The sequence below is a fragment of the Planococcus circulans genome, from assembly GCF_020023385.1.
GTDB lineage: Bacteria > Bacillota > Bacilli > Bacillales_A > Planococcaceae > Planococcus.
Map to the genome: position 1 here is coordinate 228,710 of NZ_JAIQCL010000004.1, position 57,671 is coordinate 286,380.

Genomic DNA, 57,671 nt, shown 5'->3' on the forward strand with positions numbered 1-57,671 from the left:
CTTCCCATTTGCAGCAGGCTTGCTTGCAGGGAAATACGATCAAACCAAAACCTTCAACGATTTACGGACAAATATGCCTCATCTTCAAGGAAAAGAATTCGAACGCAACTTGGAGAAAGTGCGGAGACTGAAGGACCTGGCTGAAGCGAAAGGAGCCGATACAGTCCATGTTGTATTGGCCTGGTACCTGGCACGCCCTGAAATCGACGGTGTGATTCCTGGAGCCAAACGCGCGGATCAAGTGCTATCGAACTTGAGCGCTTTGGACGTTCAGCTGAGTACGGAAGAAATTCTTGAAATCGGTTCTATTTTCAAAAGTTAACCTAAAATAAAAGGCGACCCACAGGGGGGCGCCTTTTATGATTTTATCTGAATTCGCCATCATTGATATTATACAAATAACTCCAGTTATCCGCTTTATACAACTCATGGAATGTAATGCGTTCCCCTGTTCCCAAGGTCACTTCTTCTCCAGAAATCGCTACAACCATTGCTGTCCCTGTGTTATCCAGGTTCAAGTAGACATCTCCGATAGAAGGACGGATGGCGTTCTTCTCCCGCAATACTTCCTCCAACTGAGCATCCTGCTCCAGTTGTTCAGCTGAAACCTTGGATTTATCAAAGTAGACGATATCGTTGCTGCCTTGTTCTTCTCCAGGTGCCATAACAAGGAATTCTTTTGATTTCACTGTGTTCTGGCGAGTGGTGATGACATTATTCCCTTCAACCGACTCTACTTTTTCAAACTCATTCAGCGAATAATGATCCATGTAATCGGGATCTGGTTTGGTGATTAGAATATAACCGCCTTCTTCTGCTGGCAGATCCTCACGCAAAGTGTATCGAGACCCAAAGAATAAGAAGGAATCCATATGCTTCGGTTTGTAGAATGTGACCTCATCAGCCTTGCTGGCCACTTGTTCCATATCTTTGACGCGGAACATCAGCACCGACTTCTTAGCTAGCGGCTTCACAGAATACACCTTGTGTAATTCATTTTGATAATAAACGAATTGCCCTTTTCTTACTTGCAGTAATTTCATAATTCACCCTCCGATACTGTCATTGCCATGGCTTCATTCTAGAGGAAAAATAGATAGAAGTCCATGCAAGCACTCGAATTGTTTGGTATGCTACTAACACAAAACCATTAATGATGGAGGTACCTTGCATGAATGATGAAAATAGAGATGAATATATCATCAAGAAATACCAGCAGGATGAAGAAGTGATGGTCCAACTTTTTGTTCAATGGTGCACGAACCACCAATTGAACCCTGCCGAACTTTATCAGCGGGCATATCCAGGACAACTGCAAAGCCCCGTCCTGACTGCCGCAATTGAACAGTCAGATGCAGCAGAATTGGAGATTGACCATGAAACATTGCTCGACGTCCTTCAGCTGTTTGGAAATGACGATTTGGCATTTGTGGTTTCGGAAGAAATCGAAAAGCTTCCAAAAGAGTAAAAGATCCAGTGCAGCTGCACTCGACCTTTTACTTTTTGCGTTTTCGCAGCTCTTTTGCTTTATTTTCAATATAACTGGTCCGCAGATTTTCATAACGATTGGATGCTACATTGCTGTAGATCTTATCGAATTTCGAATCGTCTTCGACCGGCTCAGTTTCTTCCGCTTCAATTTCCTCTGCTTCTGCAGATTCTGGACGTTCTCCCAGCTCTTCTTCTTTTTTTTGCTCTACCATCACCAAACACCCCTTCTTCTGATTCTCGTTACCAGAAAGTTTCCCTTCATTCCCCCTCCCTAAACAAAGGGAAGGCCGCCTTCAGACAGTCTGTTTCACATTTTTTAATGCTTGCCCAAGAAATCCAGCAAGTTCAAGCATGCCAAACTTCCCAGCTTCCGCTTCTGCATCAGCGTTGTAGTTGGTATTCGTGTTGACATCATACGTGAAAATTTCACCTTGAGCATTGCGGATGAATTCAATCCCCGCTATGTCAATTCCATTTTGGTGCAAGAAAGCTTCGTATTTCTTCAGAATGGAATCGTCAAAACCATCAATCACCTGGAACTTCGGTTTTTCTTCCGTTTCTTCACCAACCGGACAGAACAGGTCATCAATCCGGCAAGCATCTGCAGGGCATAACTCAAATCCTTCAGAAGTATCGACTTGAACTGCATAGACAAACTTACCGCCGACAAATTCGCAGCGCGTGATGAATGGCTCCGGTGCCTGAATGTACTCCTGGATCAGAGTGATGCCGTCGATGGACGGTTCGAATTCAGGGCCATCCACATATTCTTTCAGCGCTTCAAGCGAATGGAATAACCGGACGCCTAAGCCTTTTCCGGCACGGTTATGCTTGGTGATGAAGGATGGTACGCCCATCTTCTCAGCAGCTGTTAAAATCTGCTCTTTGCCATTGGCGGCAATCGTTTTCGGTGTCCGGATCCCTCCTGCATTCAATGCCATATACTGATTGACCTTGCTGACTTCCAGGCGCAGCGCGCGGCTGCCATTAAAAACGGTGCGCCCATGATGTTCCAGCCAGACCAGCAGGGATTCCGTCATTTCAGGTGCAAAACGATGGCCTCTTGTATGGGAAGAAGCGCTCATCCGGCTGTAGAAAACCCCTTCAGGCGGTATTTCGTTCAAATCCACTAGGCTTTCATCGATAAACCAGTCTTCATAAGGCAACCCCAATTCATCGAGCCGCTTAAAAAGATGCTCAGTCCATTCTTCATTTTCATGGATAACATAAATTTTTTCCGTCATGCTGTATCCTCCCAGATGTGCAGCGCTTTAAACGCCATTTTTCTTCAACTACTGTATCAGCCATAACTCGACTAAAGTTTCTGCACGAAATATTCAAACATTTATAGAATAAAATCAGTATACAATAATGTCCTTTAATCTTACCAGCAAACTAGACTTTATCCTTTTTGCATATAAAAAATAAAATCGGAATGCCGGTTCACTCTCAAGTCACTTTGCAAAAGAAGCAGGCATGACCACTGCTGTCACTTCGCCTGTCGCACATAAAACATCACCAGCATACACTTCTGTTTTCACCTTGAATTTCTTCGGATGGACTTCTTCAACTTTTCCTACGGCCTTCAAAACGATTCCTTGAGGCGTCGGTTTCAAATAATCGACATGCAGCGAAGCCGTGACAAATCGCGGCGGTTCTTCCCCACTGCCAGGCTCAAAGCCGTTTTTCCGGTGCAATGCCAATGAAGCGGAACCGGTTCCGTGGCAGTCGACCAGCGAAGCGATCACCCCCCCGTAAACGAATCCGGGGATAGCCGTATGTACTTCCTTCGGTTCATACAAAGTGACTGTTTCTTCGCCATCCCAGGCTGTACGGAATTGATGCCCTTCTTTATTGAGGCGGCCACAGCCGTAGCACCAGGCGAAGTCTTCCGGGTATTCGTCCTGAATTGCACTTACTGAATGGTTTTCCATAATTTACTCCTCTTTTCGTTGGGATATTTCTTCATGAACTAGACTTGCGCTAAGCTCACTTTTCATTAGACAAAGGAAAGAGCATGATCCTTTTCATCAGATCATGCTCTTCCTTTTTCCACCCCTCGAAAATCCTGAGGGATTTTTTGCACGCGGAAAATTTTATTAAATTCTTTCTACAAACTGTAAATCTCTGACGAAATATGAAACTCTCGTCATTGCAGTTTAGTCGCGCTGACTGTCACTTGCCGATAGGGCAGTTAGGTTCACATTTACTTCTCAGTGAATTTTTTTGGTTCTGCAGCCAGGCTTTCAATTGCACTTCCACAAAAAACTTACGGCTTACTGTTTGAAACACTTTCCGGATAGAAACCCGAGTAACAATGGTCCCTGACAAGAGTGAATATCGTCAGTAAAGCAAATTTTCCGCCAAGGCTGTGCAGTTTCTCGTCTGAAGGCGATTCTGGATCGAATCCAGTCGTATTCTTCCGACGGTGATTCCGCCTTGTACTTTACATTACCCACCTTGTATTTAAATCTAAACCTAGTTTTTAAAATTTTTTTATAAATTCTGAATAATATTTTTACATTTCTTCTTTCTGCCTCTATACTAATAATTAGTTCGAAAACCGTAATACATAGAGGAGAGATCACATGGTTAAAAGTTTGCCAGTACGTTCAGCGGTTCCTGTTGAAGAGACGTGGAATTTATCGAGTTTATTTTCAGATTCAGAAGAGTTTAACCGAGCCTTGGAAAGCTTGGAGCAGGATGCTGAAGCTCTCAGCCAAAAAACACAAGGCACGATTGCTGATGCCCCTTCGGCCATCCAGGCTTTAACAGATTATCTGGCTTTCCTTGAAAAATTAATCCCGCTGAGCACTTATGCCAGCTTAACAATCAGCACAGACCAAACCAATGACGAGGCTCAACTGCAGTCCAGTAAATTTGGAGCAGCTGCTGCTAAAATCAGCAGCAAGCTTTCTTTCATCAACAGCGAGCTGCTCGCTTTGCCGAAAGAAACCTTGGAGCAGGCAATGCAGGAATCAACGGAATTCAAGGTATTCCTGGAAAAACTTCTCCGCAAAAAACCTTACCAGCTGCATCCTGAAGTGGAAAAAAGCCTTGCCGCTTATTCATCCACGTTCAGTGCGCCATACGGTCTTTACAACACGACAAAAATGGTCGATATGAACTTTGAGGATTTTGAAGTGAATGGCCAAAAATATCCGCTCAGCTACGTCTCCTTTGAAGGCGACTGGGAAGCAGAGCCTGATACAGAGCTTCGCCGAGCAGCATTTGAAGCCTTTTCGAAGAAACTGAAGGATTATCAGCACACGACCGCCAAAACCTATGATATGCACTTGCAGACGGAAAAAACGACAGCAGATTTGCGCGGCTACGATAGCATATTTGATTACCTCCTCATCAACCAGGAAGTGGACCGCTCGCTCTACAACCGCCAAATCGACTTGATCACCAAAGAGCTCGCGCCGCATATGCAGAAATACGCAAAATTATTACAGAAGGTCCATGGCCTCAACCGCATGACCTTTGCAGACTTGAAGATTTCCCTGGACCCGAACTATGAGCCAGAAATCACCGTAGAAGAATCCAAAAAGTATATTGATGATTCCCTTTCCATCATGGGTCCCGATTACCTCGAAATGATCGATCGGTCTTATTCCGAAAGATGGATCGACTTTGCTCAAAACAAAGGGAAATCGACCGGTGCTTTCTGTTCAAGTCCATACGGCGACCATCCGTATATCCTGATTTCCTGGACCGGCCGCATGAATGAGGTTTTTGTGCTGGCCCACGAACTTGGGCACGCCGGCCATTTCTACAACGCCAACCGCGAGCAGAATGCCCTTAACGCCCGGCCATCCCTTTACTTTATCGAAGCACCTTCTACGATGAATGAAATGCTGGTGGCCAACCACTTATTGAAGAACTCGGAAGATCCGAAATTCAAACGCTGGGTGATTTCTTCGATAGTGGCCAGAACCTATTACCATAATTTCGTGACACACTTGCTTGAAGCTGCTTATCAACGCAACGTATATGAACGGATTGATGAAGGAAAAAGTGTCAACGCCAGCATTTTGAATAGCATCAAACGAGGTGTATTAGAGGAATTCTGGGGTGATGCGGTCGATATTACAGAGGGTGCCGAATTGACATGGATGCGCCAGCCGCATTATTACATGGGCTTGTATCCGTACACCTACAGTGCCGGATTGACCATCTCCACGCAAGTTTCCAAACGGATACTGAACGAAGGCCAGCCAGCTGTCGACGAATGGCTGGAGGTCCTGAAAGCCGGCGGCACCAAAACACCGGTGGAGCTGGCACAAATGGCCGGAGTCGATATCACGACCGAACAGCCATTGCGTGACACCATCGCCTATATCGGCGAACTCGTGGATGAGCTGGAACGTCTGACAGAAGAAATCGAAAAAGAATAAAGACAAATGACTTTAAAGCCGTGCGCCTATGCGTACGGCTTTTCAGATTGCCGAGAACCTTCTATCAAGTATTGATTGGCAGAAGCTTGCTGCTCCGGCTACACCCAAGGTTTTTATGAGCGTTTGGACTGAACGACTGCAAATCTCCACGAGCGACCATAAATCCTTTTGAACGCCCATAAATCCCCACGAGCGACCATAAATGAACAATCCAACTATCAAATCACCAAAAAAGCTCTCTGCCGTGTCGGCAAAGAGCTCTTTCTATAAGCTTTTATCCAAATCCCCTCGAAAAATGGGGATGCTTGTACCGGTGCACTGGTTTCGCGCTACCAAAAACGCACGATCGACGCAATAACAGCACGAAGACTTTTTCAGACTCTCTTTTTCCGCCACAGCAGGAGCTGTTCCACAAAGATAGCGATGATGGTGCCGGTGATTAGACCGTTCGATAAGGTAGCTGCCAAAACGGAGGGCAGATTCGCCATGCTTTCAGGCGGTACAAACATGATGCCGACACCGCTCATCAAACCGAACGCGGCCACTTTATAGGAATGCTGCCTGTCCCCTTCATTTTCCAATTCCGTAAAGGCCATCTCCACCATTTTGGTGAAGACCGCGAAAATGACCGCGTAAGCGACTGGGGCCGGCAAAGATGCCAGAATCGCCATGAGCGCCGGAAAAAAGCTGATCAGCACCACGATGATTCCACCGAAGATGAAGGGCTTGAGCGCCGGCGTTCTGGTAGCGCTGACAAACCCAGCCGCTCCTGAAATCGGTACGGGACCGATGGATGAAAACAATCCGGCAATGATGTGATTGATCCCTGAAGCTGCTGAAGCTTGTTTAATACGGTCTGGCGCTTCAATCGAAAAGGAGTTCTTCAACACGCTTTCCATCACACGGATCGACGCCATCATATTAGCAATCAGCAGGATGGTCAAAAACAAAGCGGTCACAAACATGCCGCTGTCCCAAATCAGCGGTCCGAAGACCAGCATTTTCGGCAAGGAAACCAATGCGCTGACGCTTCCTTCTGCTTCCGGTGCTTTTCCAAGAATCCAGAAAATCAGCCAGCCTGCAGCAATCGCAAACAGGATGGAATAACGGCTGATCCAAGGAGCTTTATGGCCCATGAAAAAGAAGGTCAGTAAAATAACCGCAATGCCGCCCATCAGTACCACCCCATCCACTGAGTCACCTTCAGAGATGATGCCAAGTAAGCCCGTTAGAATCGACTCACTGATTTGAAGAACCAACAACAGGAGGTAAACGAAAGTGATGGTTGGCGTAAACAGGATTTTCAGTTTGTCGACCAAGCCTGTATAGGCAAAGACGATAAAAAGAACGCCGCTGTATAGCAGCCCGCTTTGCAGTGCTTGAAGCGATTCTTCCATGGAAGCATACATAATTCCAACCAATCCCGCATAAACAATGAATATCCCCCACCATAAGCCAGCTGGTCCTTCATTGATCGGCATTCGGTGCCCGATGGATGCCTGTACCAAACAGGCGACGCCCAGTACGAACATGGTCCGCTGTACGAATAGCGCTGTATCTCCTGTATCCATGCCAAAAATACTGGCAATTGCGATCGGTGCCGCAATAGAAGAGGCGATCAGAAAGACCGCCCATTGCACACCGCCAAAAATATTTTTCATAGTCGCTGTCCCCACTTCTCTATTCTCCTCGATTGCTTACAGTATACACCTATTGAAAAGATCAAAAAAAGCCCTGACTGTTGTCAGGACTTCGGTTTATCACGGGCAGCTTTTGCTTCATTCACTTTGCGTACTGTTTCCTGCGGATCAGCGTTGTCCTCATCTGGGCTTTCTGCGTCAAAACCATCTTTGTAGACAGCCGGATAGCCCTGTTCTTCCAATTGCTTCACTTGCTTGCGCGAAGCTTTAACCAGTAACCGCACGATCAATACGGATAAAATGAATATAATAACGACAGAAATAATCCCAGGGATATACTCCGATTTGTCTTCAGGAAAATATAAAAAATCCATTGTGTTGATTCCCACCTTTAAACCTTAAGTTTCATCTCATTATACATCATTCATTCTACTGTTCTTTTAATGAACGTGAACATTTCATGGCAAGTTCCATCCGATTGCCGATGATTCCAACCCAGAAGAAAAGCCGACTTCCTTTGAAATCGACTTCTCCCCAAGACTATTAATGGTTTTCAGAAACCACGGTAAACCGTTTATTCTTATGTTCGCCACTCTCGATTTCATCCACCAGCGCAATGGCATAATCAGCATAGCTGATGTAGCTCTTCCCTTTGCTGTTGACGATAAATCCGTCATCGCCTTTTTGGTAACGGCCTGTACGGCGGCCTTCCGGATCAAAAAATGCAGCAGGACTCAGGAATGTCCATTGGATTCCTTCCGACGCTTCCAGATCAGCCAAATTTTGTGCCTGGCCATTGGCAATCGATTTAAACGCTTCAGGAAACTCGGGAGTTTCTGCCAGACGGGTTGTGCGTGCTTCATCAACGAACAAACTGCCAGCTCCTCCGACTACAATCAAACGGGTATCATGAGCTTCTTTAAGTGCGTCAATCAGAATTCTTCCGGCTTCGATATGCTGCTTGGCCTTTTCAGGTGGAACACCGAACGCATTCACCACTACATCAAAGGGCGCTAAATCTGCTGCCGTTAAACCGAAAACATCTTTCTCCAGCACCGGCACATCCGAATTTTCGACCTTTTGCGAATCTCTGACAATGGCCGTTACTTCATGCCCTCTTTTCAATGCTTCTTTTAAAATTAAATTGCCTGCTTTTCCTGTGGCGCCTATAATACCTATTTTCATTTACTTTTCCTCCAGTCTCTATAATCTGCATAGGAAGCGAACGAAACGGCTCTTACACCGCTTCAACCACTTTGCTCTTTTCCTGAGAATCGTGAAGAACATCCACTGTCGAACAGTTCAAGTAAACTTTAGGCAGTCGCAACGTGAAAACGATTTGCCGCCTGCTTCAACACTTCAAATGAGCGTTTTCTTTTTTCCTGATCGTAGATATAGGAAACCGCAATCACTTCGTTAATCTGCAATTCAGCTACAAATTTCCCTAAATCCTCACTTATCGTTTCTTCATCGCCTTTAAAGGTGTATTGGGACATGCCCCGCACCATCATCTCTTCACGGTAGCTCCACTGTCCATCCATTGTATCCAACGGTGGCTGAAGCAGGTTCTTGCTGCCTCTTACGACGTTCAGATAGAATAGATCACTGGATGTCGCCAACTTCTCAGCTTCTTCGTTGGAGTCTGCTGCGACGACATTGACACACACCATGACATACGGCTCAGCCAGATATTCCGAAGGCTGGAATCCGTTGCGGTAAATCTGCAGGGCTTGTTGCAGCTGCTGTGGTGCAAAATGTGCAGCGAACACATATGGCAGTCCAAGGCTTGCAGCAAGCTGAGCACTTGAAGTACTTGATCCCAGGATATAAACCGGCACTGCCGTTCCCACGCCCGGATGCGCTCGGACTGGACCTTGCCCATCCAACGGCTTCAAGTAATTCTGCAGTTCGACGACGTCCTGTGGAAACGCGAACGCGGTTTCCTGCGTGGTTCTGCGAAGCGCATGCGCTGTCTGCATATCAGTTCCTGGAGCACGTCCGAGACCCAAGTTCAAACGTCCCGGATGCATGGTTTCCAACGTGCCGAATTGCTCTGCAACAACCAACGGTGTATGATTCGGCAGCATGATTCCGCCCGATCCCACTTGAATGGATTCGGTGTTTTCAAGGACTTTGGAAATGAGGATTGCCGTAGCTGAGCTGGCAAGCGTAGCTGTATTGTGATGCTCAGACAGCCAAAAGCGGTTGTACCCCAACTTCTCAGCGTGCTGTGCGATTGTGACCATTTCATCTAATGCATCTTTCGTCGTTCCACCTTCACGGACTGGCACCAGGTCCAGAACGGAAATCGGGAATGAATCTATGGATTGTGACATTTTTTAACTTCCTTTCATCCTTCATATGCTTTAAGGATAAAAGGAAAATATCTGGTACACAAACTATCTGCCTGTCTTCCCCTGCCAAAGGAGAAAAAGCGAGCGGTTCAGATTTCGTAACTCTTTCCTATTACTGCAAATTCGACTTCGCCTGAATAACTGGACTTTGCTGCATGCAGAATTTCATCCAACTCTCCATATTGCGGCAAGTGGGTCAGCAGCAATCGCTTGGCACCGGCACGTTCAGCCAATTCACCAGCCTGGCTGCCGCTGAGATGCCCAGGAATAATGCCCAGGTATTTTTCGTAAAGATTCGATTCAGCAACCAGCAGATCTGTCCCGTCCGAAAAACCGATCAGCTCATCTTTCCAGCTGGTATCTGCCGTAAACACCACACTCTTGCCATCCGCAGTAAATTTCATCGCCAAACAATACACCGGATGAATTGTCTCGCAAAAAGATACTTGCCAAGGCCCCAGCTCCAAAGTCTCGGCAGCCTGTATTGCCCTGCCTTCGGTGACACCTTTATAGAACAGTTTCTTGAACTCTTCCTGGTCCTTGTCATGTGCGTAAATCAGCAAGGGAGTTTCCCACTCCTTCAATTGCATACCTACCATCGCTGCATGCTGCAGAACGCCGATATCAGCGATATGATCCGGGTGATAATGGCTGATGATGACCGCATCCAATTCACGCAATTCCGTATAATTCTGGACGGCCGCCAAGACACCGCTGCCACAATCGACTAAACAGCGGAATCCGTCCTGTTCAATCAAAAAAGCTGATGTCGCTTCATTTTTATTGGGATAGCCTCCCCAAATGCCAATCGGTATGACCTTCAAAGAAATCACTCCTTGTTTTTAATTTCCTCCAGTATACCTGACTGACAAAAGATCCTCTTGTTTAAACTCCCCATTGCCGTGGTATGCATACTAGTAAGATAGAAATTATTTGGAGGGATTACTTTGACTTTAAAAATGACAGTCGAAAACGCAGTACAGGCAAAAAAGGAAATCGAAAAATTGGAAACGCAAGGTTATTCACTCGATAACATCTACATCTTTGCACATGACAAAAAACGCGGAAAAGACATCACGAAGGCTTTGGATACAGAAGAAGTCGGCGTCAAAGAACAGGGATTCCTGGACAGCATGAAAAACATGACCAGTTCACGCGGTGACGAGCTTCGTGCAAAATTGGCAGCTGCAGGCTTATCCGATCAGGAAGCAGAGCAGTATGAAGAAGAACTTGATAAAGGAAAATTGGTTATTGTTGCAAATAAAGACGTAGAATAATTGAGTATCAAAGCATCGCCGAAACAATCGGCGATGCTTTTTTTTGCGCAGGAGCAATCATTTGAATTTTCTTTTTTACTATCTTAATATGTTATTTTTATCCATTTATCTCAGTAGGTATATAGAGTTATATACAGTTTTAATGCTCTTTTCCTGTTGTATACGCTTACTTCTTTTGCTATATTTAGATAGGGATTTTTTAATTTTTAAAAAACTTGCTATTGTATTAATTCGCACCAAGGGGGAACAACATGAAAAGTTTAAAAATGGGGAGTGCCTTTGCCGGAATTATTGTCGGAGCTGGATTCGCTTCTGGACAAGAAATTCTTCAGTATTTTACCAGCTTTGGCCATATGGGGACTGTGGCCGCCATCCTTTCAACTGCTTTATTTGCTTATTTAGGCATGAGCTTGACTCGACTAGGCAGCCGAATGAAAACTACATCACATAAAGAAGCCATTTTTGGCATCAGCGGCAGACTCGTTGGAACAATCGTCGATTATATCATCATCCTCACCCTGTTCGGTGTAGGCGTAGTGATGATTGCGGGAGCCGGATCCATCTTCTCTCAGCAATTCAATCTACCGGCTCCACTTGGCAGTACGGTCATGGTGATTCTGGTAGTTCTGACCATTATGATGAACGTCCAAAAAGTCATCGCCATCATTGGCAGCATCACGCCATTCCTGGTCGTCGCTGTTGTTGGATTAGCTGTCTATAGTTTATTGACGATGGATTCGTCGTTTAATGCACTGGACCCAATCGCCAATGAACAGATGTCGGCATTGCCAAACTGGTTCCTGTCCGCCATCAATTATGTTTCATTTAATATTGCAGTGGGTGCTTCGATGGCTATCGTCATGGGCGGAACTGAAAAAGATGAAAAAATCGCAGCACGCGGCGGGCTTATTGGCGGACTGATCTTAGGTGCCATGATCATTCTGAGCCATTTGGCAATTTTCTCTAAAGTGGATATTGTCGGCAGCGCAGAAATGCCGTTGCTGCAAATTGCCGATGACCTTTCACCGATTCTCGGAGTGATTATGTCATTCATCCTTTTCGGCATGATCTACAATACCGCTGTCAGCATGCTGTTTTCATTCTCAGCGCGCTTTGTCGTACTGGGAACCAAAAAATTCCGTATTTTTGTTATCATCGTTGGTATTGTGGCTTACATATTAAGTTTTGTCGGGTTCACGAAGCTTGTAAGTATGTTTTATCCAATCGTCGGTTATCTCGGCCTGTTCCTTGTCGTAGCCCTAATTGTTGCCGATATCCGAAAAACGCACAAAAAGAAACTCCAATAAGTGAAGTTTCTTCCTCACTGATACTTAAGCCGCCAAAGCATGCAACACTGCTTTGGCGGCTTTTTTATGGTACGGTGGATAAAGAAAAGCGAAGGCACCCGTGGAGCTCCGACAGGCTTAAGGCAGAACTGCCAAGCGGTGTTTCTGTGCCGCTGGGCTGGGCTGACTTAAGACCCCGAGGAGCTGGGTGGCGCAGCTGGACAAAGAAAAGCGAAGGCACCCGTGGAGCTCCGACAGGCTTAAGGCAGAACTGCCAAGCGGTGTTTCTGTGCCGCTGGGCTGGGCTGACTTAAGACCCCGAGGAGCTGGGTGGCGCAGCTGGACAAAGAAAAGCGAAGGCACCCGTGGAGCTCCGACAGGCTTAAGGCAGAACTGCCAAGCGGTGTTTCTGTGCCGCTGGGCTGGGCTGACTTAAGACCCCGAGGAGCTGGGTGGCGCAGCTGGACAAAGAAAAGCGAAGGCACCCGTGGAGCTCCGACAGGCTTAAGGCAGAACTGCCAAGCGGTGTTTCTGTGCCGCTGGGCTGACTTAAGACCCTATAGAGCTCCGCAACTCGATAAAGAAAAGAAGAAGGAGTCTTTTTATGAATCAATTTATCAAAACACCTGAACAGCAAGCGTTAGTCGATCAACTCCGTGTCCTTCAGCCCGTTTTTCAGGCGCGTGAGCCGGAGCTGGATGCACGCGGCTCCTTCCCTTTCGAAAACATCAAAGACCTGAAAAAAATGAATTATCATACCTTGACCTTGCCGAAAGAATCCGGCGGCCAGGGACTTGGATTGTACGAATACGTATTGGCACAGGAAGCCATAGCGGAAGGATCCGGAGCGACGGCTCTCTCCATCGGCTGGCATGTCGGCATCGTTCTTGAGTATGCAGAAAATCGCCATTGGCATGCCGAGTCAGCGGAATGGCTGATGGCAGAAATCGCAAACGGTGCGCTCATCAACACCGCCGCTACAGAAGCGAATGCCGGCAGTCCTGCCCGTGGCGCTTTGCCGCGCACTACAGCAGTTACCGAGGGGGATCAGTATATTGTCAGCGGAGAAAAGACCTATACTTCCATGGCACCTGCACTCAATTATATTTTCGTGACTGCTGCTGCGGAAAATGATGAAGTCATCACGGTCATCATTCCTCGCCACGCCGAAGGGGTATCGATCGACGAGACCTGGGACATGCTGGCGATGAGAGGTACAGCGAGCCACACACTGGTCCTCAATCATGTCCGAATTCCCAAAACACATGTATTAAAACCTTCCGGCTCGGCTGCAGCCGCTAAAGGCTGGCTGCTTCATATCCCTGCCTGTTATATCGGAATTGCCGCGGCTGCAAGAGCCTACGCAGTTGAATTTGCAGCCAACTACAGTCCAGCATCTCTCGGCAAGCCGATTGCGGAAACTCCTGCTATCCAACAGACCATCGGTGAGATGGAACTTGAGCTTACTACTGCCCGCCACCTTCTGTACGGTACTGCAGAGCGCTATGTTCTTGCCGATGATAAGGCAGAGATGGATGAAGCATTGAATGTCACAAAAATCGCTGTCACCCATGCGGCAATGGGTGTAGTGGATAAGGCGATGAAAATTGTCGGATCCCGTGCCCTTTCAGAAGACAATCCGATGCATCGCCATTACCTGAACGTCCGTGCCGGACTCTATAATCCGCCGATGGAAGACATGGTAAAAAGCCAATTGGCGGCGCAGGCAATCCAAAGCTTTACCCAACACTCAAAATCAGAGGTGAAATAAACGATGGAAACCATTATTTGGATCAATGATACTGAAGTCCACGCGTTAAACTTGAAAGAGGAATTGATTGAAGACCCCCATTCCAACCAGAAGAAAAGAAAAATTTCTTTTGACTTCAAAGTAACCAGTGAAGAATACCATGACATTGCGGTATTGCTTTATGAAATGAATTTTCGGATCCGCGTTCCGGTACAAGAACTGGAATTTAACGCGGCCATCTCCAATTATTCGACATCCATCACTGATTTATATAAACCCGGCCAAATTGCCGATTACTACTTGGAGTTAATTGAACAAGCATAACTATCAAAAGAAGCCCGGAACCTTTTACAGGTAACGGGCTTCTTCTCATTTCCGCTTAAAGCGGCTTCCTTTTTTCTTCGTTCGAAGCCTTGTTATCAGCTCTTCAGCTTGTTCCCTCTTGGCCATGGACGTTTCTTCATCCAAGGTGACTGCCAATTGGCCATTTTCTGCATCGATGGTAAACCAGGAGTTGATGTGACTTCCTTCAGGCAAGCGATTGGCTGGCAAAACAAGTTCGATTCCTTCTTCTTCCACTAGGATGACTGCGTGCCTTTCATCCTCAATCCGGTCCAAAATCCCTTTCATTTCATCACCCTCCTACGCATGCCAGACCCTGCTCTTGAATAGCACTCAGCGTCCCTTGGCCGATTCCTTTGATATCCAGCAATTCTTCGACACGCTCAAACGGACGCTGCTCGATGATTGCCTTAGCATAAGCTTCACCGATTCCTGAAATCTCCTGCAATTCCGCTGAGGAGGCTATATTTAAATCAATACACCGATTTTCTCCTTCAGTCGGCACACCTTCCTGTTGGGTCAATACGTTATAGGACGTGCCATCCGTTTTAACAACAATGGTGCCATTGACGTCTGTCCCATACACTTCAGCGCCTGCATTTTCCGCAGCAGCAATCACTTCTGCATGCGGATGTCCGTACGAATTATCGGCTCCCGCACTGTAAATCGCCACTTCAGGCGTCACTGCTTTCAAAAAGGCAGGGCTTGTCGACGTATTGGAGCCGTGATGGCCTAAATGCAGAATTTCGGCATCTAAATCCATGCCGCTGTCGATCATTTCCTGTTCCTGCTTGACGCCCGCATCACCTGTGAAAACAAAACGAACATCACCGTAAGTCATCTTTAACGATACCGACTCTTCGTTTGCTGCACCGGTGATTTCGTCTGGATACAGCACGTCAATTTGCATTGAACCCACATCAAAAGTGTCACCGCTTCTCGGTTCCACATACTCAGACCCGCTCGCTTCGATGGCTTGAAGCACATTGAGGAATGTATTGGAGCTGCTTGTGTTGCCGGACATCCATACTTCCCCAACCTCGAATTCACCAATTACCTGTGCCAGCTGCCCGATATGGTCGGCATCCGGATGAGTTCCGATGACGATATCGATATCGTTGATTTCCTGCTGCTTCAAGTAATCCACGGCTTCTGTCGAATTCCAGTTGCCGGCGTCGATCAGCATTGCAAACCCGTCGAATTCAAGCAATGTGGAATCCCCTTGTCCGACATCGATATAATGTACCGTCAATCCATCCAATGCCGCTTCCTCTCCAACAGGTTCCTCAGGTTCTGGTTGTTCAATTTCCTGATCTGTTTCGTTGTCATTGCGTTGTTCCACCGGTTGCTCGACTGATTCTGTACAAGCTGCCAGCAAGATGAAAATCACAACTGCCCATAAGGCCCATATAATCTTTTTCAAAAACTCACTCCTCTTTCTCCAGTGAATTTTACCATATACAATAGAGAAATAAAAAAGCAGGCCAAGAAAAGTTCCTGGTCCTGCTTACCTTGCTTCACGTAGACATATAGTCCCCGCCGTTCATATGGAGGAACTGGCCCGTCATATATGAATTTTGCGGATCGGCCAAAAATACATAGGCTTTAACCAACTCATACGGCTGACCCGGGCGCCCGGCCGGCACATCTTCACCAAAGTCGTCGCCGACATCGGGATATAAATCACCGAAGGTTTTGGTGATCAACGGAGTCCAGATCGGTCCTGGAGCAATGCCGTTCACGGCAATTTCCTCACGCACTAAGCGCCGGGCCAATGACCTGGTCATTGCCACCATCGCCCCATTGGCTCCTGCATAGTCGATGAGATCGGAATGACCGCGGTAAGCGTTGATGGAGGCGGTATTAATGATGCGTGACCCTTTCTTTAAATGCGGCAATGCCGCCCTCGTCAAATAGAACATGGCGAATGCCTTGATTTCAAAGGTTTTCAGCATCTGTTCATCCGTGATATCCAAGGGTGAAGTCTGGGGATATTGATAGCCCGCATTATTAACCAGAATATCTACTTGGCCAAACTCGGTTAAGGTGAATTGGACCAACTGGTCACAGTTCGCCGATTTCCCTAAATCACCACTCAACGCCTTGGCTTTGCCGCCATAGCTTTCAATCAGTTCAATGGTTTTTTGGGCTCCTTCATCGTCACCGAGGTAGCCGACCACTACTTTTGCCCCTTCCTTGGCGTATGCGATTGCGACGGCTTGGCCGATGCCGCTGCTGGCACCTGTGACAATCGCTACCTTGCCTGCCAGCGCTCCACTGGCTTTATAATCCTTTAAATCGGTGTTGTCGAATTCCTTATCCGCCATGTTCCCACCCTTTCAGCTTCTAATGTACACTTGGAATCTTCGTTAAATGCCAAACATCATCTGAATATTGCTGGATGGTACGGTCACTGGAGAAAATGCCGGAAGCTGCGATGTTTTTGACACACATTTCCGCCCATTTCTCCGGTTGTACATAAGCATCCAGAATTTGTTCATGCGCTTTGGAGTAGCTGCGAATATCCTTCAGCACAAAGTAAGGATCACGATCTTCCAGCAGCTGATCAACAATAAAGTCGACATTCGTTTTACCTTCTGTCCATTCCCCTTTGACCAGTTCTTCCATCAACTGTGCAAGTTCCGGATCCGTTTCAATTATTTCTTGTGGATTGTAGGACTGTTCCTTCTCATGCTGCATCACCTGTTCAGCACGCATACCGAAAACAAATGCATTTTCTTGTCCTGCTTGCTCAAATATTTCGACATTTGCGCCATCAAAAGTGCCGATCGTCAATGCACCATTCATCATCAATTTCATATTCCCAGTTCCGGAAGCTTCTTTAGAGGCTGTCGAAATCTGTTCACTGACATCTGCAGCTGGAATCAGGTATTCTGCTTGGGTAACATTATAATTTTCTACAAAAACAACATGGAGATGCTTTCTGACCAATGGGTCACTGTTCACTTTCGCTGCCACTGTATTGATCATTTTGATGACTTGTTTCGCAAAATGGTAACTTGGTGCTGCTTTCCCTCCAAAAAAGAAGGTTCGCGGATATGGCCGATATGTTGCATCCCGCTTAATCCGATCGTAGAGCATCTGGATATGCAGGATATTCATCAATTGGCGTTTATAGCCATGGAACCGCTTGATGTGAATATCGAATATGGAATCGGGATCCACAATAATATTCTGGTTTCGTTGAAGGTGGTGAATCAACTGCTCTTTTTTCAAGCTTTTGATCGCCTGGAAGTCTTGAAGAAATGAATGATTTTGAGCGAAATAATGCAATTCGCTTAACCGCTCAGGTTCTCTGATCCACTGCGGCCCAATCGTTTCCGTAATCAACCCGGACAACTCCCGGTTAGCTTTGATCAACCACCGGCGATGCGTAATGCCATTGGTTTTGTTATGGAATTTATCGGGGAATTGTTCATTTAGTTCTTTCATCTCACGCTTCTTCAAAATCTCCGTATGCAGTTTTGCTACCCCATTCACTTTATAGCTGCCCACTACCGCCAACACCGCCATCTTTATGACACCATTTTCGATAATGGATAATTTGTGGAGGGCTTCCTCGTCTACAGCTTGCTGCTGCAGACTTTCTTTAAAGCGCCGGTCGATTTCTTCAATGACCATATAAATTCTTGGAAGCAAGGATTGGATCAACCGACTGTCCCATTTCTCCATCGCTTCTTCCAAAATCGTATGATTTGTATAGGAAATAGTGCGGGTTGTAATATCCCAAGCTTCGTCCCAACTCAAGGCATATTCATCTACCAAGAGGCGCATCAATTCAGGAACCGCCAGAGCCGGGTGCGTATCGTTGATTTGGATGGCAACATTCTCTGGAAGTGCCTCTATATCAAAACTGCGGTTGTTTAAAATGGTTTGAAGTGACGCGCTGCACAGGAAATACTGCTGTTTCAGGCGGAGGATTTTTCCGGCATCGAGTGAATCATCAGGGTAAAGCCGATCCGTGATTTTAGCGGTCTCGTGTTCATAGACTGCATAATCTTTATCACCCGGAAATGGGCGGTCTGAAACTTCCGCCTGCCATAACCGAAGCGTATTGACAGTACCGCCATTTGCTCCGACCACTGGCATGTCATAAGGCACGGCTTTGACCCACTCTGAATTTTCCACTCTAATCTTAAGCCCATCCAATCCCATGACCAATTGGACTTCTCCATAATAAGGGATGTCCACCGCCAATTCTTCGCGGCGAATGTCTACATTATTTTCTTCCTGTATCCATTGAGTAGGCTGCTCGGTCTGGTAGCCGTTAACAAAATGCTGGGTGAATAGGCCACCTTTATAGCGCAGCCCAAACCCATGTCCAGGCAATTCAAGGGAAGCCAGCGAGTCCATAAAGCAGGCTGCCAATCTTCCAAGGCCGCCATTGCCAAGTCCAGGCTCTATTTCAAGCTCTTCTATCTCTGACAGTTGAAAGCCCAGCTCCTCCAACCCTTCCTTGACGAGTTCATAATGATCTAAATTGATCAGATTTTGTCCCAGGACCCGTCCAATCAGAAATTCAATAGAGAAATAATATAATTGCTTTTCATTATTTTCTTTATACAATTGATTGGTCCGATTCCAACGATCCTGTATCCATTCGTTCGTCATTTCCCAAAGTGTCTCATAAGCAAGTTCTGGCGTTTTTTCAATTCTCTTGTGTTCCATACGAGTGACAAAGCTTTTTTTGAACTCTTCTTTGGAAGAAAACATAATTGGCACGCCCCTTTAAATTATCCTTTCATAGAGTTTAGCGTATTCTGCCGCAGAGCGCGACCAGGAATAATCACCTTTCATCCCATTTTTTTTGATGGCCTCCCAATGTTCCGGCTGCTGATAAAAAGTCAGGCATCGGCTAAGGGCGAGGTCGAATGGCTTGTCCTGTGAAAAATCGCTTAAAAACCCATTGCCGGTCTTCAGGTTTTCATCGTATTCCACTACAGTGTCTTTCAAACCACCTGTTTTATTGGCTACAGGAACTGTTCCATACCGCATCGAGATCAATTGGCTCAATCCACAAGGCTCAAAATGCGAAGGCATCAGAAAGATGTCAGCACCCGCATACAATAGATGGGCGAACGCTTCGTCAAAGCCGACATGGACGTAGACCTTATCCGGAAAATTGGCTGCCAGTTCGTGGAAAAACTGTTCGTACTGCTCTTCGCCAGAACCCAGCAATACAAACTGGACATCTTCTTTTTCCAGCAAGGCAGGAAGCACCTGTTGCAGCACATCAATTCCTTTTTGTCCTGCCAACCTGGAAATCATTGTCATCAATGGCACGTCTCCACGTTCCGGAAGAGCCGCCTTCAGCTGAATTGCCCGTTTATTGGCTTGTTTCCCTTCCAGATTCATCGCATCAAATTGCCGTTCAATGGCTTGATCGGCTGCGGGATTATAGACATCTGTATCGATTCCATTTAAAATACCGACCAGATCCTGTTCTTTCTTCTGCAGAAAACCATTCAGCTTCTCACCATAAAAATCCGTCAAGATTTCATCTCGATAGGTAGGGCTGACAGTGGTCACTTTGTCCACATAGGAAATACCTGTCTTTAACGCATTGAAGTCGCCATTCCATTCCACAACACCATCATCGTAATAACGTTCATCCATTTCGAAGTTTTCTAAAAATATCTCTTTGGCAAACTTCCCTTGAAATTGCAGATTATGAATCGTCAAAACGGTTTTTATCGCTTGAATCGACGCATATCGATCGTCTTCCTTCAATAGAAATGGAACCATGGCAGTATGCCAGTCATGAACATGAATCAGGTCAGGCTGCTGTTCCTGCCGCTGAATAATCTCCAGCACCGCCCGGTTGAAAAAAGCATATCGTTCCGCATCATCTTGCTGGCCGTAAATCTTGTCTCTTTTGAAATAGCTGTCGTTTTCCACAAATAAAAATTTCACACCGGCATGAGCGTATTCATAGACGCCAAATGTTGATTGCTGGCCTTTAAAATCAAACTCGATCGTTTCTTGCAGATGGAATTCAGATGTGTGTTCTTCTGAAATCAAACTATACTTCGGAACGATGACGTTGATTTCATGGCCTAATCTGCTGAGTTCTTTCGGTAATGCCCCCATCACATCAGCCAGTCCTCCGGCTTTTGCAAATGGTGCACATTCTGCTGCTGCCATTATGATTTTCATCGCATATCCTCCTTAGTGACCTTCTCCCCTTTGCGTAAAACGATCGGTTGTTCAGCTGTTCCGTGTAAAACCACCCCTTCACCGATATAGACATCTTTATCCGCAATCACATAAGACAGATCACAATTTTCTTCAATCACGCATTTTTGCATAATAATGCATTTCTCTAAACGTGCATTTTTCTTAATGTTGACTGCCCGGCTGATGATGCTGTCACTCACTTCCCCCATGATGGTGCTGCCGTTGGCAATCAGAGCCCGTTTGACACTTGATCCTGTAACATATCGCGTTGGAGGTTCATCTTTCACTTTTGTATAAATAGGCCGGCCAGGGAGGAACAGCTGTTTTCTATTTTCTTCATCCAGCAATCCCATCGAGGCCTGGAAATAGCTTTGAACGGAATCGATAATGGCAAAGTAACCTTTGTATTCATACTGATTGAATGTATAGGGGCTCTTCTTCAAATTGACTACATCTTCCACACTTACCACGTTTTTGTCACGGTGAGTCTGAATCAATTCGACTAGGAGGTCTTTGGATAAAATATAATTCTTCAAGGAAACCCCTTCACTCACAGCTTCTGTGATGTCTGCACCTGATTCGATGTGATGATTCAGCATCTCTCTGAAATCCAATTGGTTGACGACGAAGCCGTTGGTGACGATGGCATAAGGTTGTATGCTTTTTGTGAAAAATTGCATATGCTCTTCCAATCCCGCAAACGCGCCTACCGTGGATAAGCCTCCATCCCGCTGTGTGATCGGAAGGAAAAACAATCCATTTTTTCTTCTGTCCAAATCCCAGCTCTTGCCGACTCCAATATGATCCAACAGAGAAGCAAATGGAGAAGAAGGAAATACGCCAACCGTATTTACACCGGAATTGACAAGATTTGATAAAGGAAAATCGATCAGCCGGTAGCGTCCGGCAAAAGGTACAGATGAAATGGCCCGCTGGATCGTTAAATCCTGCAGCCCTTCTTTTTTAACAGATGTGTCGACTACAGCCAATAAGTTCATTTTCCGACACGCTCCTTCCATTCATCCAATTGCTCTTGGGTCAATAAGATCACTTCATCCTGTTGGCCAGGAATTTCAAATCCTTCCGGCACGTCTAATCTTGGCGGTACAACAGCCCGATGAAGCTTGGCACCTTTGCGGATCTTCGCACCGCTCATGACCACACATTCCGACACCGAGGCCTCTTCTTCAATCGTTACGTTTTGAAAGATTACGGACTTGAAAACCTTACCGGAAATTACACAGCCTTCATTTACCATGGAAGCTTGAACATCGCCGGTTTCGTTGATGACCTGTGGAGGCAGCTGTGGATTTGAAGAGAAGATCCGCCAACCCGGATCATGCAGGTTCAGGCCGGAATTCAAATCAAGCAGATCCATATTGGCTTCCCAGAGGCTTTCAACGGTTCCAACATCTTTCCAATAGCCTTTAAACGGATAGGCGACCATTTTTTCGCCCTTCTCCAGCATGGCTGGCAGAATGTCTTTCCCAAAGTCATGGGAGGAAGCCTCATTTACGTTATCCGTCTCCAAATACTCTTTTAACTTCTCCCATTTGAAGACATATACCCCCATAGACGCTAGATTGCTTTTCGGCTTTTCCGGTTTTTCGTCAAATTCCATGACGTCCATACTGTCGTTGACGTTAACGACTCCAAATCGGCTGGCATCTTCCCAAGGAACTTCCAGGACGGAAATCGTTACGTCTGCCTCATGTTCTTTGTGGTAGTCCACCAATGCCTCATAATCCATTTTATAAATATGGTCTCCCGATAAAATCAGCACATAGGCCGGGTCACAGGACTTCAGGAAACTGATGTTCTGATAAATTGCGCTGGCTGTCCCCGCGTACCATTTGATGCCATCTATTTCTGCATACGGCGGAAGCATGGTCACTCCGCCATTGCGGCGATCCAAATCCCACGGTGTTCCCAACCCGATATATTGATGCAAAACATGCGGCTGATACTGCGTCAAAACCCCGACGGTTTCAATTCCTGAATTGGTACAATTGGACAACGGGAAATCGATGATCCGATATTTCCCGCCAAACGGCAGCGCTGGCTTTGCTATCGTATACGTCAGTGATTTCAACCGGCTTCCCTGTCCGCCGGCCAACAGCATTGCGATTACTTTATCGTTCATTTGGCTCCACTCCCATCCTTTTTTGTTTCCACACATTCATCGTAAATGCAGGCAAATCCAATACTACGGAATAGGGCAAGTCATCATATGGATCATCTGCCGCTCCGACAACAGCTTCCGGGTAGTCATTTCCTGTCGTAAAGATTTTTTCGTACTCCGTGCTTTTCGGGACACCCAACTTAAAGTTTTCATAATGATTGTCCGAGAAGTTACAGACGATTATGCATTCGTCCTCCGGCATATATCCTCTCCGAATAAAGGCAGCTACGCTTTGCTCATGGTTATCCGCGTCAATCCAGGAAAAGCCGTCCGGATGATCATCCAATTCAAAAAACGCTTTTTCAGTTCTGTAGAAGGCCAGCAATTCTCTTGTGAAATCAGCCATTTTTTTATGCTCTTCCATTTCCAAAGAAAGCCAATCCAGTTCCGGTTTAAATTCCCATTCTTCGAAATGCCCAAACTCCTGACCCATGAACAGCAATTTCTTTCCCGGGTGGGCACTCCAGAAACCGAGCAGCAGCCTTAGTTGAAGAAATCGCTCATCCAACGTTCCCGGAAGCTTGTTCAACAAAGAACCTTGACCATTCACCACTTCATCATGGGAAAGCGCAAGAAGATAACGCTCTTCATACTGGTACATGAGGGAAAAGTTCATTTTCCGATGCACTTCAGAACGTTTATCAGGCTGCGTTTCCATGTAATCCAGCGTGTCGCGCATCCAACCAAAATTCCATTTGTAATGGAAACCGACTCCCCCCTCAGAAACCTCATGTGTCACTTTCGGATAATGCCAGGCATCTTCTGCAATTAATATTGTTTCCGGATAAAATTCCTTCAAACTATCTGTCAGCTTCTGAAGGAATTCAACACCTTCAACATTATGAGGGCGTTCTTCTCTGTTGGGGATGAACAGCAGACAGACCAGTGCATCCATCCGTATGCCATCGAATTTAAATTCATTCAGCCAATAGTGGGCACTTGATGTGAGAAAGCTGACAACCTCCCCTTTCTGGACATCGAAATTCAATGTGCCCCAATCCGGATTGGCGCGCCGTTCCAACCGCTCTTCCTCATATAAAGGCGTGCCATTGAATAGAGCCAGCGCATGTTCATCTACACAGAAATGGCCTGGAATCCAATCCAGAATCAACCCGACTTTATTTTCGGCACATTTGGCGATAAAGTATTTCAAATCATCAGCATTTCCATATCGGCTGGTCGGCGCAAAATATCCGGTTGTCTGATAGCCCCAGGACTCGTCCAAAGGATGCTCTGTAATGGGCAGGATTTCGATATGGGTAAAGCCCATATCCAAGATATAGGGGATCAGCTCCGAAGCCAATTCACGGTAATTCAAAAAACCACCTTGGGCATTACGCTTCCATGTCCCGATATGTAATTCGTAAATAGCCATCGGCTTTTCAAAATGATTTCTATTTTGAATTTTTTTGTGTTGCAACACAGTTTTTGACCAAGTGTGCTTAGCGGCTGCTGCCACAACCGATTTGGTTTTCGGCCTCATTTCACTCGCTTGTGCGTAAGGATCGGATTTCCTTACTATTTGCCCATCCGAAGTTTCAATGATGTATTCATAAGAATATCCAATCAGTCTCCCAGGAATCTGTATATGCCAGATTGTCGGATCCAAGGGGTGCTGCTCCATTCCAAAGATTTCTTCCACGTCGCTTTCAGGATTTGAACAAGCTACGTTTACGCCAACTGCACCCGGAACCCATACAGTGAATCTTGTTTCATCTTCAGTGACATGCGCTCCAAAGTATAGATACGCATCTTTCATCAGTCCAGCATGGAAAGAATCCAGCTTTTCCTGCGTCAGAAGGCTTTGCAGATCATTCATCTTCACACCTCCAAAATTTTAACAGTCCCGTGTCCCCTTTAATTCTACATAAGCCATGTAAATCCCTTGTTAAGAAAGTTAATTGTCCAAAAATTTAGTTAAATTAAGAATTTTTCGGTATTTCCGTTCGAAATGTCTACACATTTCTTTTTCTTTATACCCTTGTTTGGGGGAAGAATATCCACTACGCTTAGGAGGATATCCGATTATTGAAAGAGAGGCTGAAATTTTTGCGAAACTATAGAGGACTGTTACTGGCTGTTTTCTTCAGCATTTTTTTGGCTGCATGCAATCAGGGCATTGAAGACCCCCTCAAATGGGAAATAGAGGATTTTACATTCACCAATCATAACAATGAAGATTTCGGCTTAGCCGATCTGGAAGGTGAAGTATGGTTAGCTGATTTTGTTTTTACTAATTGCACGACCGTCTGCCTGCCGATGATGGCGAATATGACAGATTTGCAGGCACAATTAAAACAGGAAGGCCTCGATGTTCAGATTGTTTCGTTCAGTGTGGATCCTGCATTTGATAAACCGGAAATCCTGAAATCCTATGCGGAAAATTACGGAGCTGATTTATCCAGTTGGAATCTGTTGACGGGCTATACCCCACAGGAAATCGATGAATTTGCTATGGATAATTTCCAGACTTTAGCCCGGAAGCCTGAAAATGACGATCAAGTCATTCATGGGACTTCCTTTTATCTAGTTGACCAAGCTGGCGTCATCATGAAAGCCTATGACGGATTGAACCCCCCGGTCGAAGAAATTTTGGCAGATGCGGAAATCCTATTGACGGAGGAATAAGACATGGCAAAGAAAAAAATCTGGATAGTTGCGCTGCTGCTTGCCGCCTTCCTTTTGCTGCTGCTTTTCTTTATCCCGAGAGAAAATATGCCGGCACCCGAAAGCCGTGTGATTCTGGAGCATACCTTCAGGACCTATATTGCACCTTCGTGTTTTGAACAGGCTGACGCTACCAACTTTTTGGAAGAATCAACTCTGGAGCAGGCACAGGAACTCAATTATCCTCCGCATTCTTCCTGTACTGAAAAAGCATTCGAAGGAAATCAGGACAGCGGCTTTATCCGCCTGCTGAAAGAATTGGACATCATGGAAAAAGAATCGCAGGATTGGTAATTAAAAAACAGGCAGAGAGTTTTTCTCTGCCTGTTTTTTTACCGTCTCGACCTGATGACTTTGACGCAAACCGGAGCGGTCGTCTGGACAATATTTTCGACTGTGCAGGGAGCACCTGATCGCCCCATTTTCAAAGCCGCGAGCGTATGGGAATTTTCGTTCGCCACTACAAGCCATTCATCGCCGGGAATTATGGCGAAATGCCTTGGCCCTTCTCCTCCCGCCCCTGCTAACCCGATGTTCTCCAACGTTCCATTATCTTGTATGGCAAATGTGGCGATGCTGTCATGCCCTCGGTTCGATGCATAGACATACCGGCCATCACCCGAAACAGCAATTTCCGCACTGGTATTTTGTCCCTGGTAGTTGTCGGGCAATAAAGGCAGCAACTGCAGGAAATCCAATTGGCCTTGCTGGCTGATCTTGTAAACCAACAGTGTGGAGTTTATTTCATTTAGTGAATAGACAAACGGTTTTGTCGGGTGGAAGCTTAAATGGCGGGGGCCAGCTCCTCCTTCTGCTTGGACAGTATATTGAAGTGTCAATTTTCCGGTATCGGAATTCAGCTTATAGGTGGTGATGGTATCATTGCCCAGATCCGAAACCAAAAATAAATTCTTCCCCGGAACTTGTATGACCGAATGCGGATGAGCAGCATCCTGCCGCTCTTTATTCGGACCGGAACCTTCATGTCTCACAGAGTCCGCCAAGTCTCCAATTCCACCATCTGCACGTAGAGAGTGAACGTTAACTGTAGCGCCGGAATATGTAACAGACAGGAGCCATTGTCCCGTTTCGTCAATGGTGATATGAGCCGGATGATCGCCATTGGACGATTGTCGATTGAGTTCCACTATTTTTTTCGCATCCGGATGAATCCAATAACTGACCAATTGGCCATCCCCCACCTCACTGGTGGCGACAAAACTTGTACCATTCGGGTGGATGGCAAGAAAAGAAGGGCGCTCAATGCCCGCTATACCAGCCAACTCGGTCAATTCCCCGCTGGCCTCTTCGAATTCCCAAAGTTTAATGCCCGGTTCTTGTTCTGATGAATACGATCCTGTCAGCAGATAGCTGGCTGCCATCAAATTCCTCCTCGACTAAATGGTATGAAACAACATTGGTGCCCTCTATTATTTTGCAGAGTCTACACTAACGGGTTGAGGTGACTAATCATCCACACAGATTGCCTTTCATTGGTCCCGAAGAAAGAGTCGAAAAAGTCCTTTTAAGACCAATTGCTTCATTTTGCTTATCAATTCTATAATTCCCGTGAATTTACGGTACAGATGAGGTAAAGTTAGCTATGAAACCTGACCAATTCCACTAAAAGAGAAAGAAGGTTGCTCATGAGAAATTTCGGTTTATCCATCCGTGAAAAAAGCATTGTCTGCATCGGCTTTATGGGAGTCGGCAAAACAACCGTCGGCAAATTGCTGGCCCAAAAGCTCTACCGGAGCTTTATTGATATCGATGTCGAGATCGAGAAGGAATTTGCTATGCCGATTCCGCAAATATTCGAAGTTTACGGTGAACAGGCATTCCGGGCCAAAGAGAAAGAGTTGATTGTGAAATACAGCCAACAGCCCTTGAATATTATTTCTGTTGGCGGCGGAGCTTTTCTGCAAAAGGAAATACAAGACATTTGTATGGCCAATTGCATCGTCTTGTTTCTTGATATTTCATGGGAGTCATGGAAAGACCGAATCCATATTCTCGTTGACAACCGTCCTTTGTTAAAAGGACGTTCTCTTGAAGATATGAAAATACTGTTTCTGGAACGGCAATCGATTTATTCATTAAATCATTCCAAATTCCAAGTGGATAATTTCCAAGCGGAAGAAGCAGCTGAGTATTTGGCTGACGCGTTGAAATTATCCTGGGAGATCCATGCCCCTCAGCCCAAGTGAAAATCAAACCCACCATCTATAAATGGCGGGTTTTTTCGTTGGCAAGCACTCTCCTCACCACCTTCCTTGTTTTAATATTCAGTTAGTAGAAATTATACGCCATCAATTATAAGCTTTCAATTTTGAGCCTGTTGAAAAGAGCATGAGGGCATTTAAAAGCCTTCATGCTCTTTTCATCACAAATGAATAACTGTCTGAATGAATAATTGAACCAGGATATAAAAAGCGACAGCGAACTTTAAATTGAATTGAAGACCGTTTCGGATTCCGCTCAATCCATTGACACTGCTCAAGATAATCACCGGCATGACAAAAGGTGACAATATGATGGAAATGACACTTCCTGAAGTTACCGCCAGCACCACTAATTCGGGAGGGTACGGAAAAGGAATCGCCTCCAGGACTCCTGTCACCAACACGATAACCGGCAAGGGGCCCAAGCCGATAAAGCCAAGTAAAATGACTATGAACGGGACCAGGAACAGGATATTCAAAACTGGAATGATTCCAGTCAAAAAATTCATGCCGCTGATTACATAGTTGCCGACATCCGACTGATTCAACGCAAAGATAAGCACCCCAGCTGCCATTAAAATGCTGAACTGCTGTGCTTGTTTGGCAATGCCTGCTGAGAAATAATAGCGGGTTTCCACAACAAAGCTGGAAGTTCTTCCTTTAATCAAAAAGTAGAACAAGGTCCAGACAAGAATGACCAGTGGGATGGTCAGTAAAAATTCCAATCCAGTTATTTCGTGGACAAGAAAAATAGTCCCGAACAAAGAAACGAACAAAAAAACAAATTCCGCAACATCCTTGTTCCACTTTCCGGGATTCCGCGAATTCTTCATGGCTTTATCAATTTCCTGCCGTAAAACAAAGGTGAAATCCACTCCATATTTCTTTTCCTGGTAATAGGAAAAGATTACCGATAGGATTGTTCCCGCTAAAGCAAAAGCGAATCCCAGCACCATCGACTTCCACAGGGTCGCTTCCAATGCTTCGACCGCAAAGATGAAACTCGGGATACTGATGACCCATAAGGTGGAAAGTCCAAAACCGCGCAGAATGGCTGTCCCTTTAAAATTCTCCCATGCTTCATCTTTATGTTCCTTTAAAAAAGTATCAATGAAGCGATACATCATCGGCACTACGCCAAACAACAGAAAATGGGAGATGACTTGTGTCATTGCCATCAAGCCAAAGTAGAATTTCTGGCTCTTATTGAGGAAATTGTGGGCGAAACTCATAATCTCTTCAATATAAGGCTCTTCCTTCAGTACCCAACTGATCATGGGGACAATCAACAGCAACCCGATCAAATTTCTCATTTGCTGTAACCCTTGGACCAAATCGGGACCGAACGAATCACTCGTAAAATATAGGACCACTAAAGCCATAAGAACGAGGAATAATTGCAACTGAATTTTCTTGAATGGCAGGAAAAGAAAAGCCGATACTAAAATCAGAACACCCAAGACAGAGAGCATTCCGGTTAAAGCGGCATTCTCATAAAAGTAAGTGACAAAATGCACCAAAGCATATGCCGAAACTGAAAAAATAAATCCTCTAGCAGCTTTCCGGTTCATTTCATCCCTCCTCTGACGACTTTCATCATCTTTCCCCATTCTACACTTTTTTAACAACTAGTTATTTTAATCCCACGGTTTCCAATCAAGTTCTAAATCGAATGAGGGAGACCTGCTTAAAGGTTTCCCGATGTTTCTTACGATTTTTTGTTTTCAGTTAATCTGTGATATGCTCTGAGATAACAATGAATTATACAGCAACTTCCTCCGGAAAATAAACTGTATTTCATTGAGCAAAGCATTTCCCTGTTTTATTGGCTCGGCTTATCGATGACATGTTCTAACAGTATGGGAGGAATTAACCGTGGGTGTAACAAAGAGTTTTTTCATTGCGTTATCCAAAAATCAGCCATTAAACAGTGCTGCTAAAAAATGGGGCTTGAAATTAGGCGCCGGAAAAATGGTTGCGGGTACTGACATCAAAAGTATGATGCAGTCCGTAAAAGAACTGAATGCCAATGGCATTAGTGCAACAATCGATAGTCTTGGCGAATTTGTCCGCACTAAAGAAGAAGCGACAAAAGCTAAAGAGGCCATATTGAACACATTGGAAGCCATTCAGACTCATGGTGTGAATGCGCATATGTCCGTTAAATTAACGCAAATTGGCCTGGACGTCGATCCTGCCTTCTGTCTGAAGAACATCCAGGAAATTGTGGCAGCTGCTGCCAACTATGATATTTTCATTAATTTGGATATGGAAGATTACGACCACCTGCAACAAACACTCGATATTCTCGAAGCCCTGCTCAAGGAATACGATAATGTCGGTACCGTTATCCAAGCCTATTTATACCGATCCGAAAAAGATGTGGAGAACTTGCAGAATGTCCGTCTCCGTCTCGTAAAAGGCGCGTATAAAGAAAGTGCAGAAGTCTCCCTCCAGGACAAAGAAGAAATTGATGCAAACTATTTGAAGCTCATCAAGCTCCACCTTCAAGCGCCTGGATATACGTCAATCGCAACACATGATCATCATATTATTGAACAGGTCAAAACATTCGTAAAAGAAAAAAATATTCCACTGGATCGCTTTGAATTCCAGATGCTTTACGGTTTCCGTTCCGACATGCAAAAAGATTTGGCAAAAGAAGGCTATGCCTTCACTACCTATGTGCCTTTCGGTCAGGATTGGTATGCCTATTATATGAGAAGATTGGCAGAAAGGCCTCAAAACATCAATTTGGCGTTGAAAAGTTTACTATCTAAATAAAGGAAAAAACACCTCCGAAATTTTTTCGGAGGTGTTTTTCTTATCGTTTGTCGCTTTATAGGAGATGCTTACGCTTTTCTCTATGTCCAGTTGCAAGTGCCTAGCTCCTCGGGTCATAAGTCGACCCAGCTGTGTGGCAAAGAGCGCCACCCTGCTGGTCCGCCTTATGCCTGTCAGAGCTGAACAGGCACTTTCACTTTTCGTTATGTCCAGCTCCAGCAGCCAGATTCTTGGGTCATAAGCCACTCCAGCTGTGCGGCTGAAGAAACGCCGCTTCGCCGGAGCATCTTATGCCCGTCGAATCTACACGGCTGCTTACGCTTTTCTTTGCTTCAATCTAAATTTCTTACTTGAATCGGCGGAAGGTCTCGTTGAAGGTTTTTTCTGTGTCTTTCGTATTGCGCTGGCAGCATCAATGCTTCTCCCAGTGCTTCCGGCGATTCGTCGATTGCAAATCCTGGGGGATCGGTGGCGATTTCAAAAAGGATGTCTCCATATTCCCGGAAATAGATAGCGTTGAAGTAATTGCGGTCCTGAACCGGCGTTACCCCGAGTCCGTAGGTTTCCACTTGTTCTTTCCAATCTAATTGATCCGCGTCGTCCTGCGCGCGCCAGGCGATGTGATGGACAGTTCCTACACCCATCTGCCCTGTGCCAACTCTGGATAGCTTGACATCAATGATGTTGCCGAGATCGCTGGCTGCGCGGAAACGCATAAGGTCATTTTCTTCCCCTATTTTTTCGAGGCCCATGACCGTTTCCAACAACTCTGCTGTTTTTTCTGAGTTGGCTGTGTATAAAGTGGCACCGCCAAACCCCTTGATGGCTACTTCTTCCGTTACTTCACCAATTGCCCATGTATTTGGTTCACCTTGCTGTCTTTCAACCAATTCCAAATGCAAACCGTGCGGATCATCAAATGACAGATAAGACTCTTCAAAGCGCGTTGTTTTTGTAAAGGGCACCTTGAATTTCCCGAATCTCTTTTCCCAGAATGCTAGAGCCCCCTCTGGAACTGCATAAGTGGTGACACCAACTTGGCCATCCCCAATTTTCCCTTTATAAGCATTTCCCCAAGGGAAGAACGTGATGATGGTTCCCGGTTTTGCGGTTTCATCCCCGAAATACAGATGATAGGTACCTGGATCATCAAAGTTTACTGTTTTTTTGACCAGTCGCAACCCCAAGACGCCGGCATAAAAATCCACATTTTCCTGCGGATCCCCGACAATTGCAGTAATATGATGAATTCCCATTGATTTTTTTGTCATTGTGCAGCACTCCTTCGTTATATTCAACTCTACTTGCCTATCTTATCATTCTATTATCTCGAATTAAAGATATTCACTCGAAGTTCTAAAACTGATGTTCATCTGTACAAAACGCTTTATTTTGGAAGATTGTCTTCATGCTTGTTCATCTGCTTTTGCTTTTGATCTTTGATTTGCTCTAAATCTTCCTGATCTTCTTTTTTGTCTTCTTCGATTTCCTCTTTTCTTTCTCTTTCCTCAGACTTGGACATGTCCGAATTTTCCTGTTGTTCTTCCACCTGATCTTTTTGCTGCTCTTTGACTTCTTCTATTTTTTCCATATCCTCTTGATACTGTTCTTCCACTTCTGAAGTGGACGGAAGGAATGGCTCATCGTTATAGTCTGTTCTTCTGCCGTAGCGAAGCATTTCATAGATAATCAGACCGTTATTCGGCATTCCGTTGGCTGTTTTCATCGGCACGATATCAAACACTACATAATAGAATGCATAAAAGACAAAACGATCCCAAAACGTTGCATATTCTTCCAGCATGCCATTTGCTAACAAAGCGTTTATCGTAAATGCCACAACCATATTCACTAAAATCGGACCTGCATAAAGGGATATATAAGCAATCTTTCCTTCTCTTCTTAATGAATCATACGAAAACCAACTATATAGATGGTAATATTTTCGTATATCGAACATCCCTATTTTAACAATTCTTGGTCCCGAGCCAATCGTCATTCGTGGGTTTTTAACCCCTACTATTAAACCCATTATTAAATAACCCGATTCCCGTAAAAAGACGACTACGGGTAAAATAATAAATGCAGAAATTATCAATGCGATCAAATCGGCTATTCCAAACATTTACTCACTCCCTTTAAAAGTTTAAAAAAGCCATACCTGCTTAAGTACCCCCTTTATATTGCATTCCCGCTTATACCCTATTACAAATATATTTCATTTTCATAAATATAATTCGTTGGTCACTGTCTTTATTCGTGTTAGCATAGCTATTATATAAAGAAGTTCAAGTAATTGTCTTAGCAGTTAATACCTGTGGGTACGGGCAATACTTTAACCGAGTAGGCCACTAGCTGACCGGATTTCTTTTTATCTTATTTATATCATACGCGAAAAATTCACTCTAAAGGACGGATACTGTGGGAACTCAAACTGGACGTCAAAAGCGAAAAAAATGGATTGTTTTTTTTACGTTGATTGCTCTTTTATTTGCTGTGGTTGTTTTTGAAGAAATTACTTCATCTCCCGATGCTTCAGCGTCTATCCAAATCTCAGGCTCTGCGGCTTTCAGCCCTCCCCCCGATATCCATGAAATCAATGAACGCGTTAAGGTTGTAAAAAATTTAGTATACAGCGATTCAAAAAACAGCCTTTTGGATATTTATCATCCTAAAGACGCTTCCGCTTCGATGCCGGTCATTTTGTGGATCCATGGAGGAGGCTATGTTGGGGGTTCTAAAGATAGCCGCCAGGATTACGCTATGGCTTTGGCAGATGCCGGCTACGTAGTCGCGAACATCGATTACGCACTGGCTCCAGCATCTCTCTATCCAGGTCCAGTGCTGCAAGCTAACCAGGCGCTTGCTTTTATGCAGCTTCACGCTGCTGAATATGGTGGTGACATGGAACGCGTCTTCGTAGGAGGCGATTCTGCGGGTGCACAGATTGCCAGCCAGGTAGCCGCTCTTATATCAAATGTAGAATTGGCGAAAACGATGGCCATTCAACCGGCCATCGCCAATAGCCAGCTTCAAGGAGCCTTGTTATTATGCGGCTTGTATAACCTGGATACTGTCCGAGCCACCGCTTTTCCAAACATCGACCTTTTTCTTACAGCCTATACAGGTGCCGAACCATTCGAGTCGTTTCCGAGAATCGATGAGCTTTCCACTGTCCAGCATATCAGCCCGAACTTTCCGCCTGTCTTCATAACTGTCGGCGATGCGGATCCATTCGTTTCCCAGTCTGCTGAACTGGTCGAACTGCTGCAGGCCAATGAAGTACAGGTCAGCTCGGTCTTTTTCGAAAGCACCCAGAAAAACCTGAAGCATGAGTATCAATATGATTTGAGCACAGAGGACGCACAGAGCACGCTTGAAAAAACCCTTCAGTTTCTTTTTGTCCATGGTAAATAAAAAAACGAGCACTCCGCAGAAAAGCGGTTGCTCGTTTTTGTTTTTCATCCTTGATTTACTGTGCTTTCTTTAATAACAGGAGCAGCTGCCTGCTGTCTCTTTTTGGTAGGAAGCATATTGAAAAGAATATTCAGGACAATGGCCGTAACACTTCCGGCTACGATTCCATTACTCGTTAAAATTTGAATACTTGAAGGCAATTGGACAAACAGTTCAGGAACTACTGTAACACCAAGCCCGATTCCAACCGAACAGGCAATGATCATGGAGTTTTCCTGAGAGTCGGTGATGATGGTACTCAGCATTTTAATGCCTTGCGCAATCACCATACCGAACATCGCAATCATAGCCCCACCAAGAACTGAAGGCGGAATGATCGTAGTCACGGCAGCAATTTTCGGAACAAATCCAAGTGTAATCAACATAATTCCTGCAATCAGGATAATTTTTCGTGATTTGACGCCGGACATCTGAATCAGCCCTACGTTTTGCGAAAATGCTGTATACGGGAAGGAGTTGAATATCCCTCCGAGTACGATGGCCAACCCTTCCGCACGATACCCTTTTGCCAAGTCTTTTTCTTTTAATTTCTTTTTCGTGATATCCCCAAGCGCGAAATATACGCCTGTCGATTCAACCAATGACACCATGGCCACTAAGATCATCGTCAGGATGGCTGGCCATTCAAAAGTCGGCATTCCGAAGTAAAAAGGCTCGACCATATGGAAATAGGAAGCGTCTGCGATTGGGGAAAAATCCACCTTCCCAAGGAAAAAAGCAGCAACTGTTCCAACAATCAATCCCATTAGGATGGAAATGGCTCTTAAAAAACCGGAAGAAAACCGATACATGAAGACGATGAACAAAAGAGTGCCGAAAGACAGGCCAATATTGGCAAGTGAACCAAAATCAGCGGCTCCCTGTCCGCCCCCCATATTATTGATGGCTACGGGAATGAGTGTAATACCGATGATCGTTACAACAGTTCCTGTAACAACCGGTGGGAAGAAACGGACCAAGCTGCCGAAAAAGCCGCTGATCAAAACGACAAAGACTCCGGAAACAAGAATAGCTCCATAAATAGCGGAAATGCCATATTGGCCACCGATTGCAATCATTGGTCCAACGGCAGTAAATGTGCAACCCAGAACAACCGGAAGCCCGATGCCGAAGAAACGGTTGCTGACGATTTGAAGAATTGTCGCTACACCGCATAGTAAAATGTCGATTGCCACCAGATACGTCAATTGTTCAGGTGTCAATCCAAGTGCTTCTCCGACAATCAAGGGAACTAATACGGCGCCTGCGTACATCGCCAGGACATGCTGGAATCCTAAAGCTGTTTCACCCAGTGTTTTTTTCATTTAACTTTCGCCTCCTCAAAAAATGTCACTTGCCCATTTTCCAAAGAAGAGATGTTTGCCAATGTTTCAACACGGATACCCCGCTCACGAAGCAAACTGCCGCCCGGCTGGAATCCTTTTTCAATGACAATACCGATTCCGGCCAATTTGGCGCCGGCTTGTTCCACAATATCCAATAATCCTAAAGCCGCCTGTCCGTTTGCAAGAAAATCATCCATGACCAATACGACATCATCTTTTTGGATAAAATCCTTTGACACGGAAATATCGTTGGTTTCATTTTTCGTATATGAATGGACGCTTGCTGTGTATAAATGATCGACCAATGTCAGTGATTTGCGCTTTCTTGCAAATACAGCAGGCACACCAAGAACTAAGCCTGTCATCATCGCTGGAGCGATTCCTGATGATTCCAAGGTTAACACTTTTGTAACCCCATCTTCCTTAAACCTTGAAGCGAACTCTTCCCCAATTGCCTGCATCAAAGGCGGATCAATTTGGTGATTTAAAAATGAATCTACTTTCAATACCGATTCCGACAAAACCTTGCCGTCCGATAAAATCTTATCCTGCAATTTTTTCATGCTGCCAACTCCTCTTCTGTCACGGCTGAAGGCATGAAAAAAAGCCCTCAGAACGTGCATCCATTCATACCATGAGTGGAGCAATGTCCTTCGAGCTTGAATTCGAAAGGAAACAAAAAAGAATAGACACCTCAAAAGGCGCAATCCAGTTGCTTCGTTGCTTCTCATAGTCAGTTCGTTTACGGCAAACCGGTAGAAACTTGCGGGCCATATCCCCGCGATTATATGAGTGAATCGTATTTGAATGGTCTTATTATAGCACGCTGTTTACGCTTTTCAAGGGCGGCTTAAGTTAAAAAAGTATTCCATTTATTCAGACACAACAGGCGGTTCTTCTTCATTCTTCACCCATAAATGCTTACCGAGCTCCGAGCGGATCTCTTCCGGAATCGGTTCGGATTTTTTCTTATGCAAATTATAATTTACATAAACCGCTGTATTGTGGGCACAAAGATTATTATCCTGATAAAGTTCTTCATACAATTCCAGACTACTGCCGCCCATTTTCTTCACCCACACATTTACTTCCACATCCTGGCCAAAATAGATTTGTCCGGTGAATTCCAGAGTGGTTTTGACGATGACCATTTTCCATTTCGCAAAATCATGATCAGGTGTAAATAAGTCGAACAACGGATTCCTGGCTGCTTCAAACCATACCGGCAAGGTCGTGTTGTTGATATGGCCCACTGCATCTGTTTCTGAAACCCTTGGTGTCAATATCGTTTTATACATATGTCTCCTCCTTCTTCATCGGTATTCTTTTCAGTGCTGATTATTGCATGGCAGAAAGAAAATCAGATAGAAAAAGATGGACCCGGTTCGGCATCCACCTTTCCTTTCTTAATTGTTGATGTACTTCTCAAATACATCACCAAAGTCTTTAACATGGTATTGGTTGCGGACAGAAGTCATCCAGGTAAAGCCGAAATCCGTCAGTTTCGAGTATTGGTCATCCAACTTCACATCACCTGCTCGTGAATTCTGCAGAATCGTCACTGCCTTTTCCAGGCTGTCATCAGCCATCCCGATGATAATTGAATTTTCATGAGTAATTTCAGCGATTCGCAATAGCGATTTATAGAGGTCCGTTAACCGAGCTGCCTGCTGCTTTTGTACATCAATTTTAAAAGGAACGGAACCTACAGTAAAAGCTAGTTCCAAATCCAAGTCAATTCGTCCCGCAGTTTCCAAAACGACGCTTGAAATAGTATGCTGGGAATAAGGATAACGCCTCAACGTCCGTTTGGAGGACATTGCACTTTCACCATCAACATGGATGATGGCCAGATTGGTGAAACAATATTCATCCGCTTTTGTTTTGATCAAAAAGTAGATTTTTTCTCCATCTTCATTCATGACGTAATCGTCGGAGTCTGTTTTATCGAAGTCCTGCGGATCAATGATTTTCCCGATATCCGATAAGCCAAGTGCTTCAGAAGCCATCTTTTTAAACATAGCAAGTATTCCCCTTTATCCATAAAGTGGTGATTCCATTAACTTAATTCTATCAAAGAATCGAAAAAACAGCACCAGAAACAGGAATCCATAAAAAAAGAACGGGACTGAAGAACCCGCTCCATTTTCACTTGATACGCTCATCGGCAGTTCTGTCCACTTTATAAGTAAACTCCACATTTACAAGTTTACCGGCCGGAATGTGTACGCGAAACTCCAGTTCGTCTGATTGCTTTAGTTCGTAGTCATGGGTGGATGATTCCATCTGCCATATCCGCTCAGGAATATGATGATTGACTTCGATCCGCACATATTCTGATTTGTGGTTCTGCAATTTATAGATATAGGTCACATACTCAAAATTTCCTCGCTTGTCCCGCTTTTTCTCCCAGCTTTTGCTGGCGATCTCAAACGCTTCACCAATTAACAAAGAGACTTTCTGCTGTGCTGCAGTATGATTGATGGCATTCTCTCCGATGAACTCCATTTCACCGTCACGATCCTGTTCATATACTTTAAGAATCCCTCTAGGCAATGGGATTCCAAGCTTATTGGTTTTGGTATTATCGAATTCCATGATAATCTTCGCTTGTTTGCTTTCTGCTTCCACCTTATATATCTTCCGGAAAGCCGCATCCTGTATTTTCAGGAAACTGATTTGTTTTTTCTGCCCATGTGAGATGGACACCGGATGCTCCAGACTGTGAGTATGGTAATCAGCAAAGCTATCCTCTTCAAAAAAAGAACCCGATTCCTCTGCTTTGGCAAACAACCTGGCTTGATTCAATGGGTGCGGGTCTCTGTATCGATTGACCTTACCGGCCGCCAGCTTGAGCCGGCTGTCGTAAAAATCCATGCCGCTAGTATTGGAAAGTTGGATCCACCCCATGAGCGTCAGGCGAGAACCGCTGATTTCCGCGACATAATTTGCCTGCCACTCCATCCCTTGCGTCAAATAGGAGACTTTCGCTTCAAGGTCTGTTTCAATGGCTGCTATTTTCCATAACAAAGCAGGCTTCGTCAATAACCCAGTGGGCAGCGCAGGTAAAACCAGTTGTCCAATCGGATCAATGACAATTTCTTCAGTATCAGTCCGTTCACCGATGATACTTCCTGAAACACTGAGCAATCGGATTTTCATCTCTTCGCCCAGCTCAGCATTTCTTACAGTTATCACTTCATCAATGTACTTTTCCAAGAGTGTTTCTTTACTGATCAATTCGCTATCGTAGCTTTGTTCCAGTACATGGAGGCCATGAATCAGGACGGAATCCGCTTCGATTCCTGAAGCAATATCCATAAATCGGATTTCACTTATCTCTTTGTTTCCTGGAATCATCCGCGTTTCTTTGACCAATCCAAATCCATCATTGTAGACGGTTAAACTTGAAGATGTCTGCTGCTGGCGTGTTGAATGGAATTTCATTCAGATCTCTCCCTTCCAAGAACCTATTGGAGCTCAGTGAATGGCACAAAAAAATTCTTCTTTAGCGTCAGTGACAGGTGAAAGCCAGAGCTCTGCTTGCATCAGCGGCCAAAATACTGTTTAAGGTAAACAATGGTTTTCAGGCGGCATTCCTCTGTTAACGGAGACCTTTTCGGATGGATCAAATCTCCATACAGCAAATCTCCCAGAAACCGCAATTCTTCTTTGTATCTCTGATTTTTTTGAAGATCATACACTTCTATTTTTATGTAAATCGCCGTTCCCTGTTCAACAAAATCCGTGACGGTAATTTGGCAGCCCATAGTTGTTCCTCCCGTTCGTCCGTTTTTTCTGTCAGCGGGATTTTTCTAGATGCACCATAAGGTTTTCCCATTTCTTTCGCTCACCGCTGTTTGGATCATGGACGAGTACGTTCTCGCGATTAAAGATCATGACTGGCCGGTGCTCAAGATTATACGCCCGCCATTCAGGCAGCTTGGGTGCATTCGGATTACCGCTTCTGGCAAACCGTATCCAGGAATGGTGCATCTCTTCCGCTAATTTCTTTCGTTCCTCAGCAGCACCGGTCAACCGCTCGGTTCCGGCTTTTGCAATTGTATTCCAAACGAAGGGAAGCTCCAAACTATGGCAGGCCTTCAGCTCTCCGCTAAAAGCAGGCGTCTCCCAATCAAACCGATACATCCATACCGGCGCTTCCTGCTTTACCTGTAATTCTGAAAGTTTCAATGCCGGGAATGTGAACAGGCTCATGGTCATCAACTTATCGTAAATATCCTGATTCAACTCTTCTCCGTTGAGCAGGTATTGTGAAATCCTCAGCCAATTAAGACCAAATGCATGTTCAAAAATCGAAGAAATCTCTTCCGCGTCTCCATTTTTCCAACGGGAATCAAAAAAGCTGAAAAGCCGGTATTCATCTTTATTTGTACCGATCATCACCGGAATCTCTTTTGCCGATCCTTCTGCTATCGCCTGCTCCGGATGGACGGGGAGCAGATGCCCTTCCACGACGGGAACCAGGCTCATCGCCGGCAATAAAGCAGCGGTATCCACTAATTGCTGGGCAGGAATCTGTCTGATTTTGTCCACTTCACCATGTCCGATTTCCAATGCGGCCAAAAGGCGACTGCTGACTTTTTCTGCAATAGATGAACTAAGGACATTTGCGGCTGCTCCGCTTTGCATGATGGCTTGATGAAACAAGCCTTTCGCTTTCGGCACCGCCATCAGAACGCCGATGCTCATGGCACCTGCGGATTCGCCGAAAACCGTTACACGCTCAGGATCCCCTCCAAATTTCTCGATATTGTCCTGAACCCATTGAAGTGCAGCCATTTGATCCAAAATTCCACAATTGCAGGAACCCGAAAAGTCATCTCCTCCAATGCCGCCAAGATGCAAGAAGCCGAGCGCTCCCAAGCGGTAATTGAATGTTACGATGACAACGTCGCCTTCAGTCGTAAAAGAATGTCCATCGTATAGTTGCCCGGAACCTGCCCCGGCAGTAAAAGCACCTCCGTGAATCCAAACCATGACGGGACGGCGCCGATTGTCGGCTGCTGGCGACCAGACATTCAAGTAAAGGCAATCCTCACTGGTATTGTCTGTCTGATTGCCCAGAAACTCCATAATGCCATTGCTGACTTGTATAGCCGCTGGTCCAAATAGAGTAGCCTCACGCACTTCCGTCCATGGCTCCGGCGGCTGCGGTGCACGAAAACGCAGGTCACCAATAGGCGGTTTTGCATAGGGAATGCCTTTCCAGACGGCGGCATTGCCCTGCTGCTGGCCCCGCACCTTGCCGTAAATACTTTCAACAATGGTTGATGTCATTGTCTTCCCCCTAACTGATGATGCTTTGACCCCTATATTCTACCATTCATCTTCAGGATTAGCCTTGTTTTTTCTGATTATTTAGTTAAATTAAAAAATTAATCTTCCTGAGTACGGTTGGATAAAAAAAAGACCCGGAAACGAGTCCGGGTCTTCATTCTTTAAAACAAACCAACAGCTTTTCCGTCAGCCGTAACATCCATATTCAAAGCGGCAGGCTGTTTTGGAAGACCTGGCATGGTCATGATGTCACCAGTCAGACAAACCAGGAATCCTGCACCCAGCTTGGGGATGATCTCCCGGATGGTAATGGTGAATCCTTCAGGAAGCCCCAATAATTTAGGCTGATCCGATAAGGAGTATTGTGTTTTCGCCATGCAGATCGGCAACGAATCCCAGCCGTACCTCTTCAATTCGACCAGTTGCTTTTGCGCAAAATCCGATAACTGGATGTCCGCTCCACCATAAACTTTTTGAACGATGGTGCGAAGTTTCTCTTCGATTGAATCGTCTTCTTTGTAAAGATGATGGAAATCCGTCGGACGCTGCAACTCCTCTTTGACCAGCTTGGCCAAGACAATGCCACCCTGTCCGCCTTTTGCCCAGACTTCCGTCATGGCAATCGCAACACCTTCTGTTTCCGCCCACTCCAGCACTGTTGCCAACTCCGCTTCACTGTCTCCGGAAAAGCGGTTCAGCGCCACAACCGGCTCGATGCCGAATTGACGGATCGTATCCACATGTTTCGCTAAATTGACCATTCCACGTTTTACAGCATCTGCGTTTTCTTCCGCCAATAGACTTTTGGCCACGCCACCATGCATTTTAAGTGCACGCACAGTCGCCACAATGACAACCGCATCCGGATGGAAGCCGCCTTTTCTCGACTTGATATGCATGAATTTTTCAGCGCCCAAATCCGCTCCGAATCCTGCTTCCGTCACCACAATATCTGCAACTCTTCTTGCTGTGTTCGTCGCAATCAGCGAGTTGCAGCCATGGGCGATGTTCGCAAAGGGACCACCATGGATAATAGCCGGTGTTCCTTCAATTGTCTGGACCAAGTTCGGTTTGAAAGCTTCTTTCAACAATAAAGTCAAAGCCCCTTCCACGCCAAGATCTCTTACGGTGATCGGCTCTCTGTCGTAGGTGTAGCCGATCACCATCTGTGCCAGACGCTCTTTCAAGTCGGCCAAGGAAGTTGCCAAACAAAGAACTGCCATTATTTCCGAAGCGACTGTAATGTCAAAACCATCTTCCCGCGGCACGCCTTGGCCGGGACCTCCAAGTCCGATGGTCACATGGCGCAGCGCTCGGTCATTGATATCGAGCGCACGTTTCCATGTAATGCGGCGCGGATCGATATTCAACAGATTGCCTTGATGGAGATGATTATCAATCAAGGCCGCCAACGCGTTATTCGCTGAAGTGATGGCATGGATGTCTCCCGTGAAATGCAGATTAATATCTTCCATCGGCAGGACCTGTGCAAAGCCACCGCCAGTAGCTCCGCCTTTCACACCCATGACCGGACCTAAAGACGGTTCACGCAGCGCTACTGCCACCGATTCATCCAATTGCTTGAAAGCATCCGCCAACCCTACAGTTACAGTAGACTTCCCTTCTCCAGCAGGCGTCGGGCTGATTGCTGTCACCAGTACCACTTGCCCTAATTTTTGAACAGGCGCCAATCGGTCTACATTGATTTTCGCTTTATAGTTTCCGTATAATTCCAATGCTTCTTTTGAGATGCCTGCCTGTTCTGCTATGTCCAGGATCGGGTGGATCGTCGCTTCGCTTGCAATCGATAAATCTGTAAACGCCATGAAGTAATCCCAACTTTCAATTTTTTTATTTAGTATAACCTGTTTTGCGCTAAAACAAAAAAATAACCGTTTCTCCAAATTTCTGAGAAGCGGTTACTCTATCTACAAAGACTGAAAGAAAGTTTCTAACTGCTGGGTTTCCGCCTTCTATAAAATGCTGAAAATCAACAGCAATTTGGATTCATGCACCGTTAAAAATTCAGAAACGCACATCACCGATGATCATCAGTTCCGGGAAGTCTTCTTCCACAGTTGCCAATAAATCGTTTTCCTCCAAGTGATCATAAAGCTCTTCTTCATCAACTTTTCGGACTGGCTCTAATTCCTCCGTCAACTCATGAAATTTGAGGATGTATTTTTTCTCGCCATTCTTAGTCAGCACATAGACATCCAGCGGTTTGTATCTTTTCACATCTTTCAATTGCTGGTGCTCAAGAATCGATGCGGCATCCAGTTTGTTGAAATGAGTATAGAGAAAGGCTTCCGAGCGTCCTTCCTCTGCTGAAATAAAGCTCATCTTAGCTTGGTGCCGCGTGATGAAGCGTTCGGATAGAGACTGATGAAACGTGATAGTTTCCCATTCCACGTCGTTGCTGTATTTCTCGATAAAACGTTCGGATAGAACCTGATGGCGTGTCACCAAGGTCCAGTCCACCTGGCGGGCATGGCGATGGATCAACGGCATCGGCAAGTACTGGCAGCGGCACAGCTCTGCCCAAGCTAATTTATCCTGATGCTTTTCGATGAACGCGGGCGACAGCCCTTTCGAGTTGGCCAACTGCTGCTTCATCGAGACAAGCTTCCAGTATTCCACCGCATCGAATGGTCTGCTTTCTTTTTCAAACGTCTTTTGCTGTTTTTTGCTCAGCTCTTCTTTAGCGATAGGGTGCCATTTCTTTTTATCTGCAAATTTTTCGATAAAGCCTTCAGAAAGCTTTTGCGCTTTAATGATTTCATCCCAGTACAAGCGGCTTCTGTACTTTCGGATAAAGCCTTCCGATAATTCCTGATGTCCGGAAATCTGTTTCCAATTTACTTGATCGAGATTTTCTTTGATGAATTGCTCCGATAACCGCTCTTCCTGGCAAATCTGGTTCCAGGGAACTGAACGCTTGTCCGTCAGATTTTTCTCTTCCATCAATTCGGTTAAGGAATTGAACATATAAACCACTCTCTCTTTGCTCTTTAATAATGTCTATAGTAACATGCCTCCCCGTGAAAAACCCGCACCCCGGTCGAAACCGAAATGCGGGAAATCATTGTAACTGTTATTGCTTCTCCTGGCCTTCTCTATCTTCAGTATCGTCCTCAATATTCGGGATCCGTCCGCTGTCTGTCATCTCCATGTCTTTTTCCTGTTCCCGCATTTCCTTTTCCAGCTGCTTTTGCTTCAATTCCTCTAAATTTTTATCTCGTGCCATCGTAATCCCTCCTTAATGTCTTCTATTAATTTTCTTATTCCCGGATGGCAAATGTTAAAACTGAAAACCATCCCTCTTCAAAAATTTCATCCTCTTGCTTTTCTTTCTGCAACATTTTATTTTATAGTTGGTTAAAAGGAATACGCAGCGTGCATAAATTCCAAGATCTTTTGTTGGCGCTCAACTTAACGGAAAGGGTGAAAAACATGACTGGCATACAACCCGTTATTTATTGGTCGATCATCGAACATGGCCAGTGGAAGCTATACATTGCGAAAACAGAAAAGGGCTTATGTTACATCGGCTCACCCGGTAAAAGCTTCGAAGAGTTTACGGCCTATCTTCAAAAGCGTTTCCCTTCAGCTTCATTAGAGAAGAATGATCGCTTGTTGGAAGGATATAAACAGGAATTGACTGCATATTTGGAAGGGTCACAGCAGACCTTTTCTTTGCCTGTCGATGTCCAAGGGACTCCTTTTCAGCAACAGACCTGGCGGGCACTAAAAGAGATTCCATACGGACAGACCTTTTCCTATTCCAACATCGCTGAACACATTGGCAGGCCATCAGCCGTCCGTGCAGTAGCCACAGCAATCGGTGCTAATCCGTTGCTCATCACCGTTCCATGCCACCGTGTCATCGGCAAGAACGGCACCATGACCGGCTACAGAGGCGGACTTGACTTCAAACGGTTTTTGCTTGACCTGGAAACCCAAAACCTTAAAGAAGAGTAATGAAAACCCCCACTTCAGCAGCTGAAGTGGGGGTACGTTTTCAATTGGATGCGCCGGAAGAATGAATGCCATACAAGATGAAATCCGTGTACATGGCGGAAAGCTCTTTCACCGATAAGCTGCCTTCCGGATTAAACCATTGGTAGCTCCAATTCGTGATGCCTAAAATGGCAAATGTAATTATTTTTGGCTGCAGCTCTTTTCTAAATTCATTCGCTTCAATGCCTTCTGCCAGCAAGGTTTCGATATTATCCCGAAAAGCTGCCCGTTTCCCCCTGATTATTGCTGCATTTTCTTCTTTTAAATGGCGAATTTCCCGAAAATACACTCGGCCAACTGCTCCCTGTTTTTCGATATCGCCAATGATCAATTCGACCACTGCCATCAATTTATCTTTATGGCTTTTTTCCGTGTCCAGGATAGTATTCTGCCTTCTTAACAGATCGTCGATATAATGGGAATGGATATCCATTAAAAGCGCTTCCTTGCTCTTGAAATGGTAATAAAAAGAGCCTTTTGTTACGCCGATGGTATCGACAATATCTTGTATGGAAGTGGCACTGAATCCTTTCTCTACAAAAAGATTGATGCTTTGTTTGATTAATTCGCTTTTCATGCAGCCCACTGCCTTTCTTAGTCTTAAAAGCCTTGTCGTATTATAACATTTCTTTTGCCTCCATTCATAAATATAAAGCAAAGGGGAGTACAGGCTGTACTCCCCCACATTCGGTGTTATTCACCAACCACTACCAGTTCGCCATCCTCGATGTAAGAAACACGAAGCATCGAGCCAAAGCCCCCGTCTTCTCCCACTTCAGGAATCACATAAACTTGCTTGTCCTCCGGGAGATTCTTGGCGCCCTCGTCCATCGCCGCCATAATGGCCTTTGTATCGTCCACTGATCCGGCTGCTTTCATCGCTTCCGCTAATACATACAAAGAAACGTAATGGAACGCAGACTCCGCACTTGGGTCCCGATCGTTATTTTCTTTGTATTTTTCAACGTATTCAGCAGTACCAGGGAATTCTGAATTGACCAGTGGTGTTGTCGAGATCGCTCCTTCAAGCAAACTATAATCGCCGCCGAGCACCGCAGCCATTTCATCCAGTTTCGCTTGGTCCATAATCAAGAAACCGCCTTCAAACCCAAGGTCGCGTGCCTGCTTTGCTACAAGTGCAGTAGGTTCAGATGGGCCGCCGATAAACATGACATCCGGATTCTGCTCTAAAGCATTCGCAACAATAGTTTGGAAATCCGTGTCTTTGCTGAAATCGATGGATTCATTAAAGACCACTTCTCCGCCTTTTTCTTCCCATACCGGTTGCAGCATTTCAGACCAATCTTTTCCGTATTGGCTCGCAGTTGGAAGAAATGCGATTTTTTCGCCGAAACGTTCCATCTCATATTCAGTAAAAGGTTCTAAATACTGATCATAACGTGGGGGGATGCGGACATTCAAAGAGTTTCCTTGGGCTGTCACTCCTGGCTCGCTCGTGTATCCCATAATCACAAAGTCTTCCATTTCATTAAATACTTGCATGGCATAAATCCCGCCGCTATGGGGACTGTAGATGAACTTTGCATCTTCTTCCTGAACCAGACGTTTGGCGTTGGCCGCAGTCTCGTTCGGCAAGTACTTATCATCCAAAGTGGAAACAGCAAACGTATAATTCTGTCCGTCCACTTCGATTCCGCCTTCTTCGTTGATATCCTCAACAGCCATTTCCAATCCTTTTAAAGTTTCTTCCCCGTATGTTGCAGCGGGGCCACTCAAAGGTCCGCTATAGCCGATGGTGATCTCTCCACCTGAACCGCTCGAGCCGCTCTCCGCTTCCGGTGAAGCATCGTCATTCCCACAAGCTGAAACAATGAAAATCAATAGCAGCAACAATCCGCCAAACAGAATTTTTTTTAATGAGTGCATAAAGTTATCTCCCCTTTTATCTTGATTTTTTATATCAGCAACCCGAGCAGCGGTGTCTCACCTCCTTAAATGCCTATTCTCATCCGTTAAGCTCCGATATAAGCTTTCCGAATCGCATCATTATTGAACAATTCTGCACTGCTGCCTTTCAAAACAACCGTGCCATTTTCGATCACATAGCCGCGGTCAGCAATCTTCAAAGCGGCATTGGCATTTTGTTCTGCGAGCAGCACGGTTGTTCCACTCCTGTTGATTTTTTGGATGATGGAAAACATCTGCTCCACGATTAACGGCGCGAGCCCAATGGAGGGTTCGTCCAGCATGATCAACTTCGGTTTGGACATCAATGCCCGGCCGATCGCAAGCATCTGTTGCTGCCCTCCACTTAAAGAGCCTGCTGAATCATCTTTCTTATCCCTTAAAATTGGAAACAGTTCATAAACTTCTTCCAACGAACTCTTCAATTGTGCTTTTTTGCCGCGATGGACGTAGCCGCCCATCATCAAATTTTGCTGGACTGTCATATCCGGGAACAGCTTTTTTCCTTCCGGGCATTGGACAACGCCGACTTTCACCATTCGGTCAGGCGAATTGCCTTTGACACTCCCTCCTAAAAATTGAATATCGCCTACTGCAGGTTTATTCAGTCCACTAATGGCATTAAAAATCGTACTCTTTCCGGCGCCATTGGCTCCGAGCAACACCACCAATTCACCTTCCTGCACTTCGATGTTGATATTGCTGAGTGCCTGGAATGCTCCGAACCTTACTGTTACGTCAGTTAACTTCAGCAATCGCTTCGCCCCCCAAATAAGCTTCGATGACCACAGGATTATTCTTTATTTCATCAGGCGTACCTTCCGCAATCTTTGCGCCTTGATTCAAGACCATGATTTTATCAGCCATCCCCATGATCATCTGCATCTTGTGTTCGATTGTACAAACCGTAATTCCGCTGGCTGCTATTTTCTTCATCAGCTGCGCCAGCCCGTCTGTTTCTTCCGGATTGATGCCGGCAGCCGGTTCATCGAGGAACATCACTTTCGGACCCGTCGCAAGTGCTAAAGCAATCGCCACCCTTTTTTTCGCTTCTTGGGTGATGGTCGATACCGGCGTATCCGCTAAATGTGCCATTCCGACAAATTCCAAAGACGCCATCGCTATTTCATATGCCTTGTCTTCCTCTTGTTTTTCCCGGCGCGTCCGGAATATCGCATCGAACAAATTCGATTTTGTCCGCAACCGATGCCCCACGATGACATTGTCAATGACAGTCGATTGTTCAAATAAATGTGTGGTCTGAAACGTTCTGGCGATTCCAAGATGAGCACCTTTGTGCACGGGTATTTTCGTAATGTCTTTTCCTTCAAACAAGATACTGCCCGATGTCGGCTTATGAAAACCGTTGATCAAATTAAAGAAAGTGGATTTCCCCGCTCCGTTTGGACCGATGATCGCGGTGATCTTGCCCTCCTCTATTTCAAAATCCACACTGTCGACAGCAGTCAGGCCTCCAAATTTTTTAGTGATTCCTTTCACTTCAATAAACGCCACATTGAACCCCCCTCTATTTTTTTGTAGATTTCGCCGGAACTGGATTGAAATATTTATTGTCCTTCGGTACTTTCTTCTGTTGGAGCTTCGCTTTAATCCGGTAAAAACCGCCGACAATTCCCGTTGGAAAGAAAATGACCATGATGACCAGAATCGGACCAAAGATCAATAGATGGTATTCCTGATAACTTCTCAGGAATTGTTCCAACCAGACAAAAAGCATGGTTCCGACGAGAGGGCCGGAAAGTGTTCCGATCCCTCCGACAATCAAATACATCAAAAAGTTGAAGACCATATTCGTACTTGCAACATCCGGGCCGATAAACCGTGTGAGAGAAGCGTATAAAGCACCTGCCAATCCGGCATAAGCTACTGAGATCACGAACGAAATCAACTTGTTCACTTTTGTATTGATGCCGAGTGTCTGTGCCAGTTCCTCGCTGTTGCGGATTGCAATATACGTTCTGCCTGTCAGGGAGCGGACAATGCGAACCGCGATGAAAATGGACAATAAGAGGAAAAACAGAACCAGATAATACATGGCAGTGGCCGACTCGAAGTTCAAGGGCCCGATTGGATCGGGGATCGGAATGCCGATCAACCCACGGATCCCGCCCGTCAAGCCGTCCCATTTATCGATCAGCAGGTAAATCAGGTAGCCGACGATCAAGGTATAGATAGCGAAAAAATGTTCCTTTGTCCGAAGCGCAATAGCGCCCAGCAACAAGCCTGCCGCACTAGTGATCAAAACCGCCAACAGGAGCGCCAGCCAGAAGTTCATTTCCGTTCGTGTCGTCAAAATCCCCAGTGAATAGGCGCCGATGGCAAAAAATCCAGCATGCGCCAGAGACAGCTGACCCGTAAAACCGGCAATGATATTCATCCCATAGACACTGATCGTGAAAATGAAACCGATGGTCATGACATGCAGCACATAGCGGTTATCTGCATAAATCAGTGGAAATACCAAAGCAAAGACAACCAATAAAGCGATAAGGGTACGGTGATTAAAAATTTTATCCACTTAATAGACCCCCTTTGCGAACAAGCCTTTAGGACGGACGGTCATGATGATGATCAATAATAAAAACGCAATCATGTCTTTGTAATCGTTCGAAATATAAGTTGCACCCATACTTTCAGTCAATCCGAGGACAAGCCCTGCAATGATGGCTCCAGGAATGCTGCCCATCCCTCCAATAATGACAACCACAAAAGCTTTTAAGATGACCAAATGGCCCATTGCCGGGAATACCAGGTTAATAGGAGAAGCGAGAGAAGCAGCAATTGCAGCCAAGGCCCCTGAAATCGCGAATGTCATCATGGCCACTTTATTGGCATTGATGCCGACAAGAAAGGCCCCTTCCCGATTTTGCGCCATCGCCAGAATCGAGGCGCCCATCATGGTTTTTTTCAAAAACAAGGTCAGTAGGAAGACGACAGCCACTGTAACGGCAATCACCAGAATCCGTTGGCTGGTCATCGACACGCCCGCCACAGAAATATTGTTGTCGAACGGCGTCAGCATGCGCAGGTATTCAGTGCCCCACACAAGCTGGACCAGGGCTTCAAAAAACAGCACCAATCCGATGGCGGCGATTTTGTCGTGAATTGGCGGTGAATTTCGGAGCGGATGAAACACCAATCGCTCCATCAGAACCGCCAATACCGCTACAACAACGATCGAGGCGATGATGGCAATAAAATAATGGACGCCCGTGGCTGACATCACCATCAACGTAACGTAGCCACCCACTAAATACAGCGCACCATGCGCGAAGTTCGGGATATGCAAAATGCCGAAAACCAGCGTTAAACCAATAGCGACAAGCGTGTAAACGCTTCCAAGAGTGAGCCCGTTAAAAACCTGCTGCAAAAATAAGTCCATCTTTCTCCCTCCTCTTCCCTATACTTTGGCCAGAATCAGCCGCTAAGAATATTCTTTGCTCAAACGACCCGCGATAATATTTTTCTGGATTTCAGAAGTTCCTTCGTAAATTCGGGTGATTCTTGCATCACGGTAGTAACGTTCGATCGGATAATCGGCGATATAGCCGATGCCTCCGTGGACCTGCAGCGCTTTGTCGGCCACGCGGTTATACACTTCAGAACCGAATAATTTCACCATCGCTGCTTCTTTGATCACTTGCTGCCCCTGGTCGACCATCCATGCCACGCGATACATAAACGACCGCAGCACTTCCACATCCACCGCCATTTCAGAAAGCATATGAGCCACAGCCTGATGCTCAATGATCGGCTTGCCGAATTGCACACGCTCTTTAGCGAATCTGACGGATAAGTCGAGCAAATGCTGGGAAGACCCTAAATTTCTGGCAGCAAGCCCCGCCCGGCCATTCGCCAGTATTTTCAAAGCATTGACGTAACCTTGTCCTTCGCTGCCCAAGACGTTTTCAATGGGCACTTCACAATCTTCCATAATGACTTCCGCAGAATGGGAACCGTGAAGGCCCATCTTTTTCTCAACTGCCCCTACATAGAAACCCGGAAAATTTTTTTCAACAATGAATGAGGTGATCCCTTTCGCACCTTTTTCAGGTTCGGTTACTGCCATCACTGTAAAGACATCCGCTTTTGTGGCGTTGGTAATATAATGCTTGAGGCCGTTCAATATATACTTATCGCCCTTTTTAACGGCAGTCGTTTTCAAATTCGTTGCATGCGATCCGGCTTGTGGCTCGGTCAATGCAAAAGCGCCGAGCCGTTCTCCCGAAGCCATGTCCGGTAAATACTTTCTCTTTTGCTGCTCATTGCCCATTTCAACAATTCCGACAGTCCCTATTCCTGTATGACCTCCGATTAAAGTCGTGTAGCCATTGTGTGTTGCACCGATTTCTTCATAAAGTGCACATTTCCCGACCATATCGATGCCTAGTCCTCCGTATTCTTCCGGAATGCTCAAACCAAATAATCCCATTTCTTTTGATAGTTGGATGATCCGCTCTGGAATTTCATCGTCTTCCTCAATTTGCATCGCCACTTTTTCCACTTCATTTTGGATAAAGAGACGAATATTTCGCTTGAGAAATTGAATATCTTCACTTAAGTTGAAATCCATTTCCATCCCTCTTTTCTTTCACGCTGTGCAACAGCCCTAAACTTTCACCAAAAAACTTTCGAGCATCTCACGGAGCACTGGCGGAATCTTTTCGGTCTGCTGTTTCTGGTAATCAAAGCAGACAATCGCCGCCCGTCCTAAAGCAATCCGTCCACCGGTTTCGTTGTTGGAGATTTCGTGGACCAGTTCAAAGCTCTTAGAACCGATCCGCTCCACTTTTGTCGCAATCGCCAAAGTTTGCCCTGCATACGCCTGCACCAAAAAATCACAGCTTGTGGAAGCGACGATAAAGTCGATATTGCCTCTTTTTTCATTGCCGGTAAAACCGATGGCCTGGAAAAACTTCGAACGCGCCTCTTCCAAATAGATGAAATAACTGATGTTGCTGACATGGCCACCGGCGTCGGTTTCGCAGAATCTGACGTAAACATTAATATCGGGTATCTTCTCCAACGTTCTTACCCCTCCCGTTCAATAATCGTCGCAATGCCTTGTCCGCCGCCGATGCAAGCTGTAATGAGAGCATATCTTCCACCAGAACGCTGTAATTCATAAACCGCTTTGGTCAGCAGAATGGCCCCAGTCGCCCCAAGTGGATGGCCGAGTGCAATCGCCCCTCCGTTTACATTCACCTTATCCATATCCATCTTCAATTCTTTATCGCAGGCAAGCACTTGAGATGCAAAAGCTTCATTGATTTCGATGATATCGATATCAGCTAAAGTCAGCTCCGCTTTCTTCAAAGCTTTTTGTGTTGCCGGAACCGGTCCAATGCCCATAATATTCGGATCAACACCCGCCACAGCCTGAGCCCGTATAACTCCTAAAACATTCAAACCCAGCTCTTCCGCTTTTTCTCTGGACATGATGACTGCAACTGAAGCGGCGTCATTCAAACCTGAACTGCTTCCGGCCGTCACTGTTCCGTTTTCAAGAAAAGCTGGAGGCAATTTTGCCAGTGCTTGCAGGGTTGTTTGGGGACGCGGATGCTCATCTTCTTTAAATTCAATGGACTCCCCTTTGCGAACCGGGATTTGAATGGGCACGATCTGCTCATCAAAACGCCCTTCTTCCATTGCTTGTGCAGCGCGTTTTTGGCTCTCCAATGCAAACCGGTCCTGTTCTTCACGGCTGATGCCGTATTGTTCCGCCAAATTTTCAGCTGTTATGCCCATGGGTGGGTCTCCTATTTCTTTTGGCGATAATTGGGATTTCCGGAATTTTGGCGGTGCCGGGCTATACGCTTTTTCAGGCTTCTCCATTAAATAAGGGGCGCGGCTCATGCTTTCAAGCCCTCCAGCTACAAAGATATCCCCGTCTCCTGCCCAGATGGCTTGCGCTGCAAGATTAATCGCGTTGATGCCGGAGCCGCATTGGCGGTCAATCGTCAATCCAGGCAGCTCTATTCCAAGCCACGTCTCCAATGCCGCCAATCTGGCAATGTTCCCTCCTCCACTCAGGACATTGCCCATAATAATGTCATCTATAACAGCCGCATCGATGCCCGCACGCGCTATTGCCGCTTTGATCACTTCCGCTCCGAAAACATGAGCGGGGACCGACGCTAAAGCACCGCCTTGCCGCCCGATTGCTGTTCTTACTGCCGATACGATCACTGCATCCCTTTCCATGGATCTTCGCCTCCCTTTCATAAAAAAGCCGCTAATTACAACAAGAAAACAAGATCACCTTTCAGCACATCTTTATCGCTTTGATTGACGGCTTGAACCTGGAATATAACCTGCCTCTGTTTCTTTTCAACAACGGTCGCTTTTAACGTAATGACGTCTTCCAGAAAAACCATGCCTTTAAAACGAATGGCATAATCCTGGATAAACCCTTCTTCCAGGTAAGGGGTGAAAATTTTCGCCAGATTCCCCATCGTCCACATGCCATGGGCGATTATCCCGGGTAATCCTGCTCCTTCAGCTTCAGCATCAATGGTGTGGATTGGGTTAAAGTCACCAGAAGCGCCTGCATATTTGATCAAATCCAGACGCGTCACAGGTGCCAATTGAATTGGCGGTAAGCTATCGCCTTCCTGAAAATCCGTTATCCGGTTCATACCGTCATCCCCTTTCTAGCGGCTTCGTTGATGATGACGATGCGTTCTTCTGTAAACAACAATTCACCATCTGCACTTTCCCCTTTTTTTATGACGACCAAAAATCCCATTTCTCCAAAGTTGCCGCTTTTCTCGTAATAATCTTTCACTTCCATCCAGCAATAGACATCTTCTCCGATAAACAGCGGCCGTTCGTAATGGTAAATCTGTTCCCCGTGGATCAAGCCTTTCGACGGGAGATCTAATCCATCGATTTTTCCGGCATCAAAAGTCACCGGAAACGTAGGAGGTGCAATGTTTCGTTTGTACCGCGAAGCAGCACCTGCCTGTTCATCGATATAAATAGGTGCCGGGTCGCCGATCGCCTCAGCGAATTTCCGGACTGCCCCTCTTTCAATCGTATTCTTCACTTTTTCCGAACGTTTCCCAATGCTTTCTTTCAGCATACGTGCACCTCCGTCTTTAGTTTTTCGGTCCGCCAGCTACATATAAGACTTGTCCGCTGACAAACGAGGAACGTTCATCTGCAAAAAAGGCGACCGCATTTGCGATATCTTCCGGTTTTCCGCTTCGGCCGACCGGGATAGCGGAAACACTCGCTTTGATCAATTCTTCAAAAGGGACACCGATGCGTTCAGCAGTCGCTTTCGTCATATCCGTCTCGATAAAACCGGGCGCCACGGCATTCGCTGTGATTCCATATTTTCCAAGTTCGATTGCCAAGGTTTTCGTAAATCCTTGGAGCCCGGCTTTTGCTGTCGCATAATTGGCTTGTCCACGATTGCCAAGTGCGGAAGTTGAGGAAATATTGATGATCCGGCCATATTTGTTTTGGGTCATGTACTGCTGCGCAGCACGTGTCGCATAAAATGCCCCTTTTAAATGGACGTCTGTAACCGTCAGCCAGTCCTCATCGGTCATTTTAAACAGCATATTATCCCGAATGACCCCTGCATTATTAACGAGTACATCAATCGAGCCGAATTTCTCGAATACTTCTTTCATCGCTTGCTCTATTTGTTCTTTGTCGGTGACACTGGCGTTTTTCGTGTAGATGGAATAGCCCTGCCCGTTCATTTCTTCCTGTACTGTCTGAAGCGCCTCTTCGTTGACGTCGATGATTGCTACATTTGCCCCTTCACTTGCAAACCGTTGCGCAATCTGACGGCCGATCCCCCGGCTGCCGCCTGTAACAAACGCTGTTTTTCCTTCAAATGAATTCCCCATTGAGATGCCTCCCTTTTCTCCCATTCGATTAAACCGATTGCCCCACTTTTATGTGGCCTTTCAATAAATTCCTTGAGATGATCATGCGCTGGATTTCATCTGTTCCATCATAAATTCTCCATAATCTCGCTTCACGGTACCAACGTTCAATCGGCAATTCCCTTGTATAGCCCATACCTCCATGAATTTGAAGAACCCGGTCCACAACCCGGTTGCCCATATTCGCCCCATAGAGTTTCGCCATGGACGCAAGATGGCGATTATCTTCCCCTTGGTCCAATGTGAAGGCCGCATTCAACACTAGCCATTTCGCCGCTTCAATTTCCACTGCTGAATCAGCAATCGGCCATTGGATCGCTTGGCGTTCCGCAATCGGCTTGCCGAAGGTTTTGCGGTCTTTTGAATAATCGATGGCCATCTGCAGCAATCGTTCACTCATCCCGACAGCCCGTGCTCCAACCACCCAACGTGCAAAGCCGATCCATTCCAGCCCCAAATTATAGCCGCCGTTGATTTCGCCCAAAATATTCTCTTCCGGCACACGAACGTTGTCGAAAACCAGTCCGGCGGGGCCCCATTCGCCCATCGTATCGATGTATTCGGATTTCCAGCCCATCTCCCGGTCGACGATAAAACAGGTGACACCGGAACGGCCCGTTTGTTGATGCAATTCTTTGTCTGTGATGGCGATCACCATAACAAAGTCAGCTTCATTGCCTCCTGTGATAAAGGTTTTTTCGCCATTCAAGACCCATTCATTGCCGTCTTTGACAGCTGTCATCTTCAAATTTTGAGTATCGGATCCCGCTTCCGGTTCGGTCATTGCAAAACAGGATTTCTTTTCCCCATTGATCGTTGGGATCAAGTATTTCTTTTTTTGTTCCTCATTGCCGTAATAAAGGATGTTGTCGGCAGATCCTCCGAATGTAAAAGGCACGAAAGTTTTCGATACTTCCATCAAAACGATGGCCAGCATCATTTGCCCAAGATTCGATCCCCCGTATTCTTCGGGAGTGTTGATGCCCCAAAAGCCAAAATCCTTTGCTTTTTTCTGCAATTCCTTCATTTTTCCGGGGTCCAGGCTCGGACGCCCTTCCCTTTCATTTTTCAGCACTTCATTTTCCAGCGGAATCAATTCTTTTTCCACAAACCGGCGTATCGTTTTTTGGACCATCGTTTGTTCTTCTGATAAACGTAAATGCATGCTAATCTCCCCATTTCCTTGTTTATTTATAAATTGGCATATTGTTTTTGCAAAGCACGTTTCAGTATTTTCCCGACAGCTGTTTTTGGCAGTTCTTCCGCAAAAATGATGGCTTCCGGCACTTTATAAGCAGATAGCTGGGTTCGGCAATACGCGATCAATTCTTCTTCCGTGGCTTGTTCATCCAAGACCACAACCGCTCGGACCGTTTCTCCACGGTACTCATCCGGAACCCCGAACACCGCTGCTTCGCGGATGGCCGGATGATGATAGAGGACATTTTCCACTTCGATCGGATAGACATTAAAACCACTTGCCAGGATCATCTCTTTTTTCCGGCCAACAATGTAAAAGAACCCATCTTCGTCCATTTTCGCGAGATCTCCGGTATACAGCCAGTTATCACGGATTGCGGATGCCGTTTCTTCCGGCCTGTTCCAATAACCTTTCATCACTTGCGGGCCTCGGACAACCAACTCGCCTATCGCACCGACAGGCAAGGTCTCTTCCCCAGTCGCGATATCGACAATCCGCGAATCCGTATTGGGTAAGGGAATCCCGATGCTGCCCTTTTTCTGCAAACCTTGAATCGGATTGCGGTGCGTTACTGGGGATGCTTCGGATAATCCATAACCTTCCGCGATGGTTGTTCCGCTGATTGCATTGAAGCGATCAAGCACTTCCAACGGCAAAGGAGCTGACCCGCTGCTGCAGGATACCAAACAACTCAAGTCGAATTTTCTTGAGCGATGATAGTCCAGCAGAGCAATATACATAGTAGGCACTCCTGGAAACGCAGTGGGTTTTTCTTTTTCGATCAGCTCCACTACTTGGCCAACATCGAATTTGGGGACCAGAATCATACTGCCTCCGTTATAAAAAGTGACACTCATTCCGCTGGTCATCCCGTAAACATGGAATAGAGGCGAGATGGTCAGCACTTTCTCTTCTCCTTTTCTAGTCCTGATTTCCGAAGTTGCGGCACTTTGCAAAGTATTGGCGACAATATTCCGATGCGTCAGCATGGCGCCTTTTGAAAGCCCGGTTGTCCCTCCTGTATATTGGATAACCGCTACATCCTCTTTTGGTTCTATCGAGATGTGGGGCCTATTGCCGGTTGGACCACCTTTTTCAAGGTCGCCATCGAGAGCCAGGGCCACTACATGCTGGACCGAAGTCTTATCTTTGATGCTATCGAACAAAGGCATTAAGCGATCCAGTATGAGTAAAGCTTTTGTTTCCGAGTCATTGAGGATGTGGAGAAGTTCTGCCGGCTGAAACATCGGATTCAACTGGACGATTGTTGCGCCACAGGAAAGTGCGGCATAGAAACTGATGGGATATTGCGGACAGTTCGGCAGCATGATGGCCACTCGATCATTTTTCCGGATGCCCATTCCGTAAAGTTCTTCCGCAAAATTTCCGATGGCCTCATCCAGTTTCTTATAGCTATAAGTCTTTTCGAAAAAGCTGACCGCTGTATGGTCTGGATATTTTTCTGTTGACTGCTTGAACAATTCCACTAGCGATATATCCGGTATTTCAATGCTTTTTGGATTTCCTTCTGCTACATGCTTTAACCAAGGTCTATCCATACTTTTCCTCCTTCAGCCTTCTATACTGTTTCAAGGTTCATCAAAACTCTTTATAAAGAACTTCCGCCATCCACCGCAATTACTTGGCCTGTTATGTAATCACTTGCAGCACCCGCCAGGAAAAGCGCTGCTCCCTGAAGCGATCTCGGATCCCCTAATTTTTTCATCGGGTTTTTATTGACGAGCGTCTCCGTATGCTTTTCGATGACATGCTGCGTCATCTTCGTTTCAAAAAATCCAGGTGCGATAGCATTGACGTACAATCCATGCCCTGCCCATTTACGTGCTAAATCTTTAGTGAAATGATGGACAGCCGCTTTGCTGGTGCTGTAACCGATGGCATT

General features: G+C 45.7%; 59 protein-coding genes and 1 riboswitch (2 of these 60 running past the window's edge). Of the genes, 13 read left to right on the forward strand and 46 right to left on the reverse strand.

Features of this window, described 5'->3' with window-relative positions:
- Window positions 1-322, forward strand: partial view of an aldo/keto reductase gene (locus K8U60_RS09160; RefSeq protein WP_223637357.1) — the end only. 614 nt of this gene lie to the left of the window's left edge; only the last 322 of its 936 coding nucleotides appear in the window; the start codon falls outside the window, past its left edge; it ends in the stop codon at window positions 320-322.
- 43 nt (window positions 323-365) lie between these two features.
- Here the strand turns inward: K8U60_RS09160 and K8U60_RS09165 are convergent, their stop codons facing one another.
- On the reverse strand, window positions 366-1,043 hold the full coding sequence (locus tag K8U60_RS09165) for a hypothetical protein (RefSeq protein ID WP_223637360.1): 678 nt from the start codon (window positions 1,041-1,043) through the stop codon (window positions 366-368).
- Window positions 1,044-1,171: 128 nt separating this feature from the next.
- Here K8U60_RS09165 and K8U60_RS09170 point away from each other — a divergent pair, with 128 nt between their 5' ends.
- Window positions 1,172-1,468 (forward strand): hypothetical protein, encoded by a 297-nt coding sequence (locus K8U60_RS09170; RefSeq protein ID WP_223637363.1) that lies wholly within the window; start codon window positions 1,172-1,174, stop codon window positions 1,466-1,468.
- 28 nt (window positions 1,469-1,496) lie between these two features.
- Here K8U60_RS09170 and K8U60_RS09175 read toward each other — a convergent pair whose 3' ends face one another.
- The 3 genes from K8U60_RS09175 to K8U60_RS09185 form a co-directional block, all read right to left on the reverse strand.
- A complete protein-coding gene (locus K8U60_RS09175) occupies window positions 1,497-1,703 on the reverse strand; it encodes a hypothetical protein (RefSeq protein WP_223637366.1) in 207 nt (68 codons plus the stop codon).
- 81 nt (window positions 1,704-1,784) lie between these two features.
- Window positions 1,785-2,735, reverse strand: coding sequence for an ATP-grasp domain-containing protein (locus K8U60_RS09180; RefSeq protein WP_223637369.1), 951 nt, complete (start codon window positions 2,733-2,735; stop codon window positions 1,785-1,787).
- Between the two features lie 210 nt (window positions 2,736-2,945).
- Entirely contained in the window at window positions 2,946-3,425 is a 480-nt protein-coding gene (locus K8U60_RS09185) for a PaaI family thioesterase (protein WP_223637372.1), read from the reverse strand.
- A gap of 654 nt (window positions 3,426-4,079) precedes the next feature.
- On the opposite strand from K8U60_RS09185, the gene pepF reads away from it, so the two are divergent.
- Window positions 4,080-5,891 (forward strand): oligoendopeptidase F, encoded by a 1,812-nt coding sequence (pepF, locus tag K8U60_RS09190; protein ID WP_223637375.1) that lies wholly within the window; start codon window positions 4,080-4,082, stop codon window positions 5,889-5,891.
- Between the two features lie 374 nt (window positions 5,892-6,265).
- Here pepF and K8U60_RS09195 read toward each other — a convergent pair whose 3' ends face one another.
- From K8U60_RS09195 to K8U60_RS09215, 5 genes are all read right to left on the reverse strand, one after another.
- Window positions 6,266-7,552 carry a purine/pyrimidine permease gene (locus K8U60_RS09195; protein WP_223637378.1) on the reverse strand — a complete coding sequence of 429 codons (1,287 nt, stop codon included), beginning with the start codon at window positions 7,550-7,552 and terminating at the stop codon, window positions 6,266-6,268.
- Between the two features lie 83 nt (window positions 7,553-7,635).
- Complete coding sequence (locus tag K8U60_RS09200; protein WP_223637381.1) at window positions 7,636-7,905, reverse strand: hypothetical protein; 270 nt, start codon at window positions 7,903-7,905, stop codon at window positions 7,636-7,638.
- Between the two features lie 169 nt (window positions 7,906-8,074).
- Window positions 8,075-8,716 (reverse strand): NAD(P)-dependent oxidoreductase, encoded by a 642-nt coding sequence (locus tag K8U60_RS09205; protein WP_223637384.1) that lies wholly within the window; start codon window positions 8,714-8,716, stop codon window positions 8,075-8,077.
- Between the two features lie 128 nt (window positions 8,717-8,844).
- The gene (locus tag K8U60_RS09210; RefSeq protein WP_223637386.1) at window positions 8,845-9,867 is read right to left on the reverse strand and encodes an LLM class flavin-dependent oxidoreductase; all 1,023 of its coding nucleotides are present in this window, start codon (window positions 9,865-9,867) and stop codon (window positions 8,845-8,847) included.
- A gap of 107 nt (window positions 9,868-9,974) precedes the next feature.
- Entirely contained in the window at window positions 9,975-10,709 is a 735-nt protein-coding gene (locus K8U60_RS09215; protein WP_223637388.1) for an MBL fold metallo-hydrolase, read from the reverse strand.
- A 123-nt stretch (window positions 10,710-10,832) separates the two neighbouring features.
- On the opposite strand from K8U60_RS09215, the gene K8U60_RS09220 reads away from it, so the two are divergent.
- The 4 genes from K8U60_RS09220 (at window position 10,833) to K8U60_RS09235 (ending at window position 14,522) form a co-directional block, all read left to right on the forward strand.
- Complete coding sequence (locus K8U60_RS09220; protein WP_223637390.1) at window positions 10,833-11,162, forward strand: YflT domain-containing protein; 330 nt, start codon at window positions 10,833-10,835, stop codon at window positions 11,160-11,162.
- Between the two features lie 251 nt (window positions 11,163-11,413).
- On the forward strand, window positions 11,414-12,469 hold the full coding sequence (locus K8U60_RS09225; protein WP_223637403.1) for a YkvI family membrane protein: 1,056 nt from the start codon (window positions 11,414-11,416) through the stop codon (window positions 12,467-12,469).
- Window positions 12,470-13,052: 583 nt separating this feature from the next.
- A complete protein-coding gene (locus K8U60_RS09230) occupies window positions 13,053-14,219 on the forward strand; it encodes an acyl-CoA dehydrogenase family protein (RefSeq protein ID WP_223637420.1) in 1,167 nt (388 codons plus the stop codon).
- Between the two features lie 3 nt (window positions 14,220-14,222).
- Complete coding sequence (locus K8U60_RS09235; RefSeq protein WP_223637423.1) at window positions 14,223-14,522, forward strand: DUF3219 family protein; 300 nt, start codon at window positions 14,223-14,225, stop codon at window positions 14,520-14,522.
- Window positions 14,523-14,567: 45 nt separating this feature from the next.
- On the opposite strand, the gene K8U60_RS09240 is transcribed toward K8U60_RS09235, so the two are convergent.
- From K8U60_RS09240 to glgB, 8 genes are all read right to left on the reverse strand, one after another.
- The gene (locus K8U60_RS09240; RefSeq protein WP_223637426.1) at window positions 14,568-14,828 is read right to left on the reverse strand and encodes a DUF3006 domain-containing protein; all 261 of its coding nucleotides are present in this window, start codon (window positions 14,826-14,828) and stop codon (window positions 14,568-14,570) included.
- 4 nt (window positions 14,829-14,832) lie between these two features.
- Window positions 14,833-15,963: an MBL fold metallo-hydrolase gene (locus K8U60_RS09245; RefSeq protein WP_223637440.1), complete on the reverse strand. Its 1,131-nt coding sequence runs from the start codon at window positions 15,961-15,963 to the stop codon at window positions 14,833-14,835.
- 94 nt (window positions 15,964-16,057) lie between these two features.
- Entirely contained in the window at window positions 16,058-16,867 is an 810-nt protein-coding gene (locus K8U60_RS09250) for an SDR family oxidoreductase (RefSeq protein ID WP_223637442.1), read from the reverse strand.
- 19 nt (window positions 16,868-16,886) lie between these two features.
- Complete coding sequence (locus K8U60_RS09255) at window positions 16,887-19,274, reverse strand: glycogen/starch/alpha-glucan phosphorylase (protein WP_223637445.1); 2,388 nt, start codon at window positions 19,272-19,274, stop codon at window positions 16,887-16,889.
- 15 nt (window positions 19,275-19,289) lie between these two features.
- Window positions 19,290-20,717 (reverse strand): glycogen synthase GlgA, encoded by a 1,428-nt coding sequence (gene glgA, locus K8U60_RS09260; protein WP_223637448.1) that lies wholly within the window; start codon window positions 20,715-20,717, stop codon window positions 19,290-19,292.
- Window positions 20,714-21,736 (reverse strand): GlgC family sugar phosphate nucleotidyltransferase, encoded by a 1,023-nt coding sequence (locus K8U60_RS09265; RefSeq protein WP_223637451.1) that lies wholly within the window; start codon window positions 21,734-21,736, stop codon window positions 20,714-20,716. Before K8U60_RS09265 ends, glgA begins: the two co-directional genes overlap by 4 nt.
- The gene (locus tag K8U60_RS09270) at window positions 21,733-22,881 is read right to left on the reverse strand and encodes a glucose-1-phosphate adenylyltransferase (protein ID WP_223637454.1); all 1,149 of its coding nucleotides are present in this window, start codon (window positions 22,879-22,881) and stop codon (window positions 21,733-21,735) included. Before K8U60_RS09270 ends, K8U60_RS09265 begins: the two co-directional genes overlap by 4 nt.
- Window positions 22,871-24,739: a 1,4-alpha-glucan branching protein GlgB gene (glgB, locus tag K8U60_RS09275; protein WP_223637457.1), complete on the reverse strand. Its 1,869-nt coding sequence runs from the start codon at window positions 24,737-24,739 to the stop codon at window positions 22,871-22,873. The genes K8U60_RS09270 and glgB overlap by 11 nt, the downstream gene beginning before the upstream one ends.
- 230 nt (window positions 24,740-24,969) lie before the next feature.
- On the opposite strand from glgB, the gene K8U60_RS09280 reads away from it, so the two are divergent.
- Both K8U60_RS09280 and K8U60_RS09285 read left to right on the forward strand, forming a co-directional pair.
- On the forward strand, window positions 24,970-25,548 hold the full coding sequence (locus K8U60_RS09280) for an SCO family protein (RefSeq protein WP_223637475.1): 579 nt from the start codon (window positions 24,970-24,972) through the stop codon (window positions 25,546-25,548).
- A gap of 3 nt (window positions 25,549-25,551) precedes the next feature.
- Complete coding sequence (locus K8U60_RS09285; RefSeq protein ID WP_223637477.1) at window positions 25,552-25,881, forward strand: hypothetical protein; 330 nt, start codon at window positions 25,552-25,554, stop codon at window positions 25,879-25,881.
- Window positions 25,882-25,919: 38 nt separating this feature from the next.
- On the opposite strand, the gene K8U60_RS09290 is transcribed toward K8U60_RS09285, so the two are convergent.
- The gene (locus K8U60_RS09290; RefSeq protein ID WP_223637480.1) at window positions 25,920-26,969 is read right to left on the reverse strand and encodes a lactonase family protein; all 1,050 of its coding nucleotides are present in this window, start codon (window positions 26,967-26,969) and stop codon (window positions 25,920-25,922) included.
- 264 nt (window positions 26,970-27,233) lie between these two features.
- Here K8U60_RS09290 and K8U60_RS09295 point away from each other — a divergent pair, with 264 nt between their 5' ends.
- Window positions 27,234-27,794 carry a shikimate kinase gene (locus K8U60_RS09295; protein WP_223637483.1) on the forward strand — a complete coding sequence of 187 codons (561 nt, stop codon included), beginning with the start codon at window positions 27,234-27,236 and terminating at the stop codon, window positions 27,792-27,794.
- Between the two features lie 176 nt (window positions 27,795-27,970).
- Here K8U60_RS09295 and K8U60_RS09300 read toward each other — a convergent pair whose 3' ends face one another.
- Complete coding sequence (locus K8U60_RS09300; protein WP_223637495.1) at window positions 27,971-29,380, reverse strand: hypothetical protein; 1,410 nt, start codon at window positions 29,378-29,380, stop codon at window positions 27,971-27,973.
- A gap of 304 nt (window positions 29,381-29,684) precedes the next feature.
- Between K8U60_RS09300 and K8U60_RS09305 the strand changes: the two genes are divergently transcribed.
- On the forward strand, window positions 29,685-30,593 hold the full coding sequence (locus K8U60_RS09305) for a proline dehydrogenase family protein (RefSeq protein WP_223637497.1): 909 nt from the start codon (window positions 29,685-29,687) through the stop codon (window positions 30,591-30,593).
- Between the two features lie 332 nt (window positions 30,594-30,925).
- On the opposite strand, the gene K8U60_RS09310 is transcribed toward K8U60_RS09305, so the two are convergent.
- Both K8U60_RS09310 and K8U60_RS09315 read right to left on the reverse strand, forming a co-directional pair.
- A complete protein-coding gene (locus K8U60_RS09310) occupies window positions 30,926-31,864 on the reverse strand; it encodes a ring-cleaving dioxygenase (protein ID WP_223637500.1) in 939 nt (312 codons plus the stop codon).
- A 116-nt stretch (window positions 31,865-31,980) separates the two neighbouring features.
- Window positions 31,981-32,718, reverse strand: coding sequence for a hypothetical protein (locus K8U60_RS09315; RefSeq protein ID WP_223637503.1), 738 nt, complete (start codon window positions 32,716-32,718; stop codon window positions 31,981-31,983).
- 296 nt (window positions 32,719-33,014) lie between these two features.
- Between K8U60_RS09315 and K8U60_RS09320 the strand changes: the two genes are divergently transcribed.
- Complete coding sequence (locus K8U60_RS09320; RefSeq protein ID WP_223637506.1) at window positions 33,015-34,010, forward strand: alpha/beta hydrolase; 996 nt, start codon at window positions 33,015-33,017, stop codon at window positions 34,008-34,010.
- A gap of 44 nt (window positions 34,011-34,054) precedes the next feature.
- On the opposite strand, the gene K8U60_RS09325 is transcribed toward K8U60_RS09320, so the two are convergent.
- From K8U60_RS09325 to K8U60_RS09370, 10 genes are all read right to left on the reverse strand, one after another.
- Window positions 34,055-35,374, reverse strand: coding sequence for a nucleobase:cation symporter-2 family protein (locus K8U60_RS09325; RefSeq protein WP_223637509.1), 1,320 nt, complete (start codon window positions 35,372-35,374; stop codon window positions 34,055-34,057).
- On the reverse strand, window positions 35,371-35,958 hold the full coding sequence (locus K8U60_RS09330) for a xanthine phosphoribosyltransferase (RefSeq protein WP_223637525.1): 588 nt from the start codon (window positions 35,956-35,958) through the stop codon (window positions 35,371-35,373). The genes K8U60_RS09325 and K8U60_RS09330 overlap by 4 nt, the downstream gene beginning before the upstream one ends.
- Window positions 35,959-36,105: 147 nt before the next feature.
- A riboswitch (purine riboswitch) is annotated at window positions 36,106-36,207 on the reverse strand.
- A gap of 60 nt (window positions 36,208-36,267) precedes the next feature.
- On the reverse strand, window positions 36,268-36,693 hold the full coding sequence (locus K8U60_RS09335; RefSeq protein WP_223637528.1) for an acyl-CoA thioesterase: 426 nt from the start codon (window positions 36,691-36,693) through the stop codon (window positions 36,268-36,270).
- Window positions 36,694-36,801: 108 nt separating this feature from the next.
- Window positions 36,802-37,416: a PH domain-containing protein gene (locus K8U60_RS09340; protein ID WP_223637531.1), complete on the reverse strand. Its 615-nt coding sequence runs from the start codon at window positions 37,414-37,416 to the stop codon at window positions 36,802-36,804.
- 127 nt (window positions 37,417-37,543) lie between these two features.
- Complete coding sequence (locus K8U60_RS09345) at window positions 37,544-38,842, reverse strand: DUF4139 domain-containing protein (protein WP_223637534.1); 1,299 nt, start codon at window positions 38,840-38,842, stop codon at window positions 37,544-37,546.
- Window positions 38,843-38,943: 101 nt separating this feature from the next.
- Window positions 38,944-39,165 (reverse strand): hypothetical protein, encoded by a 222-nt coding sequence (locus K8U60_RS09350; RefSeq protein WP_223637537.1) that lies wholly within the window; start codon window positions 39,163-39,165, stop codon window positions 38,944-38,946.
- Window positions 39,166-39,196: 31 nt separating this feature from the next.
- Window positions 39,197-40,696, reverse strand: coding sequence for a carboxylesterase/lipase family protein (locus K8U60_RS09355; protein ID WP_223637540.1), 1,500 nt, complete (start codon window positions 40,694-40,696; stop codon window positions 39,197-39,199).
- A gap of 161 nt (window positions 40,697-40,857) precedes the next feature.
- A complete protein-coding gene (locus tag K8U60_RS09360; RefSeq protein ID WP_223637543.1) occupies window positions 40,858-42,522 on the reverse strand; it encodes a formate--tetrahydrofolate ligase in 1,665 nt (554 codons plus the stop codon).
- Window positions 42,523-42,721: 199 nt separating this feature from the next.
- Entirely contained in the window at window positions 42,722-43,684 is a 963-nt protein-coding gene (locus K8U60_RS09365) for a hypothetical protein (protein WP_223637552.1), read from the reverse strand.
- 106 nt (window positions 43,685-43,790) lie between these two features.
- Window positions 43,791-43,943, reverse strand: coding sequence for a hypothetical protein (locus tag K8U60_RS09370; RefSeq protein WP_223637554.1), 153 nt, complete (start codon window positions 43,941-43,943; stop codon window positions 43,791-43,793).
- A gap of 206 nt (window positions 43,944-44,149) precedes the next feature.
- Between K8U60_RS09370 and K8U60_RS09375 the strand changes: the two genes are divergently transcribed.
- Window positions 44,150-44,677, forward strand: coding sequence for a methylated-DNA--[protein]-cysteine S-methyltransferase (locus K8U60_RS09375; RefSeq protein WP_223637556.1), 528 nt, complete (start codon window positions 44,150-44,152; stop codon window positions 44,675-44,677).
- Between the two features lie 40 nt (window positions 44,678-44,717).
- On the opposite strand, the gene K8U60_RS09380 is transcribed toward K8U60_RS09375, so the two are convergent.
- The 15 genes from K8U60_RS09380 to K8U60_RS09450 form a co-directional block, all read right to left on the reverse strand.
- The gene (locus tag K8U60_RS09380; protein WP_223637558.1) at window positions 44,718-45,293 is read right to left on the reverse strand and encodes a TetR/AcrR family transcriptional regulator; all 576 of its coding nucleotides are present in this window, start codon (window positions 45,291-45,293) and stop codon (window positions 44,718-44,720) included.
- A 116-nt stretch (window positions 45,294-45,409) separates the two neighbouring features.
- Window positions 45,410-46,603, reverse strand: coding sequence for an ABC transporter substrate-binding protein (locus K8U60_RS09385; RefSeq protein WP_223637560.1), 1,194 nt, complete (start codon window positions 46,601-46,603; stop codon window positions 45,410-45,412).
- An 86-nt stretch (window positions 46,604-46,689) separates the two neighbouring features.
- Complete coding sequence (locus K8U60_RS09390) at window positions 46,690-47,397, reverse strand: ABC transporter ATP-binding protein (protein ID WP_223637562.1); 708 nt, start codon at window positions 47,395-47,397, stop codon at window positions 46,690-46,692.
- A complete protein-coding gene (locus tag K8U60_RS09395) occupies window positions 47,381-48,157 on the reverse strand; it encodes an ABC transporter ATP-binding protein (protein ID WP_223637564.1) in 777 nt (258 codons plus the stop codon). Before K8U60_RS09395 ends, K8U60_RS09390 begins: the two co-directional genes overlap by 17 nt.
- Window positions 48,158-48,170: 13 nt before the next feature.
- On the reverse strand, window positions 48,171-49,181 hold the full coding sequence (locus K8U60_RS09400; RefSeq protein ID WP_223637567.1) for a branched-chain amino acid ABC transporter permease: 1,011 nt from the start codon (window positions 49,179-49,181) through the stop codon (window positions 48,171-48,173).
- Window positions 49,182-50,045, reverse strand: a complete 864-nt coding sequence (locus K8U60_RS09405; RefSeq protein ID WP_223637570.1) for a branched-chain amino acid ABC transporter permease — start codon at window positions 50,043-50,045, stop codon at window positions 49,182-49,184.
- Between the two features lie 42 nt (window positions 50,046-50,087).
- Window positions 50,088-51,236: an acyl-CoA dehydrogenase family protein gene (locus tag K8U60_RS09410; protein ID WP_223637573.1), complete on the reverse strand. Its 1,149-nt coding sequence runs from the start codon at window positions 51,234-51,236 to the stop codon at window positions 50,088-50,090.
- A 36-nt stretch (window positions 51,237-51,272) separates the two neighbouring features.
- A complete protein-coding gene (locus tag K8U60_RS09415; protein ID WP_223637576.1) occupies window positions 51,273-51,689 on the reverse strand; it encodes an acyl-CoA thioesterase in 417 nt (138 codons plus the stop codon).
- 5 nt (window positions 51,690-51,694) lie between these two features.
- Window positions 51,695-52,867, reverse strand: coding sequence for a thiolase family protein (locus K8U60_RS09420; RefSeq protein WP_223637579.1), 1,173 nt, complete (start codon window positions 52,865-52,867; stop codon window positions 51,695-51,697).
- Window positions 52,868-52,902: 35 nt separating this feature from the next.
- Window positions 52,903-53,301 (reverse strand): MaoC/PaaZ C-terminal domain-containing protein, encoded by a 399-nt coding sequence (locus K8U60_RS09425; protein WP_223637581.1) that lies wholly within the window; start codon window positions 53,299-53,301, stop codon window positions 52,903-52,905.
- Window positions 53,298-53,747: a MaoC family dehydratase N-terminal domain-containing protein gene (locus K8U60_RS09430; RefSeq protein ID WP_223637583.1), complete on the reverse strand. Its 450-nt coding sequence runs from the start codon at window positions 53,745-53,747 to the stop codon at window positions 53,298-53,300. Before K8U60_RS09430 ends, K8U60_RS09425 begins: the two co-directional genes overlap by 4 nt.
- Before the next feature lie 16 nt (window positions 53,748-53,763).
- Complete coding sequence (gene fabG / locus K8U60_RS09435; protein ID WP_223637585.1) at window positions 53,764-54,528, reverse strand: 3-oxoacyl-ACP reductase FabG; 765 nt, start codon at window positions 54,526-54,528, stop codon at window positions 53,764-53,766.
- Window positions 54,529-54,556: 28 nt separating this feature from the next.
- Window positions 54,557-55,732, reverse strand: coding sequence for an acyl-CoA dehydrogenase family protein (locus K8U60_RS09440; RefSeq protein ID WP_223637587.1), 1,176 nt, complete (start codon window positions 55,730-55,732; stop codon window positions 54,557-54,559).
- A 26-nt stretch (window positions 55,733-55,758) separates the two neighbouring features.
- Window positions 55,759-57,327 carry a long-chain-fatty-acid--CoA ligase gene (locus K8U60_RS09445; RefSeq protein ID WP_223637591.1) on the reverse strand — a complete coding sequence of 523 codons (1,569 nt, stop codon included), beginning with the start codon at window positions 57,325-57,327 and terminating at the stop codon, window positions 55,759-55,761.
- Window positions 57,328-57,377: 50 nt separating this feature from the next.
- Window positions 57,378-57,671 carry the 3' portion of a glucose 1-dehydrogenase gene (locus K8U60_RS09450; RefSeq protein WP_223637595.1) on the reverse strand. It continues 477 nt past the right edge of the window, so only the last 294 of its 771 coding nucleotides appear in the window; the start codon falls outside the window, past its right edge; the stop codon is at window positions 57,378-57,380.

Coding starts and splice junctions, on each gene's coding strand:
- K8U60_RS09165 (WP_223637360.1), bottom strand. CDS start 1,043: ATGAAATTACTGCAAGTAAGAAAAGGGCAATTCGTTTATTATCAAAAT.
- K8U60_RS09170 (WP_223637363.1), top strand. CDS start 1,172: ATGAATGATGAAAATAGAGATGAATATATCATCAAGAAATACCAGCAG.
- K8U60_RS09175 (WP_223637366.1), bottom strand. CDS start 1,703: ATGGTAGAGCAAAAAAAAGAAGAAGAGCTGGGAGAACGTCCAGAATCT.
- K8U60_RS09180 (WP_223637369.1), bottom strand. CDS start 2,735: ATGACGGAAAAAATTTATGTTATCCATGAAAATGAAGAATGGACTGAG.
- K8U60_RS09185 (WP_223637372.1), bottom strand. CDS start 3,425: ATGGAAAACCATTCAGTAAGTGCAATTCAGGACGAATACCCGGAAGAC.
- pepF (WP_223637375.1), top strand. CDS start 4,080: ATGGTTAAAAGTTTGCCAGTACGTTCAGCGGTTCCTGTTGAAGAGACG.
- K8U60_RS09195 (WP_223637378.1), bottom strand. CDS start 7,552: ATGAAAAATATTTTTGGCGGTGTGCAATGGGCGGTCTTTCTGATCGCC.
- K8U60_RS09200 (WP_223637381.1), bottom strand. CDS start 7,905: ATGGATTTTTTATATTTTCCTGAAGACAAATCGGAGTATATCCCTGGG.
- K8U60_RS09205 (WP_223637384.1), bottom strand. CDS start 8,716: ATGAAAATAGGTATTATAGGCGCCACAGGAAAAGCAGGCAATTTAATT.
- K8U60_RS09210 (WP_223637386.1), bottom strand. CDS start 9,867: ATGTCACAATCCATAGATTCATTCCCGATTTCCGTTCTGGACCTGGTG.
- K8U60_RS09225 (WP_223637403.1), top strand. CDS start 11,414: ATGAAAAGTTTAAAAATGGGGAGTGCCTTTGCCGGAATTATTGTCGGA.
- K8U60_RS09230 (WP_223637420.1), top strand. CDS start 13,053: ATGAATCAATTTATCAAAACACCTGAACAGCAAGCGTTAGTCGATCAA.
- K8U60_RS09235 (WP_223637423.1), top strand. CDS start 14,223: ATGGAAACCATTATTTGGATCAATGATACTGAAGTCCACGCGTTAAAC.
- K8U60_RS09240 (WP_223637426.1), bottom strand. CDS start 14,828: ATGAAAGGGATTTTGGACCGGATTGAGGATGAAAGGCACGCAGTCATC.
- K8U60_RS09250 (WP_223637442.1), bottom strand. CDS start 16,867: ATGGCGGATAAGGAATTCGACAACACCGATTTAAAGGATTATAAAGCC.
- K8U60_RS09255 (WP_223637445.1), bottom strand. CDS start 19,274: ATGTTTTCTTCCAAAGAAGAGTTCAAAAAAAGCTTTGTCACTCGTATG.
- glgA (WP_223637448.1), bottom strand. CDS start 20,717: ATGAAAATCATAATGGCAGCAGCAGAATGTGCACCATTTGCAAAAGCC.
- K8U60_RS09265 (WP_223637451.1), bottom strand. CDS start 21,736: ATGAACTTATTGGCTGTAGTCGACACATCTGTTAAAAAAGAAGGGCTG.
- K8U60_RS09270 (WP_223637454.1), bottom strand. CDS start 22,881: ATGAACGATAAAGTAATCGCAATGCTGTTGGCCGGCGGACAGGGAAGC.
- glgB (WP_223637457.1), bottom strand. CDS start 24,739: ATGAATGATCTGCAAAGCCTTCTGACGCAGGAAAAGCTGGATTCTTTC.
- K8U60_RS09285 (WP_223637477.1), top strand. CDS start 25,552: ATGGCAAAGAAAAAAATCTGGATAGTTGCGCTGCTGCTTGCCGCCTTC.
- K8U60_RS09290 (WP_223637480.1), bottom strand. CDS start 26,969: ATGGCAGCCAGCTATCTGCTGACAGGATCGTATTCATCAGAACAAGAA.
- K8U60_RS09295 (WP_223637483.1), top strand. CDS start 27,234: ATGAGAAATTTCGGTTTATCCATCCGTGAAAAAAGCATTGTCTGCATC.
- K8U60_RS09300 (WP_223637495.1), bottom strand. CDS start 29,380: ATGAACCGGAAAGCTGCTAGAGGATTTATTTTTTCAGTTTCGGCATAT.
- K8U60_RS09310 (WP_223637500.1), bottom strand. CDS start 31,864: ATGACAAAAAAATCAATGGGAATTCATCATATTACTGCAATTGTCGGG.
- K8U60_RS09315 (WP_223637503.1), bottom strand. CDS start 32,718: ATGTTTGGAATAGCCGATTTGATCGCATTGATAATTTCTGCATTTATT.
- K8U60_RS09325 (WP_223637509.1), bottom strand. CDS start 35,374: ATGAAAAAAACACTGGGTGAAACAGCTTTAGGATTCCAGCATGTCCTG.
- K8U60_RS09330 (WP_223637525.1), bottom strand. CDS start 35,958: ATGAAAAAATTGCAGGATAAGATTTTATCGGACGGCAAGGTTTTGTCG.
- K8U60_RS09335 (WP_223637528.1), bottom strand. CDS start 36,693: ATGTATAAAACGATATTGACACCAAGGGTTTCAGAAACAGATGCAGTG.
- K8U60_RS09340 (WP_223637531.1), bottom strand. CDS start 37,416: ATGTTTAAAAAGATGGCTTCTGAAGCACTTGGCTTATCGGATATCGGG.
- K8U60_RS09345 (WP_223637534.1), bottom strand. CDS start 38,842: ATGAAATTCCATTCAACACGCCAGCAGCAGACATCTTCAAGTTTAACC.
- K8U60_RS09350 (WP_223637537.1), bottom strand. CDS start 39,165: ATGGGCTGCCAAATTACCGTCACGGATTTTGTTGAACAGGGAACGGCG.
- K8U60_RS09355 (WP_223637540.1), bottom strand. CDS start 40,696: ATGACATCAACCATTGTTGAAAGTATTTACGGCAAGGTGCGGGGCCAG.
- K8U60_RS09360 (WP_223637543.1), bottom strand. CDS start 42,522: ATGGCGTTTACAGATTTATCGATTGCAAGCGAAGCGACGATCCACCCG.
- K8U60_RS09365 (WP_223637552.1), bottom strand. CDS start 43,684: ATGTTCAATTCCTTAACCGAATTGATGGAAGAGAAAAATCTGACGGAC.
- K8U60_RS09370 (WP_223637554.1), bottom strand. CDS start 43,943: ATGGCACGAGATAAAAATTTAGAGGAATTGAAGCAAAAGCAGCTGGAA.
- K8U60_RS09375 (WP_223637556.1), top strand. CDS start 44,150: ATGACTGGCATACAACCCGTTATTTATTGGTCGATCATCGAACATGGC.
- K8U60_RS09380 (WP_223637558.1), bottom strand. CDS start 45,293: ATGAAAAGCGAATTAATCAAACAAAGCATCAATCTTTTTGTAGAGAAA.
- K8U60_RS09385 (WP_223637560.1), bottom strand. CDS start 46,603: ATGCACTCATTAAAAAAAATTCTGTTTGGCGGATTGTTGCTGCTATTG.
- K8U60_RS09405 (WP_223637570.1), bottom strand. CDS start 50,045: ATGGACTTATTTTTGCAGCAGGTTTTTAACGGGCTCACTCTTGGAAGC.
- K8U60_RS09410 (WP_223637573.1), bottom strand. CDS start 51,236: ATGGATTTCAACTTAAGTGAAGATATTCAATTTCTCAAGCGAAATATT.
- K8U60_RS09420 (WP_223637579.1), bottom strand. CDS start 52,867: ATGGAAAGGGATGCAGTGATCGTATCGGCAGTAAGAACAGCAATCGGG.
- K8U60_RS09425 (WP_223637581.1), bottom strand. CDS start 53,301: ATGAACCGGATAACGGATTTTCAGGAAGGCGATAGCTTACCGCCAATT.
- K8U60_RS09430 (WP_223637583.1), bottom strand. CDS start 53,747: ATGCTGAAAGAAAGCATTGGGAAACGTTCGGAAAAAGTGAAGAATACG.
- fabG (WP_223637585.1), bottom strand. CDS start 54,528: ATGGGGAATTCATTTGAAGGAAAAACAGCGTTTGTTACAGGCGGCAGC.
- K8U60_RS09440 (WP_223637587.1), bottom strand. CDS start 55,732: ATGCATTTACGTTTATCAGAAGAACAAACGATGGTCCAAAAAACGATA.
- K8U60_RS09445 (WP_223637591.1), bottom strand. CDS start 57,327: ATGGATAGACCTTGGTTAAAGCATGTAGCAGAAGGAAATCCAAAAAGC.